Here is a 53,716-nt window from a genome sequence, read left to right on the forward strand (position 1 = left end):
TGCCGGCGAAACCGCCTTGGCAGGCTTCATGTTTTTGTGGCTTGGATAAACCGGATAGGTTCTTTGAGGGGGGAAGCCATGAACTACACCAGGATGGTGATCGAGAAAGAGGCGCCGGAAGAGTACGGCTACGACCGTATCCGCTTCAATCTTTCCGAAAGTTCGATCGCCGACCAGAAACTCTCCGACATCGGCCTGTCTTTGCCCGATCTTACGCTTTTCTATGGCGAGCATCGCGGCGACAAGGAGTTGCGCGCGCTGATCGCGGCGCAGGACGTCGGCGTTTCGCCCGACGATGTCCTGGTCACCGCCGGTGCCGCCGGTGCCTTGTTCATCATCTCGACCTCGCTTTTGTCGGCGGACGATCATCTGGTCGTCATCAGGCCCAACTATGCCACAAACATCGAGACCCCAAGGGCGATCGGCTGCGCCATCAGCTTTGTCGACCTGGCCTTCGAGAACGGCTTCGCCATCGATGTCAGCCAAGTCGCCGCGGCGATCCGGCCGAACACCAGGCTGATCAACGTCACCTGCCCGCACAACCCGACCGGCACGATGATGAACCGGGCCGAACTCGATGCGCTGGTCGCGCTCGCCGAGCGCAGCAATTGTCATCTGCTGGTCGACGAAACCTATCGCGACCTCTCCTATGGCAAGCACCTGCCGTCGGCGGCCTCGCTGAGCCGGAAGGCGATCAGCGTCTCGTCGCTGTCCAAGGCCTTCGGCATTCCCGGTATCCGCATCGGCTGGCTGATCACCAGGGATGTGGCGTTGCAGGAAAAATTCCTCGCCGCCAAGGAGCAGATCGGCATCTGCGGCAGCGTCATCGACGAAGGCATTGCGCGCGGCATGCTTGAGCGCCGGGACGCGTTCCTGGCGACGCTGCTGCCCGAAATGGCCAGGCGCCGCGACATCGTCCAGGCCTGGATCGACCGCGAGCCGCTGGTCGACTGGGTGCGGCCCGAAGGCGGCGTCGTCGGTTTCCCGCGCCTGAATGTCGATCCCGGCTTCAACCTCGACCGGTTCTACGTCAACCTGCTGGAAAACCACGGCACCTATGTCGGACCCGGCCACTGGTTCGAAATGGAGAAGCGCTTCTTCCGCATTGGTTTCGGCTGGCCGACAGAAGCCGAATTGAGGGGCGGCTTGGACGCCATCTCCGCCGCGCTGAGGGAATAACGTCCTCGTTCGATCAACGGAACAGGCTGAAAATTCCTTGATCCAGTGCTGATTTTGGCGCACATCGCGCAGCGAACTTTGTTAGAAGTTCCCTTGGCCGGAACAGCGCCCATCCGGGAAGTGCCCCGCCGGCCGATGCCATCGCAGCGGGGCCATATCCATGACATCCCAAGCCCAACTATCACCCGACCAGCGCTATGCCGCGTTCCGCCACCGCTCCTTCCTGAGCTATTGGGCGGCGCGTTTCCTCACCACATTCGCCACCATGATCGTGTCCGTCGCGGTCGGCTGGCAGATGTACGACCTGACCCGCGACCCGCTCGATCTCGGCCTGGTCGGCATCGTCCAGTTCCTGCCGTCGCTGCTGCTGGTGCTGGTCACCGGCGTCGTCGCCGACCGCTTCGGCCGCCGCCTGATCATGGCGCTGGCGGTGGTGGTGGAGGCGATCTGCGCGCTGGCGCTGCTGTTTCTGACGCTGCGCGGCATCAGCGGACCGCTGCCGATCTTCGCCGTGCTCGCCATGTTCGGCGTCGCCCGCGCCTTCTTCGGCCCGGCCTCCGCCTCGCTGTTCGCCAACCTCGTACCACCTGAGGATTTCGCCAACGCCATCGCCTGGAATTCGTCGGCCTGGCAGACGGCGACCATCGTCGGGCCGGTCGCCGGCGGCCTGCTCTATGGCGTGTCGGCGGAAGTGGCCTACGGCACCGCCGCCGTGCTGATGCTGGCCGCCGGGCTGCTGATCTTCACCATCCCGAAGCCCTCGCAGCACACCGAGACCGAAAAACCGACGCTGCAGAACCTGTTCGGTGGGTTCAGCTACATCTGGAGCGAGAAGATCGTGCTTGGCGCCATCTCGCTCGATCTGTTCGCCGTGCTGCTGTCGGGCGCCTCAGCCTTGCTGCCGATCTACGCCCGCGACATTCTCCATCTCGGTCCCTGGGGTCTCGGCCTGCTGCGCTCGGCGCCGAGTGTCGGCGCCATCTGCGTCGCCGTCTGGCTGGCCGGCCATCCGCTTCGCAACCACGCTGGCATGATCATGCTCTGCTCTGCCGCGGCATTCGGCGCCTGCACCGTGCTGTTTGGCCTGTCGACCGTCACCTGGCTGTCGATCGCAGCGCTTGCCTGCCTCGGCGCCACCGACATGTTCAGCGTCTACATCAGGGAGACCCTGATCCAGCTGTGGACGCCCGACCATGTGCGTGGCCGCGTCAACGCCGTCAACCAGGTGTTTGTCGGTGCTTCCAACGAATTGGGCGAATTCCGCGCCGGCACCATGGCGGCGCTGATCGGCACGGTTCCGGCCGTCGTGGTCGGCGGCGTCGGCGCGGCTGTCGTGGTGGGACTGTGGATGGTGCTGTTTCCGCAGCTGCGCAAGGTGCGCCACCTCGATGGGCGGAACTGACGTTTACCGCACTACCGGCTTGCCGAAAATCATCCGCAGGAATTCGTCCAGCCAGCGCTTGAGGTGCATGTCCCAGATCAGCCGGCCGCCGAGATGATCGCGGCCGGGCTGCGCGCCCGGCAATTCGAAACGCTGGGCGCCGCGCACCACCCAGCGCTGCATCATCACCCTGGTCAGTTCGCCATGGAACTGGATGCCCCAGGCATTGTCGCCGTAGCGGAAGGCCTGGTTGGGATAGGTTTCCGCCGTCGCCAGCAGCGTCGCGTCCCTCGGCAGCGAAAAGCCCTCACGGTGGAACTGATAGACCATCTCCGGCCAGTGCATCAGTTTCTTGCCGGCGTCTGTCGCCTTCAGCGGATACCAGCCGATCTCGACCAGCCCTTCGCCATGACCCTCGACCTTGCCGCCGAGATGGTTGACCAGCATTTGCGCACCAAGGCAGATGCCGAGGAACGGCCGGTTCTCCCTGAGCGGAATTTCCAGCCAGGCGGTCTCGCGGCGGACGAACTCGTCCTCGTCATTGGCGCTCATCGGGCCGCCGAACACCACCGTGCCGGCGTGGCCGTCCAGTGTTTCCGGCAAGGCATCGCCAAGCGGCGGCCGGCGAATGTCGAGCTCGAAACCTTCTTCCAAAAGCATGTGGCCGACGCGTCCGGAGCTCGAATTCTCCTGATGCAGCACGATCAGGATCTTTGGCTTCGAACTTGTTTGGCGCGGCATGGGCAGGCGAAATCCCGTCTATTCGTCGCTCGATGTCCCGGTCGCGCCGGGTGCTTGCGCCGCCGCCTTGCGGCGCGCCTCGACGCGGTCGCGGCGTTCGACGCCGATCAGTTCGGCGACGCGCCAGACCGTGTTGTCCTCCAACTCGTGCAACTCGCCATCGGCATAGACGATCTCCCACATCAAGCCGATGAAAGCTTTGCGCGCATCGGCATCGAGGTGACGCTTGAGCACACTGGTGAAGGCATAGAGATCGATCGCTTCGTTATCGGCCCGCTCGCCGGCGGCGGCGAGCGCTTCGAGTTCGGCGCCGCTGATCGAATAGCTCTCGGCCAGCACCGCCTTGAACCGCTCCCACTCGACGTCCTGGCGCACACCATCGGCATTCATGACGTGATAGAGCAGCGCCGAAGCCGCAACGCGCGGATCGTCGGTGCCGGCATGCGTGCCGGCACCGGCCGGCAAATCCCTGAGAAATGACAGAACGCGTTCAAACATAAGTCCATTCCCCAACGGCCTGACGGCCGGCCCAATTCAAAACAGCCTAAACCGACGCCGCGACTTTTCCGCTTCCTCGTCCGGGTCGACGCCGGGATCGTCCGGCAGCCGCGCAAGCTCCTCGGCCGGCTCGACGGCCTCGGCATCGGTCGGCACCGTGGCGAAGGCGGCCGCCGTGATCGGCCTGACATGATCTTCTTCGCGGCTTTCAGCTTGCTTGCCCGCCGACGTCTCGCCACCGGCGTCATCGATTACCTCGACCGGCCTTTCGCCGGCCGGCTTTGCCAGCGCTTCGATGGCCGGCACGGAGGCGGCTGGTGCATCGTCATGGCTGTCGATCAGATGGCCGAGCCGCTCCATCGGTGCGCGCCATTCGAAGGCGTCGAGCCGGCCGGTGACCGGCGATGCCGGCGCCCAGCGCTCGGAAACGACGCCATCGGCGACCCAGGCCGGATCGCGCGGCGCCCGCAGCGCCCTCGACAGCAGCTGCCGCACCTTGCCCTGGTCGCCGGTTTCGGCCTCCTCGATGTCGGCCAGGAGCAGATAAGCACCCTCGCGGCGGTCCATCCGGATCGCGGCTTCGGCCTCGCGGCGGGCGGTCGAAAAATCCTGCGCGTCGAGTGCGGCGCGCGCCACCGTCATCGACGACTCGGCGTGGTTCTTCTTCATCTCCTGCAGCTTCTTCGCCCGGTTGAGGCGGTCGAGCACGGCATCGCCCGGCCGTGCATGGGTATAGAGTTCTGATATCTCCGGATGCGGCTCGGCCTTCCACGCCGCCTCGAGAATTTTCGAGCCCTTGCGCACATCGTTCTGCTTGAACAGCGCGGCGGCTGCGGCAACGGCGGCGGGGGCGAAGTCCGGCCGCAGCCGGTTGGCCTCGATCGCCGCGGTTCTGGCCGCGGTGGGATCGCTGTCGGCAAGCGCCTGTGCCTTGGCCGTCAGCAGCACGGCGCGGCGGCGGTTGGCGGCATCGCGCTCGATCTGCCGTGTCGACTTCTGCGCGTCGACCAGTTTCAAGGCACCGTCCCAGTCGCCGCGCGCGGTGAGTTCTTCCAAGGTCGATTCGGCCGCCCAGGCCAGTTGCGGCGCCATCACGGCGGCACGGCCGGCATAGTGCCGCGCGGCGTTGCGGTCGCCGAGCCGTTCGGCTTCGAGATAAAGCCCGCGCAGGCCGAGCAGCCGCATTTCGGGATCGTCGAGCATGCTTTCGAACTTCTGCCGCGCGCCTTCATGATCGCCTTCGAGCAGCGATGCCTGCGCCTCGAGCAGATGGATCAGCGGCTCCTGGTCGGAGCGGATCAGCTTGGCGGCTTCCTTGGTCTTCTTGCGGGCCAGCGCGCCGTCACCGGCGCCGGCCGCGATCATGCCGGTCGACAGCGCCTGATAGCCGCGGTCGCGGCGGCGCACGCGGAAATAGCGCGAGATGGTGTAGGGGCTGGTCCACAGCGACTTGACCAGCCACCACAGGATCATCACCCCGGCAACGACGGCAACCACCGCCACCGCCGCGACCATCAGGCTGACCTGGTATTGGTAGCCGTTGAAGGTGGCGACCATGTCGCCCGGCCGGTCGGCCAGCCAGGCAAAGCCGAGCCCGAGCGCGAAAACGACGATGAGGAAGGCTAGCAGGCGGATCATGGTGTTGCCCTCATGCCTTCATCGCGCCGGAGATCAGCGCGTCGACCTGCGTTTCAACCTCGATGCGCGCCTTCAATTTGCCGGCAAAGTCGGCACCGGCGGCCTTCGCGGCTTCGGGCAATTTTTCATACTCGCTGAGCGCCTTGGCATAGTCGCCCTGGTTGACCGCCACCTCCATGCGCGCGACGGTTTCCGGCGCACCGGCACCTTCGACGGCGCCGATCGGCCGGACCTTGACCAGCGATTCGGCGCTCGACAAAAGGTTCTGCAGGAAGCCGGCATTCTGATCGACAGGCGTTGCGGCGGCGACCATGGCACTGGCGGCGGCATCGGCTTGCGATGCGATCTCGGCATGAGTGGGCACGCCTTTCTCGGCATAGGGGCGCAGCGTTGCAAGCTGCGGCGCGTCCGGCGCAATCGCGGCAAAGGTTTCGAGTTCGGCCGAGAACGGCGTGCCACGGTCGAGTGCTGCCTTCAGCGCCGACGCGGCGATGGCCAGCGCGATCTTCGGCTGTCCTGCCGCAGCCTCGACCTTGCCGGAAAGCTGCGACACCGACTGCTCGAGTGCGGTGAGCCGGCCATCCTGCGCCGTCGTCGCCTCGCCGGCGGATTTCACCAGCGCATCGAGACCAGCCAGCTTTTCGTTGAGCGGGCCGAGATCGACCGGCGCCGCACCGCCGGCCTTGCCAAGGGCGGCGACCGCCGTTTCGATCTGCTTGACCTTGTCGCCCAGCGTGGCCACCCCGGCAGCGTCACCGGCGCCGCCATGCTCGACCGCCGATTTCAGAGCCGCGACATCGCTCTTGACCTGATCCAGCGCGGACGACAGGCCGTTGACCTTGGCAGACGTGTCGCCATTGCCGCCGGTGTCCTTGAGGCCGGCCATTTCGCTCTTCAGCGCGGCGATCTGGCTGTTGACGCCGTCGAGCGAGGCGACGGAACCCGGCGCGCCGAGCAGGCCGGCAAATTGCAGCCCGCCGGCGCCGACGAGTGCAATGACACCACCGATGATGCCAGCGGCGATGCCGTTGATGCCGCCGCGCTTCGGCTGCACTGCCATGGTTTCACTCCTTGCCTCGGCATTGCTCGCCGCCTGTTTGGTCTCGCTGGTTTTGGCGGATGCATCTTCAAAGCTGTAGTCAAAAGCCTTGGCGCGATTGGGCGGCTCATCCGAGCCAGCCGGATAGGGCAGCTCCGGTTCGGTGGTCTTGGCCCCGGCATCTGTCGGTGCCTCCGGCTCGGCCGGTCCTGCGGCGTCGGCATGCTCCCAGGGTTCGAGATCGGTCTGGTCGGCATGCACCGGCTCTTCGGGGACCTCGGCTTGGGAGGCGGCCTCCACTGGGGCTGCTTCGGCGCCGGCCTGGGGCTTGGCCGCGTCCTCGTCGACGATGCGCGAGACGGCGCCGGGCTCGAGATCGATGGTCACCGGCTCGCGGCGGCTTTTCGAGTGTCGCATCTTCGGCGTCTTGACCATACCTGGGCTCCGCACAATTCGCTTCGTCTCAACGCCTGGCGGCGCATGATGGTTCAGAAAGGGTCTAGCACATCACCAAGCGGTGAAAAGGGGCGGTGTGATGACGCGGGTCAGCTCACGCTCCGCAAAAGCGCCAGCAGCGCGTCCTCGTCGGGCCGCGCGGCAATGTGGATTCTTTCGCTGGCGGTATCGCCGAAGGCGGTGGCGATGCGCGCCGAAAGAGCGAAAAACCTTGTTTTTTCAAAGAATTCTTGCAGAGCAGGCCGGCTGGCCAGTATCTGCACCGCGACGGCGGCCTTGGCCGAATAGAGCAGCACCACATCGGCGGGTTGGCTAGACAGACGCTCAAGGATGGCCTCGTCCGAATAGTCCACCGCCAGCGTGTCATATGTCTCGATGGCGCGGACCCGAACGCCCGCCATCTTCAGCTCTTGTTCGAGTGCCGGAAACCGCAGGCGCCCGCAGAGATAGACGATGGTCTTCCCCGAGAAATCACCAGCAAGACCGTCGGCAAGCGCTTCGGCATTGCCTTGGCCTTCGCTGACCGACAGAAACCCCGCTTTGCGCGCGGCTTCCGCCGTCCTTGTTCCCACGGCATGGCAAGGCAAGGCCGCGATCGATGCGATGAGCGCCTTGGAAGCATGGCGCACGGCATTGGCGCTGGTGACGGCAACGGCGATGGCATCGCCTAGAACGAGCCCGGCATCGTCAGGAACGAGCCCGGCATCGACCGGCAGCGCCACGGTTTCGGTCAAGGGCAGAAGGATCGGCTGAAAACCGACCTCCCGCAGCCGGTGCGCCGTGCGCGAGGCGCCCGGTTCAGGTCTCGTCACCAGGACGCGACGCATTTCAGAGCCAGCCGTCGAAGAACTTTTCGCCGGCCTTGGCCCGCACTGTCCGGGCGGCTTCCTGGCCGATGCGGGCGGCGTCCTGCGCCGGCCCTTGCAGCTCGACCGCGTGCGACTGCGTGCCGTCAGGCGAGATGATCAGCCCGGCAAAGGAGAGCTCTCCGGCCTCGATCGAGGCATAACCGGCGATCGGCGTGCGGCAGGAACCGTCAAGCGCCGCCAGGAAGGCGCGCTCGCAGGCCAATGCCTGTCCGGTCGGCAGATCATGGATGGCCACCAGCATCTTTTCGACATCGCCATCGCCGATGCGGCTTTCGATGCAGATCGCGCCTTGTCCCGGTGCCGGCGGGAAGATGTCGAGCGGCATCAGGTCGGTGACGACATGCTCGAGTCCCAGCCGTTTCAGCCCGGCATAGGCTAGAATGGTGCCGGCGGCGACCCCTTCCTCGAGCTTGCGCAGGCGTGTCTGCACGTTGCCGCGGAACATCACCACGTCGAGATCCGGCCGCATCCTGCGGATCAGCGCCTGCCGCCGCAGCGACGATGAGCCGACCTTCGCCCCGCGCGGCAGCTCGGCGATCGTCTTCGCCGCTTTGCCGACAAAGGCATCGCGCGCGTCCTCGCGCGGCAGGAAGGCGCTGAGTTCCAGACCGTCTGGCAGTTGTGTCGGCATGTCCTTCGACGAATGCACGGCGATGTCGATCCGGCCCGCCAGCAGCGCCTCCTCGATCTCCTTGGTGAACAGCCCCTTGCCGCCGGCTTCCGACAGCGACCGGTCCTGGATGCGGTCGCCGCTGGTCGAGATGGCGACGATCTCGAATGCCTCCGCCGGCATGCCGTGCGCCGCGATCAGCCGCGCCTGCGTTTCCTGCGCCTGTGCCAGCGCCAGCGGGCTGCCGCGCGTTCCGATTCTCAAGATTGTTTGCATGGCATGCAGTCCGTGATAACCCCCGGCCAGCGAGGTTTTCCGGGCTTTGTCCTAAAGCGGAAAGCCCGGACATACAATCTATTGGGACAGCGACGAATTGATCCGCGTTCTGGGCATTGAGACGAGTTGTGACGAGACCGCGGCAAGCGTCGTGGCGCTGGACGGCGATGCTGCGCCGAAAATCCTGTCCAACATCGTGCTCAGCCAGATCGAGGAGCATGCCGCCTTCGGCGGCGTCGTGCCGGAGATCGCCGCGCGCGCCCATGTCGAAGCGCTGGACGGCATCATTGAGGCAGCGCTTGCTGATTCGGGCACGGCACTTGCCGATATCGATGCCATTGCCGCCACCGCCGGCCCCGGCCTGGTCGGCGGGCTGATTGTCGGGCTGATGACCGCCAAGGCCATCGCCGCAGCAGCGAACAAGCCATTGATCGCCATCAACCACCTCGAAGGCCATGCCTTGACTGCACGATTGACCGACGGGCTCGATTTTCCCTATCTGCTGCTGCTGGTCTCCGGCGGTCATACGCAGATCCTCGCCGTGCGCGGCGTCGGCGACTATCAGCGCTGGGCAACCACCATAGACGACGCGCTCGGCGAAGCCTTCGACAAGACGGCCAAGATGCTCGCGCTGCCCTATCCCGGTGGACCGAATGTCGAGAAGGCGGCACAGGCTGGTGATGCAGCACGCTTTGCCTTTCCGCGTCCGATGAAGGGCTCGGCACAGCCCGACTTTTCCTTCTCCGGTTTGAAGACGGCCGTGCGCCAGGCGGCGACCGCCATTGCTCCGTTGAGCGACCAGGATGTCGCCGATATCTGCGCCTCGTTCCAGGCGGCGGTCGCCGATGCGCTGGCCGACCGTGTCGCGCGCGCGCTACGCCGGTTCCGCGAGACGTTTCCCGCCACCAAACACCCGGCGCTGGTCGTTGCCGGCGGCGTCGCCGCCAACCGCACGATCAAGGCGACACTGGAACGGCAGTGCAACGAGGCCGGTTTCACCTTCGTCGCACCGCCGCTGAAACTGTGCACCGACAATGCGGCGATGATCGCCTGGGCCGGCATCGAACGGCTGCGCCAAGGTATGGCGCAGGAAAACGGCTTCGACTTCGTGCCGCGTTCGCGTTGGCCGCTGGACAGCATTTCGACGCCGATGGTCGGCTCCGGTCGGCGCGGAGCCAAGGCATGACTGGTCCAGGCGCGAACAGTCAAGATATGGCCAGGTCGGGCAAAAGCGGCTGGCGTGTCAGCGTGCTGGGCGGCGGCGCCTGGGGCACGGCGCTGGCGCTGGCCATGCTGCGCGCCGGCCACTCGGTGCGGCTGTTCGCGCGCGACCCGGACACCGTCGCCTCGATCGGCCAAGGCGAGAACCCGCGCTATCTGCCCGGCATCGCCATCGCGCCCGGCATCGCGGCGACGAGCGACATCAAGACAGCGCTTACTGGCGCCGATTGCGTGCTGGCGGTGACACCGGCGCAATCGCTGCGGGCAACGCTGGCGGCCGCGAAAGACCATATGCCGGCCGATATCCCGCTCGTTCTCTGCGCCAAGGGCATCGAGCGCGACACTGGCGCCTTGCTGTCGGCGATTGCCGAGGAGATCCTGCCGCGAAATCCGGTCGCCGCTCTGTCCGGCCCGAGCTTCGCCACCGATGTCGCCAGGGGCCTGCCGACGGCCGTGGTGGTCGCCGCCCGCGATGCGGCTCTGGCCGCGGACCTCGCCGCCCGCTTTTCGGCGGAGAATCTGCGCTGCTATTCGAGCGACGACCTCATCGGCGTCGAGATCGGCGGCGCCCTGAAGAACGTCTTCGCCATCGCCGCCGGTGCGGTCACCGGCGCCGGGCTCGGTGCCAGCGCCCAGGCCGCCATGGTGACGCGCGGCTTCGTCGAATTGCGGCGCATCGGTGCCGCTTTCGACGCCCGGCCCGAGACGCTGATGGGACTTTCCGGCCTCGGTGACCTGCTGCTCACCTGCTCGTCGGCCCAGTCGCGCAACTTCGCCTATGGGCTGGCGCTCGGGCAAGGCAAACCGCTTGCCGGACTGCCACTGGCCGAAGGCGTGCCGACGGCGGCGATCGCCGCCCGCATCGCCATCGAGCGCAACATCGACGCACCGATCATCGCTGCGGTCGCCGCCATACTGGACGGCACCATCACCATCCGGCAGGCTGTGACGGCGTTGATGACCCGGCCACTAAAGACCGAAACCAACGATTGATCCCCAAGACAGTGATTCCAAGACCAGGAGAAAGACCATGCTGTTTGCTTTGATTTGCAAGGACAAGCCCGCAAGCCTGCAGGTGCGCCTCGACACCCGGCCCGTGCATGTTGCCTTTCTCGAAGGGCTGAACGCCGAGAAGAAATTGGCTTTTGCCGGTCCATTCCTCGATGCCGAAGGCAAGCCCAACGGCAGCCTCGTGGTCGTCGAGGCGCCGGATCTGGCCGGTGCACAGGCCTTGTCCGCCGCCGACCCGTACGCCAAGGCCGGGCTGTTCGAAAGCGTCGAAATCCGCCAGTGGAACTGGACGTTCAACAAGCCGGCGGCTAGTTAATCCCGGTCGCTGGCGGATGACCCGCAAGGAGGAGCAAAAGAAATGAACTACTGGCTGTTCAAATCCGAACCCTCGGTCTTCTCCTTCGAGGCACTGAAGGCCAAGGGCAAGGCCGGCACGCAATGGGACGGCGTGCGCAACTATGCCGCGCGCAACAACATGAAGGCGATGCAGATCGGCGATCTCGGCTTCTTCTACCATTCCAATGAGGGGCTGAACGTGGTCGGCATCGCCGAGGTCTGCGCGCTGGCCCATCCCGACAGCACGACCGACGATCCGCGCTGGGAATGCGTCGACATCCGCGCCTTCAAGGACGTGCCGAACCCGCCGACATTGGAACAGGTCAAGGCCAATCCGAAGCTTGCCGAGATGGCGCTGGTGCGGCTCGGGCGGCTTTCCGTGCAGCCGGTGACGCCGGCCGAGTGGAAGGAAGTCTGCCGCATGGGCGGCTTGACACCGGCTCCGTGACGGCGCTCACGCCCGACAGCGCGAAGCAATTCATCCTCGACAACACGGCGCTGATGGCGGCGCCGCACGTGCCGGAAATCCTGCTTCATCTTGCCGATGAAGCGCATGATTTGTGGCAGCGGACCGAGGACGAACTGGTCGAGATCGGCCTGCCGCCGCCCTTCTGGGCCTTCGCCTGGGCCGGCGGCCAGGGCCTGGCTCGCCATATCATCGACAATCCGGCCATGGTGCGGGGCAAGCGCGTGCTCGATTTTGCTTCCGGCTCCGGCCTTGTCGCCATTGCCGCCGCCAAGGCCGGTGCTGCCAAGGTGATCGCAACCGACATCGATCCGTTCTGTGCGACCGCGATCCGCCTCAATGCGCAAGCCAACGCTGTCGGGATCGACTTTCTCGGCACGGATTGCATCGGCACCGATGCGGGCTGGGACGTAGTCCTGGCCGGCGATGTTTTCTACGACAAAACCTTCGCCGACCGGCTGATGCCGTGGTTCGCAACGCTGAAGGCGCGCGGCGGCGAGATCCTCGTCGGCGATCCCGGCCGGTCGTATATGCCGAAGGCAGGGCTGGAGCCGCTTGCGGTCTATGAAGTGGCCGTCACCCGGGCCTTGGAGGATTCGCTGGTCAAGCGCACCACGGTCTGGCGGTTTGCTTGACGCCATCGCCGAACAGGCGTTTCCATAAGATACAAATCGGAGGGGGAACTCATGGATTTTTCAGCAGTGAACTGGCTGGCGGTGATTGCCGCCGCCGTCGTGGCATGGTTGTTCGGCGCCGTCTGGTACATGGGCCTGAGCAAGCCGTGGCTGAAGGCCGCCAAGCTCGATCCGGCCGCGATGAAGAAATCACCGCTGCCCTTCGTAATCAGCTTCATCGCCGAACTGGTCATGGCCTACATCATGGCCCTGGTTGTCGGGGCGATGACCGGCGGCGAGCCGACATTGCTCGCCGGACTTGTCTTCGGCTTCGTGCTTTGGCTGGGGTTCGTCGCCACGACGCTCTCGGCCAACCATCGCTATCAGAATTTCGGCTGGGACCTGACCCTTATCGACGGCGGCCACTGGCTCGGCGTGCTGCTGATCATCGGCGCGGTGATCGGTTGGCTTGGCGCGGCGGCGACGGGCTGAACGCCCCAGTCACGAAAACGATAGACGCCGCCGGCCAGCGGGAGGCTGCCTGAAGGCGCATTCAGGCGACGCGCCTTGAGTCTTTGTTTGATGCATGTCGTTCTCACAAAACCGCGGCCACTTTTGCGCGACATGCATCAAAGCTCATCCCAGCTTCGACGTGTAGGGTCTGGCTGCGGGTTGTGGACTTCGTTCAGGATCCAGTCCTTGAAGGCGATGATCCGGGCGTCGTCAGCGGATCCGACGGGATAGACGACGTGATAGGCGAAGTCGGGCTTTACCTTGATGCCCAGTTCAAACGGTTGCACCAGCCTGCCCTCGGAAAGATCGTGCGCCACCATGAAGAAATCGGCCAGCGCGACGGCATTGCCGTCGAGCGCCGCCTGCACGGCATCCGAGGAATTGACGAAAACGATCGTCCGGCTGTCGTCGAAATCGTCGACCCCGGCCGCCGCCATCCACATGCGCCAGTTCGGCCATATGATGCCGAGGCGGGACCACTCGATATGGGCAAGCGTGTGATGGAACAGGTCGCGCGGTTCCTTCAGCGGCAACCCCCCCCGCAGCAAGGCCGGGCTGCAGACAGGAATGATGACGTTGTCGAACAGCCGGTGGGCGCAAAGGCCCGGATATTTGCCCGCGCCGAAACGGATGCCGACATCGACGTCGTCCAGGTCGAAGTCGCGCAATTCATAGGTAATGTCGAAGCGCAGGTCGATGCCTGGCTGATGCTTGCGAAAGTCATCGACGCGCCGCATCAGCCATTTTGTCGCGAACTGTGCATCCAGCGTCACTTTCAGCAGCGCCGTGCCGCGCGTCATCTTTTGCGCTCGCGAGACGGCCCGGCCAAGCAGGTCGAGCGCATCGATCGAAGCCTCGAACAGCATCGTGCCCGCCGCCGTCAGCCGAATGGTGCGGCTGGTGCGCGTGAACAGCACGATGCCGAGCTGATCCTCGATTTCCTTGATCTGATGGCTGACCGCGGCTGGCGTCAGGCCGAGCTCGTCGGCGGCACGGGTGAAGTTGAGGTGCCGGGCGGCGGCTTCCAGCGTCCTCAGCGCTCGGGTTCCAGGCAGCGGGCGAGCCATCAGAATGAAGCAACCATGACCTTCTGATCCTCAAAGAAAACTTGATGATAGGGAAAGAACTACTCGTTTCCTGCTTGGATTTCAATCGGGCATGATGTGTGTATCGAAACACCATCAAACTGGATTTGATATCCAGTGAACGGATCATGTCATGTCGCACATCGCTCTCAACTCTGTTCATGTCCGGCCAGCCTGGCTGACCGCGACCCTTGACTGGTTGCGTCACGCCAGGGTCGCGATCAATCTTGCGCACCAGAACGTCGAGGACCTTTCGGATCGCCAGTTGCGCGACATCGGCGCCGGGCGCAAGGACATCGCGCGCGCAATGGACCGGGAGATGGGCCGGCTGGGCCTTCTCGACATCGGCTGGCAGCGGCCACGCAGGAAGGGAATAGGGGAGTAAGGGAGTAAGGGAGTAAGGGAGTAAGTCAGTAGGGGAATAGGAAAATTAAGGCTGCGCTGACGCCTCTACCTACACCCCTACACCCCTACTCCCCTACTCCCCTACTCCCCTACCTAACCACCCTCATCACCGTCCTGTCCGACAGCAGCGGCAGCAGCCGCGCCATCGTGCGCGCCGTCACCGCCACGCAGCCTTGGGTCGGCGTGAAGCCGGGACGCGCCAGATGGAAGAAGATGGCGCTGCCGCGCCCGCGCCGGCGGGGCGCCAGATTCCAGTCGAGCACCAGGCAGGCGTCATAGAGCCGGTCGTCGCGCCGCATGCGTTCGTGGCTGGCGCCATAGGGAATCTTGACCGGCCTGTTATAGTTGCGGTCATCAGGCACTTCGCACCAGCCGAGATCAGGCCCGATCGGCGTCATCGCCAAACGGGTCTTGCGGCCGCTGGAGAACTGGTCGCCCCGGAAATACCCCGACAGGATTCGCATCGGGCCAAGCGGCGTCGCGCCGTCGCCTTCGCGCTTGTCGGCCGAGATGCCGCCCCGCCCCAGCGCACACGCAAACACCGTTGGGCCGGCCTGCAGCAGACCCTGGCTTGGGTTGCCGGGCCTGGCCCGCACGGTCAGCACGCGCAGTCCTTTTCGCAAAATTGCGCCGGCTGCATTGCGATCGCGTTTTTTCTTGTATGATCGTGCCACGGAACAAATCACTGTGATCGGCTGTTGTGCCGGTCAGCTTCCGCATAAACAGGCAGCGGTCAACTGAATATTCTTTTCAAAACAACGGATTGATCCATGACTTCACGCACCATTCTGATCGTCGACGACGATGACGACCTGCGCGGCACGCTGGTCGAGCAATTGTCCCTCTACGAGGAATTCGACGTGCTGCAGGAATCGACTGCGGCAAAAGGCGTCACCGCGGCACGCGGCGGCCTCATCGATCTGCTGATCATGGATGTCGGGCTACCCGACATGGATGGCCGCGAAGCGGTGAAGATCCTGCGCAAGGGCGGCTACAAGGCGCCCATCATCATGCTGACCGGCCACGACACCGATTCCGATACGATCCTTGGTCTCGAAGCCGGCGCCAACGATTATGTGACGAAGCCGTTCCGCTTCGCCGTGCTGCTGGCGCGCATCCGTGCGCAACTGCGCCAGCATGAACAGAGCGAGGACGCCACCTTCTCGGTCGGGCCCTACACCTTCAAGCCCAGCCAGAAACTGCTGATCGACCCACGCGGCGGCAAGGTGCGGCTGACGGAGAAGGAGGCCTCGATCATCAAATATCTCTATCGCGCCGACCAGAAGGTGGTGACGCGCGACGTGCTGCTCGAGGAGGTGTGGGGCTACAATTCCGGCGTCACCACGCACACGCTGGAAACCCACGTCTACCGGCTGCGCCAGAAGATCGAGCGCGATCCTTCCAATGCGGAAATTCTTGTGACAGAAAGCGGCGGCTACAAGCTGGTTCCTTAAACTTTTCATTATCCAATGAGCGATCGGGCGGGCCGCTTTCGGGTACGATCCAGTTGGAGGGGGTTTTGGATCGTACCGCAGAGGAGGGATTGGACTGACCGTTCGGGGACACAGCTAGATGGCGCTGGATGACGACATCCGCATCCTGTCCGCCGTGAGGCTCTTCGAGGGCTTCACGCAGGAACAATTGCGCCTGCTCGCCTTCGGCGCCGAAAACACGTTGCTGCTTGCCAACCACAAGCTTTACCGCGAGGACGACGAGGCCGATTGCGCCTATGTCGTGGTCAGCGGGCGCATCGTGCTCTATCGAGAGCAGAGTGGCGAACGTATTCCGATAGGCACGGCCGGCCCCGGCGCGATCCTGAGCGAACTGGCATTGATCGCCGACAGCAACCGGCTGACCAGCGCGTCGGCCGAAATTGATTCGGAAGTGATACGGCTCAGCCGCAAGATGTTCCGCCGCATCCTGGAGGAGTATCCAGACATCGCGGTGAAGCTGCACCAGCGCATTTCCGAGGAATTTCAGGCGATGATCCGGCGTATCGAGGAACTGGCGCCACGCTTCGCCGGCTGACGCATATCGCCCAAGAGGGCGCAGCGGTTTTGGGACAACGACATGCATAAAACAAAGACTAAAGCGCGCCGGTTGAATCCGTTTTCAACGCGACGCGCTTTGGACGAGAGGCGCACATAACCTTTCAGCTTGTTCGCGCGACCGAAGATGACCTGCCGTTCATCATGGAAACTGAGCGGCGCGAAGGCTATGACGCCTTTGTCGGGCGCTGGGATGAGCCAAGTCATCGCGAAGCCTTTTTCGGCGACAGTCATGCCTATTTTGTCGGTGTCGACGGTTCAGGATCGATCGGCTTCGTGATCCTTCGCCAATGGGCATCGGCCGAGCGCGTGACACTGGTCAAGCGTATCGCCGTCGTCACGCCAGGACAGGGCCACGGCAGGATGCTCCTGGCGGCGGCGGTTGATCGGGTTTTCGTCGAAACCGACGCCTATCGGCTCTGCATTGGCCTTTTCCCGGACAATCATCGCGCGCGGCGCGCCTACGAAGCAGTCGGCTTCGCCGCCGAAGGCATTGCACGAGGCAGTGCGTTCTTCAATGGCGCGCATCGCGACGAGCTGGTCATGGCACAACTGCGGCCAGAATGGGAAACCCGCCGATCTGGATAGCCAATCTAATCAAGATCGAACCGCGCGATGACAGGCACATGGTCTGACGGACGCTCCCAGCCGCGCGCCAGGCGCAGGATCTCGTAGCCGGCAAAATCAGGCACCAGATTGGGCGACGACCAGACATGGTCGAGCCGCCGGCCGCGGTCAGATGCTTCCCAGTCCTGTGCGCGATAACTCCACCATGTGTAGAGCTTCTGCTCATGCGGCACGTTGAGCCGCATCAGGTCGATCCAGTTGCCAGCCAGCCGCATCGCCTCGAAGCTTTCGGTCTCGACCGGCGTGTGGCTGACCACCTTGAGCAGTTGCTTGTGCGACCAGACATCGTGCTCGAGCGGCGCGATGTTGAGGTCGCCGACCAGGACGGAGCCGGACACCTCGTCATGCTCAGCCCGGATGGCGTTCATCTCGGCGACGAAATCGAGCTTGTGCTTGAACTTCCTGTTGATTTCAGGATCCGGTTCGTCGCCGCCCGCCGGAACGTAGAAATTGTGCAGCAGGATCGCCTTGCCGCCGGCCCGCACCGTCACCGACAGGTGGCGGCTGTCCTCGATCTCGCAGAAGCGGCGCTTCTCGACCACCTCGATCGGCCGCCGCGCGACCGTCGCGACGCCGTGATAGCCCTTCTGGCCATGGAAGGCGATGTGCTCGTAGCCGAGCTTGCGGAACGCCTTCTCGGGAAACAGCTCGTCGGGAACCTTGGTTTCCTGGAGGCACAGCACGTCAGGCGCATGCTCGACAAGCAGGCGCTCGACGATCGGCATGCGCAGGCGAACCGAGTTGATGTTCCAGGTGGCGATGGAAAAGGGCATTGGCAATCCAGGGCAGCGTGCGGCCAGCCAGAACCGATAGGCCCTGACGGGGAAGACGCCTTTTGACGGAGTCAGTCCGGGAAACTGCCAGCCGCAAGCCGCAAAGACAAGCCACGTCGCGCCCGGCGAGGCGCGACCCAGTGCTTTCCACAACTGTTGAAGCGATTGGTCCTAGCGCGACTTGCCGTTTGTGTTGAGTTCGCGATTCGCAGTGTAGTCGATGGCGAAGGTGTCGGGGGCGAAGCTGACGCCTTCCTTGACGTTGAAGATCATCACCGTCGTGTCCTTGCCCTGTGCGTCGGTGATCGTCCACTGGCGCAGCTCGTAGGATTTGGGATCGAACATCATCGTGATCTTCGAATTGCCGAACACCGATTTGTCGGCGAGCTGGATGGTGGTGAGGTCATCCTCTTGCTTGACGCTTTTGACGCGGTCGCCGGAGAGGTCGATCTTGGTGTCGAGCAGCAGCTTCAGCGGTGTCTTGGACAGCGGATAGAGATCGGACGTGTTGAGTTTCTTGTTCAGGATGACCACCGACTGGCCGTCCGAGATCACCTTGAAATTCGAGGCCCCGTCATAGTTGAAGCGGATCTTGCCCGGCCGTTCGAGGAAGAACTTGCCGCCGGTCTGCTCGCCCTTGGGGCCGAACTGCACGAATTCGCCGCTCATCGATTTGACCGAGGAGAAATGGTCGGCGATCTTCTGTGCGGCCGGCGGTACGGCCGCCTGCGCCGAAGCCAGCAGTTGGAAGCCAGGCATCACGTTGAAGGCTGCCGCGCCTGCTACCACCAGACCAAGGCCGAGCAACCGGCGCCGGGTGGGAGCAAAATCGCTGATCGCTGAAGGATCGTTTTTCATGTCGGTCACTCTCATCTGATTCCTGAGTCGTTCTCGTGCTTGGACCCCCAGTTGGGCTGAAGTTTGGCGGATCGAGCGCCCCTCATTCCCTTCAACGCCTTGAACGGCCCAAGGTTGCCAGCCAGGAGGATGTCACAAGAGCCAGGCCTCCCGCTTAGAACTTGTCCTCTTCGGTCGGTACCAGGATCTCGCGCTTGCCGGCATGGTTGGCCGGTCCGACGATACCTTCCTTCTCCATCTTCTCGATGATCGAGGCGGCGCGGTTGTAGCCGATGCCCAGACGGCGCTGGATATAGCTGGTTGAAGCCTTGCCGTCGCGCAGCACCACGGAAACCGCCTGGTCGTAAGGGTCGTCGGAATCCTCGAAATTGCCGTTGCCGCCACCGCCGCCGGAACCGCCCTTGCCCGAAGGTTCGTCGTCATCGTCGCCGTCATCCTCGGTGATGGCGTCGAGGTATTCCGGCACACCCTGCAGTTTCAGATGCGCGACGATCTTTTCGACCTCTTCATCGGCGACGAACGGACCGTGCACGCGCTGGATACGGCCACCGCCGGCCATGTAGAGCATGTCGCCCATGCCGAGCAGCTGCTCGGCGCCCTGCTCGCCCAGAATGGTGCGGCTGTCGATCTTCGACGTCACCTGGAAGGAGATGCGGGTCGGGAAATTGGCTTTGATGGTGCCGGTGATGACGTCGACCGACGGGCGCTGCGTCGCCATGATGACATGGATGCCGGCGGCGCGCGCCATCTGCGCCAGGCGTTGCACCGCCCCCTCGATATCCTTGCCGGCGACCATCATCAGGTCGGCCATCTCGTCGATGATGACGACGATATAGGGCATCGGCTCGAGATCGAGGTTCTCGGTCTCGTAGATCGCCTCGCCGGTCTGGCGGTCGAAGCCGGTCTGCACGGTGCGCGAGATCTTTTCGCCCTTCTTGTCCGCCTGGCTGACGCGGGCATTGAAACCGTCGATGTTGCGCACGCCGACCTTCGACATCTTGCGGTAGCGGTCCTCCATCTCGCGCACGGTCCATTTCAGCGCCACCACCGCTTTCTTCGGATCGGTGACCACCGGCGTGAGCAGATGCGGGATGCCGTCATAGACCGACAGTTCCAGCATCTTCGGATCGATCATGATCAGCCGGCAATCCTGCGGCGTCAGCCGGTAGAGCAGCGACAGGATCATGGTGTTGATGGCGACCGACTTGCCCGAGCCGGTGGTGCCGGCGACCAGCACGTGCGGCATCTTGGCGATGTCGACGATGACCGCCTCGCCATTGATGGTCTTGCCCAGCGCCAGCGCCAGCTTGGCTTTGGTGGTCTCGAAGTCGCGGCTGGCCAGGATTTCTCGCAGATAGACGGTTTCGCGCTTGGCGTTCGGCAGTTCGATGCCGATGGCGTTGCGGCCGGGCACCACGGCGACGCGGCAGGCGATGGCGCTCATCGAGCGCGCGATGTCGTCGGACAGGCCGATGACCCGCGACGATTTGATACCGGGCGCCGGTTCGAGCTCATAGAGGGTGACGACAGGACCTGGACGGACGGCGATGATCTCGCCCTTGACGCCGAAATCCTCCAGCACGCCCTCGAGCAGCCGGGCATTCTGCTCCAGCGCATCCTTGGACAGGCTGGCGTCGCGCACCACGTTCTTGGGTTCGGAGAGGAAATGCAGCGACGGCATTTCGAACCTTTCCGAGCCGATCAGCGACGTCTGCGCCTCGCGCTGGACGCGGGCGCCAGGTGCCGGACGCGGCGCCGGCGCCTCGACGCGGGTGGCGGCATCGGAGCGGAACTGCTGGACCCTGGCGGTCGGCGCCGCGCGGCGTTGCACGACAGGCTCATCGTCGAGATCGGCATCCTCGCCGCCATTGTCGAATCGATTGTCGAAGACGTCGTCATCGTCCGGATCGACGGAAACGTTGCGGTCGTTGACCATGGCGGCGAAGAACTCAGGCTCGACGCGGGCGCGGCCATCCTGGCTCATCCGCGATTCGGCGAACTCAGCCGATTCGACCCGTTCGGCGGCCCGCCGCCAGGCAGTGGAGCGTTGCTCCACCTCCGGCTCATACTCCTCGCGCTCCTGCCTGCGGCGCACGGCGCGGCGGTGCATCCAGGCGCGCAGCGACAGCCACCAGTGGGTGATGGCGCCAAGCGCCAGGATGCCCTCGTCGCCCTCGTCCTCGTCATTGTCGAACAAAAGCTCGTCCTCGCGCGGATCGGCGGCAGGCTCATCCTCGACGACGGCGAAGCCGTTCTTGCGCCCGATCAGCGCCGAGCCATGCGCGAAAAGCCACAGCGCGGGTGCGGCTAGCACTATGGCGATAATGCTGGCGAACAGCCCGGTCGGATAGCCGCCGACGACAACGCCGGGGATTTTCAGCACCATGTCGCCGAACACGCCACCGAGGCCTGTCGGCAGTGGCCAGGTCTTGGGCGGCACCACGCAGCCGGCCATTGCCGCGGCCAGCAGGGCGAAGCCGAACCAGGACAGCCCGCGCCTGGGCAGCTTGTCGACGCCGCGCGCGGAAAACAGCAGGAAGCCCCAGATCACGGTCGGAACCAGGGCGGCAACGGCGGCGAGGCCGAAGAACTGCATGGCAAGGTCGGAAAACACAGCACCCGCATAGCCCATGGCGTTGGTGACGGTGTTGTTCGTCGCATGCGAGAAGCTCGGATCGGCGACGTTCCAGGTCGCAAGGCCGGCGACGCCGAAGGCGGCCAGCGCGAACAGTCCGGCACCCACCAGCCGCCCGACCTGACGCCGCGCGAACGCCTGGATGCCGTGCCCGGTATCGGCCAGCGCGAGCGGTGCTGAAGCCCCTGAACGCATGCTCTTCCCCGTCTGTCATTGCTTCGTGCGGGTGCGTGGCGCACTCCGGCAGATTCGGGTCTCAGACTATCGGCGGGAAGGTTAAGGGCGCATTAACTATAAGAAGTTGAGACGATCAAACCTCGTTACCGCCGGTTGAGCCGCCAGAGCAATTCCAGGAAAAGTGTGAAGCGGTTTTCCGTCCGGAATTGCGTTAAACTCCAGGCGCCAGAGGACAGCGACCCTTGACCGCGGACGTCACGACACCGCAGAACCACCAACGTGGATAAAGGCATGCAATCTGTTGTCCTTCGTGTGACGGTCCTGGCCTGGGCAGGGCTCAGTCTCCTGCTCGCCCTGCACTGGTTTGTCGAGCTCGGCATGGTGGGCTTCCCGGATGGCTACGTGACGCCCTTTGCCCGGGCGACTGGCCCGCTCCTGCACGTCCTCGCCGCGGCCTGTTTGGCACAAGGCCTGTACTTTCTGTGCAGGGGTCTTTTCGGCAAGGGATTCGGGGTACCGGGTCTTGCCCTGCGGATTCTGATCGCGGCCGTCCTGACGGTGGCGCCTGTGCTGGTTGTCAGGAATTGCCCCCATTCCCAGACGTGCAGCAGGGCCTATGAGGCGCTGACAAACACCATGATGGATGACGGCGCCGGCGGATAGACCTGCCGTCGGAACGATGTGCCCGAGGCGCTTGATCCGAGATGGCAGGCTCCGCGAGCGCCTGCCTGCCAAGTGAAACGATGGCGGGCGCACAGGCCTGCCATCGTTCTGTTTGACAACAAAAATCGGGCCACGGCCCGATCGCGGCAGATCACTTGCTGGCGCCGCCCAGCATCATCACGTTGGCGCAGAATTCGGCGTGCGGCTTGCTCATCGCCGCATCCTGGCATTCCTTTTTCATCGCTTCCTGCTTTTCCATCGGCATGGCCATGAATGCCGTCTTGAATTCCGCCATTGGCTTCATGGTTTTCATGCCGGAATCCGTGAAGAACGGCGCCATGTTGTCGGGTTCATCGAGAGCGCCGGCAAATGCCACGCCGCTGACCATCGAAAGAGCAAGCGCTCCAAGGCAGATAGTCTTGAGGTTCATGAGAAAATTCCTTCCCTGTTGTTTGAACGAGCGCCGGAACGACGATCGTCCCCACAGTTCGGGGCCAGAACGGTCTATGTTTCCTCGAAAATCTTCATCACACGAACGTGATCGCAGGGATACCGGCATTGCTGGAACATTTTGCCAAAAAAAGAGGCCCGGACGTGATCCGGGCCTCAATGCGTGAACTCCTTTCGGGAGCGTCACGACGGGATTTTTTTCGAAGCAATTCCAGGAAAAATGTGCAGCGGTTTTCCGCATGGAATTGCCTGGAAGGGATAGGGGGGCCGGCGGGAGGAGGGTTCCGCCGGCCCCGTTGGCCAAGCTGGGCCTTACGGCACCACTTCGCCATGCTGGGAGATGTCGAGGCCCTCGACCTCTTCCTGGGTCGTCGGACGCAGGCCAACCAGCGCCTTGACGATGTAGAGGATCACGAAGGTGGCGATCGCCGTCCACAGGATGGTGAAGACGATGCCGTAGAGCTGGATGGCGACCGAACCGCCCTTGCCCAGCGCATTGATCGCCGGATCGGCAAGCGCACCAGTCAGCAACGCACCGACCACACCGCCTACGCCATGCACGCCGAAGGCATCGAGCGAGTCGTCATAGCCGAATATGTGCTTCACCTTGACCGCCGAGATGTAGCAGACGACGCCGGCGACGATGCCGATAATGAAGGCGCCGGTCGGGTTGACGAAACCGGAGGCCGGCGTCACCGCGACGAGGCCGGCGACGGCACCCGAGATGATGCCGAGCACGGAGGGCTTCTTGGCGACGATCCATTCGGCGAACATCCAGGCAAGTGCGGCCGCGGCAGTGGCAACCTGAGTGTTCATCATCGCGGCGCCGGCAAGACCATCGGCCGCCAGTTCCGAACCGGCGTTGAAGCCGAACCAGCCGACCCACAGCAGCGAAGCACCGATCACCGAGTAGACCAGGTTGTGCGGCGCCATGTTGGTGGTGCCGTAGCCTTCACGCTTGCCGAGGACCAGCGCGCAGACCAGACCGGCGACACCGGCGTTGATGTGGACGACCGTGCCGCCGGCGAAGTCGAGAACGCCCGCCGTGCCGAGGAAGCCACCACCCCACACCCAGTGCGCGATCGGCGCATAGACGAACAGCAGCCACAGCGCCATGAAGAGGAGCAGCGCCGAGAACTTCATGCGTTCGGCAAAGGCGCCGGCAATCAGCGCGGGCGTGATGATGGCGAAGGTCATCTGGAACATCGAGAAGACGAATTCAGGAATGTTCGAGACCCCCGGCAACCAGAGTGTCGAGACCGTGATGCCGTGGTGGAAGAATTTCGAGACGCCGCCGATATAGGCATTCATGCCGCCGCCGTCGGAAAAGGCCAGCGAATAGCCGAACATGAACCACAGCACCGTCACCAGGCAGGTGATGGCAAAGCTCTGCATGATGGTGGCGAGCACGTTCTTCTTGCGCACCATACCGCCGTAGAACAGCGCCAGACCCGGGATGGTCATCATCAGCACCAGCGCCGTCGAGGTCAGCATCCAGGCGGTGTTGCCTGTGTCGAGCACCGGGGCGGGGGCGGCGGCCGGTGCGGCCGCTGCGGCAGCAGGAGCCGCCTGCTGCGCGAAGGCGGCGACCGTGCCCAATGCTGCGAGAGCGAGCGAGCCCAAAAGGGCGGCGCGTCCCGTCGTCTTCAAGGTGGAAGGAATATTCATTGAACTCTCCATTGGAATACGTGATCGCCGCTCAGAGCGCGTCGGTGTCTGTTTCGCCGGTGCGGATGCGCACCGCCTGATCGATGCCGAAAACGAAGATCTTGCCGTCGCCGATCTGGCCGGTCTTGGCGGCCGCGGTGATGGCCTCGACGGCCTTGTCGACCATGTCGGCACTGACCGCGACTTCGATCTTGATCTTCGGCAGGAAACTGACCGCGTATTCCGCCCCGCGATAGATTTCCGTATGCCCCTTCTGACGCCCGTAGCCTTTGACTTCGGTGACGGTCAGGCCCTGGATGCCGACGGCGGTAAGCGCTTCGCGTACCTCGTCGAGCTTGAACGGCTTGATGATTGCCATCACGATTTTCATAAGGTTTCACCCTTTGCTGTTGCGGTCCCCCGCGTTTGCACGACTTCACCGATCCCAAGGAGCCGGAGAGTGCTCACGAGGATTCAAGCTCCGTGCCAAGTGCGGAAGCAGGGTGTTAACCCACTGTAAACAAAGCGATTGGGGCGCGTTCGGACGCCGCCTGCCCACGAGCGCGGCGGTGCATCTGATTAAAAAACAGGCAATTTTTCCGAAATGCCTATTCCGCAGGCGATCGTTTCAGGCGGATCAGCCCTTCCTGCGCGACCGAGGCGATCAGCGTCCCGTCGCGGGCAAACAGCGACCCGCGCGTAAAGCCGCGCGACCCCTGCGTCGACGGGCTGTCTTGCGTGTAGAGCATCCAGTCGTCGAGTGCATGGCTGCGATGGAACCACATGGCGTGATCGAGGCTCGCCGCCTGGATATCGCGATCGAAAATGGCGCGGCCATGCGCGAAGGTCGAGGTGTCGAGCAGCGTCATGTCGGAGAGATAAGCGAGCACCGCCGCCTGAATGGCGCGATCGGCCGGTACCGGACCGGTCGTGCGGATCCAGATGTTCTGCTTCGGCTCCAGCTTTTCCCGACTGGTGTAGTGCTTCAGCATCACCGGCTTCATCTCGATCGGCCGGTCGCGCTCCCAATAGCGCTTGATGCCTTCGGGCACCGCCTCTGCGAACTTGCCCAGCAATTCGCGCTGCGACAGCAGCGTATCGGGCCCCGGAACGTCCTGCGGCATCGGCACCTGGTGCTCGAGGCCGACCTCATCCTGCTGGAACGAGGCTTCCAGCGAAAAGATCGCCTGGCCATGCTGGATCGCCACAACGCGGCGTGTGGTGAAGGAGCCGCCGTCGCGGATCCGGTCGACCTCGTAGACGATCGGCACCTTGGTGTCGCCGGGCCGCATGAAATAGCCGTGCAGCGAATGCACGTGCCGATCGGGGTCGACGGTTCGCTGTGCTGCCACCAGCGCCTGGGCGATGGTCTGGCCGCCGAAGACGCGCTGCCAGTCGAGCAGGGGGCTGCGACCACGATACAGATTGTGTTCCAGCTTCTCGAGGTCGAGAATGCCGAGAAGCTCGTCCATGGCAGCCGTCATATTTTCGCACCCTTGCCGCGGAAGTGTTAAGGCGGTTTCCGACAGGACGGACAGCCAGTCAAGGGCGCAAGACCCGATCGGCGCGCAAGGAGCAAAGAAGATGCAACGCAAGGCGGACGCGACAACCAGATCCGGGCTCGATGTCCTCGTCGCCGGCGCCGGCTATGTCGGCCTTGCCACGGCCGTCTCGCTGAAGCGGGCGCGCCCTAGCCTTGCCGTTGCGCTGGTCGATGCCGCGCCGGCTGGCGCCTGGCAAAGGGATGGCCGCGCATCGGCCATCGCCGCCGCCGCCTGCCGCATGCTTGACCAGCTCGGCGTGTGGGACGAGATCGCGCCTCAGGCCCAGGCGATCACCGAGATGGTCATCACCGATTCGCGCACCTCCGATCCGGTGCGCCCGGTCTTCCTGACCTTCGACGGTGAGGTGGCGCCGGGCGAACCTTTCGCGCATATGGTGGCCAACCGGGTGCTGAACGGCGCCTTGCGGGCCAGCGCCGAAAAGCTCGGCATCGACATCATCGAAGGCGTCGCGGTGCAGGGTTTCGAGACCAACGGCGCCGGCATCACCGTGCATCTCGGCGACGGCGCGACGCTGAAGGCCCGGCTGTTGGTTGCCGCCGACGGCGTCAACTCGAAGCTGCGCGACATGGCCGGCATCAAGACGGTGAAGTGGGAATACGGCCAGTCCGGCATCGTCTGCACGGTGGCGCATGAACGCCCGCACAATGGCCGGGCGGAGGAGCATTTCCTGCCCGCCGGCCCGTTCGCCACGCTGCCGCTGAAGCCCGGCGACGACGGCACCAACCGCTCGTCGATCGTCTGGGTAGAGCGCACGCCCGATGCCGAGAAGCTGGTGGCCGGCGACGACCTCGTCTTCGAGCACGAACTCGAACAGCGCTTTGGCCTGAAGCTCGGTGAGATCCGCGTCGCTGACAAGCCGCGCGCCTGGCCGCTCGGCCTGACCATCGCGCGCGCCTTCGTCGCGCCGCGCATCGCGCTCGCCGGCGATGCCGCCCACGGCATCCACCCGATCGCCGGCCAGGGCCTCAATCTCGGCTTCAAGGATGTCGCCGCTTTGGCCGAAGTGATCGTCGAGGCCGACCGGCTTGGCCAGGACATCGGCGCACTCGACGTACTCGAACGCTACCAGCAGTGGCGGCGCTTCGACACCGTGCAGATGGGCATCACCACGGATGTGCTGAACCGGCTGTTTTCCAACGACATCGGCCCGCTGCGCGCTGTCCGCGACATTGGCCTCGGCCTCGTCGAACGGATGCCGCGACTGAAGGAATTCTTCATCCGCCAGGCGTCGGGATTGTCCGCCGGCACGCCAAGACTGTTGAAAGGCGAAGCGATCTGAGCGCCTCGCGGCATACCCACTTCGTCATCCTTGGGCGAAGCGACGCGAAGCGGAGCGAAGACCCAAGGATCCACGCCGTTACCTCAGCCGAAGGTGCAGCGGAGCAGAATTCTGCACCGCTGCAAAGCTTTGATGTCGCGGCATGGATCCCGGGGTCTGCGCCGCGTCGCTTCGCTTCGTTGCTACGCCCTGGGATGACGACGCGATGAGCGTTTGCGTCAATCGCCAAGGTATGCGGTCCGGCAACGCGGGCACACCCAACCCGTCAAATCCTCGGTACAGCGCGTACTCAGTTCACTTCGAAGCCGAGCTTCTGCCGCAGCCGCAATATCCTCTGGTCGGATATCTCAAGGCGTTTCTCGCCGCCTTGGGCAGCGCGATTGACCATCTGCAGCAGATCGTTTCGCTCGGCGACATCGAGACGCTCGCGCAGGAACGGCGCCAGCTTGTCGATGACAACAGTCGTGTCGTCGATCTGCGACGCGGCCCATTTGGCGTAGATCACCGCTTCGTCGGTCTTCTTCTTGTCGGCGATCTCGGAGATCACCGCGCGAATGACGGCCTCGCGCCGCGGCAGCACAGGCCCATCCTCGGAGACCAGGGCGGTGATCAGCGTCGCGGCCGCCACCACCGGATCGTCGATCGCCGTCAGCGGCGACAGGGCCGCCTGCTTGCGCAGCTTCTTGCGGCGCACCGAGCCCTGCACCCGACCGATGACATCGGCGACGTCACGCGCGGCCTCGTTCATGGCCTTCATCCGGTACCACCAGAACGCCGCCGCGCCCAACACGCCAAGGATAGCAATCAGGAAAGGCATGCCGAATCCCCCAGATTCCGGCGACGATAGGAGAACTCTTGCATTGCTTCAACACGCAAGAGTTGCGCATGAAATGAACCCAGGACGTTCGCTCGACCGAACGCCCTGGTTTCCAAGTGGCCGCAACGCATGGCGGACGCCTATGACCCCGGTATGTCGTAGATGGCCCGGACCTCGATCGTGCCGAGTTCGGCCAGCGGAATGCCGGCGGCGATGTCCAGCGCCTCTTCGAGATTTTTCGCCTCGATCATGACGAAGCCGAGCAATTGCTCCTTGGTCTCGGCGAAGGGGCCGTCGGTGACCAGCCGCTTGCCCTTGCGCCGCCGTACGGTTTTGGCTGATGTCACCGATTGCAGCGCCTGGGCGACGATCAGCAGGCCTTGCTCCTCCAGGGATCGGTCATAGGCCAGCGAATCGGCGTCGAGCTTGGCCGACCCTGCCGGGGTCAGCGCGTGAAGATCCTTTTCCTCACCATAAACCAGGCAAACATATTTCATTTCCAGCTCCCTTGCTGCGACGAACCATAGGATGCGGCAACGAGAGTGTCAGCGTTGCCCTCGACCGCCGCCGCCGCATGGTCGAGGAGGCATGCCGCGATCCCGATGATGGCAATCGCCACCAGAAGCCGGCCAAAACCGGACGCCGGCGGATGCAGCCAAAACTCTTCTCGTCGTCCGGCCTTGTGGCCTGGGTCCTTCCATAATGCGAAAAGCAGATTGTCCATGTGAACCTCCATCCGGCCACGAATCCCATGGCCACCCGCAGGACGCGTGAGGGAGATCGAAGTCGACATTTTTGCACGCGCATTTTTTCAGAAAATTCGAGATCGCCGCAGCCCGCACCGCGCAATGGTCCAAAGAGCGCAGTGGCCTTCGCGTCCGCGCGCGCTATAGTTGACAGGACGCCGGGCCCAACAGCCCCGACAGCCAGCCACGACAACCAAGGAGGAATTCATGGACCGCACCGCAAACGCCGTCTGGAAGGGCAATCTGAAAGAGGGCAAAGGCACGATCGATACCCAGAGCGGGACCCTCAAGGCCACGCCCTATTCGTTCAAGGCGCGCTTCGAGGACGAGAGCGGCAAATCCGGCACCAATCCCGAAGAGCTGATCGCCGCAGCGCATGCCGGCTGCTACGCCATGCAGCTGTCGCATTTCCTGGCCGAGAACGGCACGCCCGCCACCGAACTCAACGCCAAGGCGGTGGTCACGCTGGTGCCCGGCACCGGCATCACCGGCAGCGCCATCACGCTGGTCGGCAAGGTGCCGGGCATCGATGCGGCGAAATTCAAGGAATTGGCTGAAAAGGCCAAGGCCGAATGCCCGGTCTCGAAGGCACTCGGCGCGATCAAGGTGTCGCTCGATGCCAGGCTTGGTTGAGAGGCTGAAGCTGCCGATCTCCCCCCAAGAGGGGGAGATGTCCGGCAGGACAGAGGGGGGCGCTGTCCCGCCGACGTTTCAAACGATATCAGCCGCCTGCGCCGCTCAGCGCCTCGATGCGAGCACGCAGTCTCGCGACTTCTTCCTCAAGCGCGCCGATGCGCTCTTCGAGGCCTGAGACCGATGAGGTTGCCGACGGCGCCTGATGCATGGCGATCGCCGCGATCTGCGGCGTCCCGCTCAGCAGATGCACAAAACGCTCCTCGCGCTGGCCAGGCCCGCGCTCGATCAGCATCACCAGCGGCGGCCTGCGGCCGATCAACAGGTCGAGGTCGGTGCGCAGCGCGTCGATCGATGAGAACCGCGCCATGCGCTCGGCCCGTGCCAGCAATTCGTGCGCCGTCTGCGCACCGCGCAGCAGCATCAGGCCGATCAGCGCGATCTGCGCCGAGGTGAGCGAGAAACGCTGCGCCACCAGATGCTCGTAGCGCTCGACGCGCGACGCGAAGACCTGCCGGACCAGGCCCTTCTGCTCCAGCTGGCTCAGCGCCCGCCTGACCTCGACAAGCTCGACCGCCATCACCGGTTCGCGCGCCGTCTTCTGGTTGGCGGCGGCATGGGCGCCGTTGAGCGTCAGCGGATAGACATCAGGCGTCAGCTCCTTCTTCTCGATCAGGCAGCCGAGCACGCGCGCTTCGATCGGCGAGAGGATGGGAAGGTCGGTATCGGTCATTGGATTGGCAATTTTCTACTGATTCTTTGGCACTATGATTTTGACAGACATCATAGCGCTGCGACAGGGCAGAACGTCTTGAAGTCGGCAGGACAGCGCCCCCCTCTGTCCTGCCGGACATCTCCCCCACTTGGGGGGAGATCAGCAGCCTCAGCCCCCGGTTCTATTCTGAAGCGTTGAAGTTCTTCTGCAATGCTGGTGATTTGGCGAAGACGGCGATGAAGGCCAATCTCCCCCCAAGTGGGGGAGATGCCCGGCAGGGCAGAGGGGGGCGCGAAGGATCACCACAGATGAGGGCGATCTCCCGCCGAAATTACACCCTTCTCTCCACCATCATCTTCTTGATCTCGGCGATCGCCTTGGCCGGGTTGAGGCCCTTGGGGCAGGTCTGCGCGCAGTTCATGATGGTGTGGCAGCGGTAGAGCCGGAACGGGTCTTCGAGATTGTCGAGCCGCTCGCCCTTGGCCTCGTCGCGGGAATCGATCAGCCAGCGATAGGCCTGCAAGAGCGTTGCCGGGCCAAGATAGCGGTCGCCGTTCCACCAGTAGCTCGGGCACGAGGTCGAGCAGCAGGCGCACAGGATGCATTCGTAGAGCCCGTCGAGCTTCTCGCGGTCCTCATGGCTCTGCAGCCATTCCTTGGCCGGCTGCGGCGACACCGTCTTCAGCCACGGCTCGATCGAGGCGTGCTGGGCGTAGAAATTGGTCAGGTCGGGCACCAGGTCCTTGACCACCTGCATATGCGGCAGCGGATAGACCTTGACGGCGCCGGAAATGTCGTCGCAGCCCTTGGTGCAGGCCAGCGTGTTGGAGCCGTCGATGTTCATGGCGCAGGAGCCGCAAATGCCTTCGCGGCAGGAGCGACGCAAGGTCAGCGTCGGGTCAATCTTGTTCTTGATCCAGAGCAGTGCGTCGAGCACCATCGGCCCGCAATCGTCCATGTCGACGAAATAGGTGTCGATGCGCGGGTTCTCGTCATCGTCCGGCGACCAGCGGTAGATACGGTACTCGCGCAGATTGGTCGCGCCTTCCGGCTTCGGCCAGGTCTTGCCCTGCTGGATCTTCGAGTTCTTGGGGAGCGTCAGTTCGACCATTACCTGCGGTCCTTTCGGATGACGAGCTTCAGCCCGGACCAGATTTCATTCACTGCGGCGACTTTCACATCGACCAGGTCGAGCTTCAGCGCCTCGGCGCGAACCACGCCCTCGGTGACATCGGTCGGCACGTTCGATGCCTTTTTCGGCCAGGACACCCAGACCATGCCGTCGCGCTTGATCGCCGCCTCGACATCGCCGAGGCGATCCTCGATCTCGGCGCGCTGCCGGGTGAAGGCATGGACGGCGTCGTATTTCAGGGTCGTTCCAGAAATACCGGACCAATCGGCCAGCCGGTCGACATCGGCAAAGGCCACGGCCCCAGCCAGGTCGTCGAGTTCCGACGGCAGCGCGATGAAGGCGGCAGTCATGCCGTCCTTCAGGCCGAGCTTGGCCGGAAGGGGCGTGCCGGAATATCCCGAAGCCGCCGGCGCCATCGCTAGTACACCCTGGCCTTCGGCGCGATCTTGGCGAGGCTGATGCCGCCGTCCTTTTCGGCCAGCAGCGGCTCGGTGTGCACCGGCCGGTAGGACAGCGTCACCTTGCCGTCCTCGCCGAGGCGCGCCAGCGTATGCTTGCGCCAGTTGGTGTCGTCGCGGGCCGAAAAGTCTTCCCGCGCATGCGCGCCGCGGCTCTCCTTGCGCGCCTCGGCGCTGTAGACCGTGGTGATGGCGTTGGCCATCAGGTTTTCCAGCTCCAGCGTCTCGACCAGATCCGAGTTCCAGATCATCGAGCGGTCGAATACCTTGACATCCCTGAGTTCGGTCCAGATTTCCGAAATGCGCTTGCAGCCATTCTCCAGCGATTCCTGCGTGCGGAACACCGCCGCGTCTTCCTGCATCGCCCGCTGCATCTTTTCGCGCAGGCTTGCCGTCGGCGTCGAGCCGTTGGCGTGACGCAGCCGGTCGAAACGGTCCATGATCTTTTCGACGGAGGCTTCATTGGGGGCAGGGATCGCCGCCTTGCGGTCGATGACCTGGCCGGCCCGGATCGCGGCCGCGCGGCCGAACACCACCAGGTCGATCAGCGAGTTCGAACCGAGCCGATTGGCGCCGTGCACGGAGGCGCAGCCGGCCTCGCCGGCCGCCATCAGTCCGGGCGACACCTTGTCCGGGCTCCTCGACGTCGGGTTGAGCACCTCGCCCCAGTAATTGGTCGGCACGCCGCCCATATTGTAGTGGACGGTCGGCAGCACCGGGATCGGCTCCTTGGTCAGGTCGACGCCGGCAAAGATCTTCGCCGATTCCGAAATGCCCGGCAGCCTCTCATGCAGCACGGCCGGATCGAGATGGTCGAGGTGCAGGAAGATATGGTCCTTCTTGGGGCCGACGCCGCGGCCCTCGCGGATTTCCAGCGTCATGCAGCGCGAGACGACGTCGCGCGAAGCAAGGTCCTTGGCCGACGGCGCGTAGCGCTCCATGAAGCGTTCACCCTCGGAGTTGACGAGATAGCCGCCCTCGCCGCGCGCGCCTTCGGTGATCAGGCAACCGGCACCATAGATGCCGGTCGGGTGGAACTGCACGAACTCCATGTCCTGCAGCGGAAAGCCGGCACGCGCGGCCATGCCGCCGCCGTCGCCGGTGCAGGTGTGCGCCGAAGTCGCCGAGAAATAGGCGCGGCCATAGCCGCCGGTCGCCAGCACCACCATCTTGGCCGAGAAGCGGTGGATGGTGCCGTCATCGAGGTTCCAGGCGACGACGCCGGTGCAGGTGCCGTCCGGCTCCATGATCAGGTCGAGCGCGAAATACTCGATGAAGAACTGCGCGTTGTTCTTCAGCGACTGGCCGTAGAGCGTGTGCAGGATGGCGTGGCCGGTGCGGTCGGCGGCGGCACAGGTGCGCTGCACCGGCGGACCGTCGCCGTAGTTCATCATGTGGCCACCGAATGGCCGCTGGTAGATCTTGCCCTCTTCGGTGCGCGAGAACGGCACGCCGTAATGTTCGAGCTCGTAGACGGCCGCCGGCGCTTCGCGCACCAGATATTCCATGGCGTCGACATCGCCCAGCCAGTCCGAGCCCTTGACGGTATCGTACATGTGCCACTGCCAGGAATCGGGGCCCATATTGGACAGCGAGGCGGCAATGCCGCCTTGCGCCGCCACCGTGTGCGAGCGGGTCGGGAACACCTTGGTGATGCAGGCGGTGCGCAAGCCCTGTTCGGCCATGCCGAGCGTGGCGCGCAGGCCGGCGCCGCCGGCACCGACGACCACCACGTCGAATTTGTGGTCGACATAGGTATAGCCGGAACCGGTGTTGGTTCCTTTTGCGTCCTTGGCCAACTCAGCCTCCGAATGCCAGCTTGAGCAGGGCGAAGATCGAGGCGACGCCGACCGCTATGGTGAAAAAAGTATTGAGCGCGATCAGCGCCAGCTTCATGCCTTCGCCATGCACATAATCCTCGATGATCACCTGCATGCCGAGCCGCATATGGATAAGCCCGGAGACCAGCACCAGGGCCAGCACCAACGCCACGAACGGATTGGCGAGCGCTGCCCGCACGTCCGTATAGCCGGCGCCGTTGAGCGCAACCAGGAACCCGACGAAGAACAGCATCAGCGGGATGTTGGCGATGGCGGTGAGGCGCTGGCGCCAGAAATGGCCGGTGCCCTCGCGGGCGGAACCGAGGCCGCGGACTTTCGCCAGCGGCGTGCGCATGTCGGTCTTTCCAGTGCTCATGATCAGGCTCCCCGCGCCATATAGCCGGCGATCCAGATCAACAATGTGAGCAGGATCGAGCCGGCCAGCGTCGCCCAGGCGATCTTCGAAGCCGTATGCTTCTCGAGGCCGGCGCCGGTATCCCACACCAGATGGCGCACGCCACCCAGCATGTGGTGCATCAGCGCCCAGGTGTAGCCGAACAGGATCAGCCGGCCGAGCCAGGTGCCGAAGGCCCAGTTGACCCAGTCGAACGTCGCTTGCGAGCTTGCCGCCGCCATCAGCCACAGTGCGACCAGCAGCGTACCGAAATACAGTGCCCCGCCGGTGATGCGATGGATGATCGACATCGTCATCGTGATCGGCGGCCGGTACACGCTCAGATGCGGCGAAAGTGGCCGATCACGTCTGGCAGATGCGCGGGTGGCTGGTGATTTGCTCATGGCTCCCCCAGGTCGGCGTCCCTTGGCCTCAGGTGGAAATGCGGCATTGCCGCTTCCGGTTGCGACTTCGGACAGCCGGTTTCTAATGCTCTTTTTGCACCGCGTCAAAGCCAGAAAATCGTTTCGAAAACGTAATTTAGTCTGACTAAAAGGCAGGCTCGGGCTTCAATCGATTAGGAGCTGGAAGCCAGAAGCCGGCTCGATATCGCTGCAGTGCAACATGTAGTCTGGCCAAGAGCGCAGGTGCATTGAGATTCAGGTCAGGACGAGCCGAAAATGGTGGTTTCCGAGAACCGGAGCGGAGCGTACTCAAAGTACGTGAGCACCGGAAGCGCAGGAAGCCGCCATTTGCAGGCCGGCCTCACCTGAATATCAATGCACCTGATTAGCGCTTGCAGGTCACCGGCGTCGACCCCGCCTTCATGACCAACGCTTCGCGGCCATCGATCACAATCGCGTCATGCGCCTGCTCGTAACGGCTGTTCTGGTTGGCCGGCGAGGCCAGCAGATCCTCGCTGGTGCCGTCGGAGCCGAGAACGCGCACGGAGGTGCCGAGATTCTCGATCGTCATCCTGCCGCCGTCCGCGCAACTGTATGTGGCGGTACGCGGCTGCGGCGTGGTCACGTCGGTGACGGCGCCGCCCGTCGAGATGGCGGGCGCCGATAAACCCGACGCGGCGGTCTTGTTGCCGGCCTTCGGCTCATTGTTCTGCGGCACGCAGGCCATGGCGACCAAAAGCGGCGAAAGGGCAAGCGTCACCCGAAACGTCCGGCGTAACGCCATATGCTGTCCTCCCGCGCGGCAGACTAGCCGCGATGCTTTGCCAAGATCAAGATCGTCAGACGCCGAGCTGGACGCCGGCCGCGATGGTGCGGCCAAGCATGGCCGAAAGATGGCCACCGGGTTTTCCGCCCGGTCGATATTAACCATGTTTATCGAGACATCGCCGCGAAACGCGCCAGCCTCTTAACAAAGGTTAAGAAAAGGTTAATTTCTGATTCGAGGAGGCTTTCCTCTAAACAAGGAGGACGCCATGCGTTCGAAATCGGGAAGAATACGCCTTGCGGCGCTCATCGTGACGGCTTCGGTCGTCGGCCTGGCTGCGCCGGCGCTTGCCGGAGCGCGTCATCAGGACCGCGTCTACGCCGATTCGTTCGGCAATCTCGTCATCGACAGCGCCGCCGGCTACAAGCGCATCCTGGTTGGCGAAGGCAAACTGGCCAAGCAGCTGTCCGACTACACCAGCGCCGGCCAACCCAAGGTGATCTACCAGAACGAAGCCGACGAGATATCGGGATACAGAGATTGCTACCGGCCGCCGGTGTTCGTGAAGGGCCGCAGCTACATGTACGGGCTTTCCGACGGCGAGATGCCCGAGCTCAGCCCCTGCCGCTAGATGAGATACTGATCCCGGCGGACGACCGTGCGCCGGCCGGCCCGGCCGAAACACGCACGCAATCGCGCCCGGCATTCTTCGCCAGATAGAGCGCCTGGTCGGCGCGCCGCATCAGATCGGCAAAATCCTCGCTCGGATGAAGCTCGGCGACGCCGAAGCTCGCGGTGCAGCGATTGTCCGCCGGCAGTCCGTCGATGGGAAGCGCGCCGAAAGCGCTGCGTGTGCCCTCGGCGAACAGCCGGGCAGCGGCAAGATTGGTTCCCGGCAGGATGATGGCGAACTCCTCGCCGCCGATGCGGCCCGCGACATGATGGCCGGCGGCAGCATCGCGCAGAAAGCCGGCGAAGGTCTCGATCACCCGGTCGCCGGATGCATGGCCGAAACTGTCGTTAACGCTCTTGAAATGATCGAGGTCGGCGATGACCAGCGCGACCGGCACGCCTTGCCGCACCGCGCCAACCACCGCCAGCTCGGCGTGGCGGGCGAAGCCGCCGCGGTTGAGCAGGCGCGACAGCGTGTCCATCTCCGACTTCGACGTCACCTCGGCGAGCACGTCGCGAACCAGGATGGCCAGCATCAGCAGCGCCAGCGCCAGGCCGAAGACGGTGCCGAGCGACTGCGAGACCAGCGCGTAGCTGCTTTGCAGATAGGCCTGCGGATTGGCGCCCCAGCCGCCCAGCGCATGCGCGATAAACGGCTTTGAGGCAAACTGCAGGCCGCTGGCCGCCAGCACCGCCATCAGGATGCGGTCGAGACGGGCGAGCCTTTGCCTGGACGACCAGACGATGGCGAGACCAATGAACTGCATGACCGCATAGGGAAGCTGGTAGGCCATCATGCGGGTCAGCGACTGGCGCGGCAGGTCCTGCACGAAATACACCGCGACGGTGGTGGCGAGCAGGAAGAACAGCATCGGCGCCCACGGTGGCGCCACACCATATTTGTGCGCAAGCCCACCATTGAAGGCGATGGTGGCGCCAAGGAAGACGGCGAAAGCGGTGACCACCACCGGCCGCGCATCGTCGAAGGCGGGAATGCTGAATTCGACCGCGAAATAGGCCATGCCCAGGAGATAGGCTGATGCCAGCCAGCGCGGCGACGCACGGCCGGCCTCATGCAACGCGATCGCCATGAAGGACGCCGCCAGCAGGCCGGCAACCGACAAATTGATCAACAGGATGAAGTTGGCGCCACTCATAAGTCTTCTCGCACCCGCCCGACAGCTAGCATCGACGGGCGAAGAAGCCGTTAATTTTTGCTCGGCCGGACCGGATCAGCCCATCTTGAGCGGCTCCGCCACGAACACCGTTTCCGGCCGCTCGTAGGACAGGCGCACACTGTCGCGACCGTTCTTCTTGGCCTTGTAGAGCGCGTCGTCGGCACGCCGCATCAGCGGCTCCAGTGCCTCGTCGCCGCTGCGGGCCGCCACGCCGAAGCTGGCGGTCACCTTGGTGCCGGCAGGCAGCCCGTCGACGTGGCCAGCCGAATAGAGCGTGCGCACGGCCTCGGCGAACAGCCGCGCGGCAGCGAGATCGCTCAAGGGAAGCAGCACGGCGAACTCCTCGCCGCCGATACGCCCGGCAATGCCGCGCGCCCCGGCCGCCGACCGAAGCTTGGCGGCGAAGTCGGCGATCACGCGATCGCCCGCCGCATGCCCGTGCACGTCGTTGAGCGCCTTGAAATGATCGAGATCGGCCAGCACCAGCGCGACCGGAAACCGGGCCGTGGCGCAGTGCCGCAGCAGCAGCATGCCTCGCTCCTCGAAGCCGCGGCGATTGAGCAGACCCGAAAGCGGATCGGTATAGGTCTCCGTCTTCAGCGCTTTCATCACGTCGAGCGCCGCGGCGGAGAACAGGCAGAGCGCAATGAGCAGCGACAGCAGTGCGTGCGACAGAAGGGCCGTCGTCCAGTAGGACGAGCCATAGAATCCGTCATAGCTGGTGAAGGGTCCATGCGCGATGACGACGACAAGGGTGCGCACGAAGAAGTTCAGGCTCGACAGCAGCGACAGCACGAAGAGGATGTTCTCGGTCGGGCCGTTGCGGCGCACCGGGCGCAGTTCAGCGGCGACCAGAAGACTGATCCCGCCGAAAGCGAAATTCATCGCCAGGATGCGCCAGGTGAGATCCGGCGCGACGAACAGGAACCAGCACAACGACGCCAGGCCGCCGCCGGCCAGCACGCCGATCCCCACATAGGGCACCTTGCGGCCATAGCGGTGGACGATGGCGCTGGACAGGCAGCAGCCGGCAAGTGTGAAGCAGATGTTCGACGCCAGCTTGGTCAGCTGCATGCCGATGGGCAAGGTGAAATACTGGAGCAGGAAGCCGACCGCAGAGACACTGTAACTGATCGCCAGCACGGCGAGATAGGGGCGGTGGCGTTGATAGGACCATAGCACGAGGAAGGCCGCGCCGAGTGCCAGCGCGATCGTCGGATTGAGCAGCGCTATCAACAGGCCGGTGTCCAAAGGACTGTGACTTCCCCTCGCTTACGTCAGGGAAGAGCTTAGAGGGCAAGCCCCAACAAGCGGTTAAGCGAAAGCGAATATGCGGCCGGATGAATGAAAAAACCCCGGAGCCGCAAAGCTCCGGGGTCTGGCAAGCTTTCGAAGCCGCGGGCTCCGGCGTTACTTCCACTCGCGGATGTCGACGAAGTGGCCGGCGATCGCCGCCGCCGCCGCCATTGCCGGCGACACCAGATGGGTGCGGCCCTTGAAGCCTTGCCGGCCCTCGAAATTGCGGTTCGAGGTCGAGGCGCAGCGTTCATGCGGCTTCAGCCGGTCGTCATTCATGGCAAGGCACATCGAGCAGCCCGGCTCGCGCCAGTCGAAGCCGGCGGCCACGAAGATCTTGTCGAGGCCTTCGGCTTCCGCCTGTTCCTTGACCAGGCCGGAGCCCGGCACGATCATCGCATCGATATGCGGGCTGACCGTCTTGCCTTCGACCACCTTGGCCACTGCGCGCAGATCCTCGATGCGGCCATTGGTGCAGGAGCCGATGAAGACGCGGTCGAGCGTGATATCGGTGATCCTGGTCCCCGGCGTCAGCCCCATATAGTCGAGCGCGCGCTGCTTGGAGGTGCGCTTGTTTTCATCGGTGATGTCGTCCGGATTCGGCACGATGCCTTGCACCGACACGACATCCTCGGGCGACGAGCCCCAGGAGACGATCGGCGGCAACTTGGCCGCGTCGAGCACGATCACCTTGTCGAAATGCGCGCCCTCGTCGGACTGCAGCGTTTTCCAGTATTCGAGCGCCGCATCCCAGGCCGCGCCCTTCGGCGCGCGCGGCTTGTCCTTGACATAGGCGAAGGTCGTCTCGTCGGCGGCGATCAGGCCGGCGCGCGCGCCGCCCTCGATCGACATGTTGCAGATCGTCATGCGGCCTTCCATCGACAGCGCGCGGATCGCCTCGCCGGCATATTCGATGACATAGCCGGTGCCGCCGGCGGTGCCGATCTCGCCGATGATGGCGAGGATGATGTCCTTGGCGGTGACGCCTTGCGGCAGCACGCCGTCGACGCGCACCAGCATGTTCTTGGCCTTGCGCTGGATCAGCGTCTGCGTCGCCAGCACATGCTCGACCTCAGACGTGCCGATGCCGTGCGCCAGCGCGCCGAAGGCGCCATGGGTCGAGGTGTGGCTGTCACCGCAGACGATGGTCATGCCGGGCAGCGTAAAACCCTGTTCCGGGCCGATGATGTGGACGATGCCCTGGCGGATATCGTTCTCGGAATAATATTCGACGCCGAAATCCTTGGCGTTCCTGGCCAGCGCTTCGACCTGGATGCGGCTTTCCTCGTTCTTGATGCCGAACTTGCGCTCGGGCGAGGTCGAGACATTGTGATCGACCACGGCCAGCGTCTTTTCCGGATGCCGGACCTTGCGGCCGCTCAGGCGCAGGCCTTCGAAGGCCTGCGGGCTGGTCACCTCATGGACGAGGTGGCGGTCGATGTAGAGCAGGCAGGTGCCGTCGTCCTGGCGATCGACGATGTGGTCGTCGAAAATCTTGTCGTAGAGGGTGCGCGGTGCGCTCATGTGCGTAAATCCGTCGATATGAGAATGGGAAAGAGCAGATGCCGGATCATCAGTCCGGCGAAACGACCTGGACAGGTCGGCCTAGGGTAGTCGGCTGGTCAGTGCGCCGGACACGCGCGCGGAGAAACGCGACGGCAGGCGTTTTCTGTCCTGCAGCACGAACCCCTTGTAAGCCGGATCGCCAAAAAGCTCTTCCATGGCGTGGCTCATACCAATGTTTTGGCTTTTCGGCAATTGCGGCGTGTCTTCGCAGAACTTGGGTTCCTCGCCCACGAAGTGGGGAGAGGAACTGGCGCCACGCTTGCCACTCAGATTATCTCGAACACAAACGTCTTCACCAAGGCATCAGGCTCGGCGATCGCGTAGCAGCGGAACCACGGGCTCTGCTCGACCGGCCGCCATTTTTTCGCCTGCTCCAGTTCATCGAAAACAGTCTGAAACCCGCCGCTTTCGAACACCTGGTCGCGCACGGTGAAGATGGCGTGCCCGCCCTTCTTCGTGATGCGCACCAGTTCGTGCAGGCCCGATGCCGGCGCATGGCTGATGGTGAACACACCGGTTGAGAAGAAAGCGCGAAAGTGGCCGTCCGGCCATGGCAGCGGCCCGCCCAGCATCGCCTGCTTCAGGTCGCTGTAGGCATTGCGGCTACCGGCGATCTTCAGCATGTCGTCGGAGAGGTCGAGCCCGGCAATGGCGCCGTAGCCCAGCGCCTTCAGCGACGGCCCCGACAGGCCGGTGCCGCAGCCGGCATCGAGCAGCGGCCCGTCGCCCGCCGGCACGTGGCGCGCCACCCAGGCGGTGATCAGGAACGGCAGGAGATAACCGAGCGAAGCGGTCTCGCTGTCATAGGTCGCGGCCCATGCGGCATAGGCCTCGGCCAGCGCTTCCGGCGTGTCGGCCGTGTAGACGGAATCCAGCGCTGCATTGGCTTTGTCGACGATCATCGGTCGTGCTCCACTGGCCAATGCATGTCGCCCAAAAGTGCGCCGCGGTTTTGGGGCAACGACATGCATAAACCCAAGATAACGCTGTCGTCGCGAAAAAACTATTCCTCGTGCTGGCGGCGCAACCGCCGTTCCAGCGCCCGGAGCGCCAGCGACAGGCCGACGGTCAGGATGAGATAGACATAAGCGACGATCGAATAGGTCTCGAAGAAACGGAACGAGCCGGCAGCATAGACCTTACCCATCTGCGTGATGTCGGCGACGCCGAGCACCGAGACCAGCGAGGAATCCTTGACCAGGGCAACGAAGTCGTTGCCAAGCGGCGGCAGGATGGTGCGGATGGCCTGCGGAAACACGATCAGCCGGAAACGCTGCGCCCGCGTCAGGCCGAGCGCCTTGGCCGCCTCGATCTGGCCCTTCTCGACCGCCTGGATGCCGGCGCGAAAAACCTCCGAGATGAAGGCCGAATAGCCGATGGTCAGTGCCATGATGGCGCGCCACAGGAGCGACACGTCGCGCACCAGCAGCTCGCCGAGCAGGCCGGAACTCTGCAGCGGCGCCGTCAGCGCGTTCCAGCCCGCGACGAAGGCCGGTGCGCCGACGAAGGCGATCCAGAAGAGCAGCACCAGGATCGGCACGCCGCGGATGATCTCGACATAGAAGCGGGCGACCTGGCGCAGCCAGCGCGAGCCCGACAGTCCCATCAGTGCGATGCCCAGCCCGATCGCCGAAGCCAGCACGAAGGCGATCACCGTGACGAAGACGGTGATGCCGATGCCCTTGGCGACGGTGGCGAAAACCTGGGTGTAGAGGTTGCTGGTGGCAACGAAGACGGCCACCGCGATGGCGATGGCCACGGCCACGACGAGCCACCAGGGGAAGTCGGATTTTGAGGCGGAAGGGGCCTGCATCAGGCGATGCCGGCAAGGCAGATATCGCGAAGGCAGCGCTCCACGATACCCCCCTCTGCCCTGCCGGGTATCTCCCCCTCAAGGGGGGAGATCGCTTGCCGCAATCGCTTTCGCCAATCTGCAACGCTGAACAGGAAGCGCCATCGTGAGAGCTGCCAATCTCCCCCCTTGAGGGCAGGGCTATCGCATATGAGTGATAAGGCTGATGAGGTCTTGATCGGCCCACTGTGCTTTGAGTCGTTTGTGGCTGAGCGGGATGTTTTCCGGGTCGGCTCTAAGGATGTTGAGAGTAAGGCGCCGAAGTATGGCGTGGTTTGCCGGCGCGTTGTTCTTGCGACCCCTGATGCGATCTTCGCAGAGCAGGACGTCGAGTTGCCAGTGCAGCTCATTCTCTATGCTCCAGTGGCGGCGGACGGAGGCGATCAGTTCTTTGGCCGGCATTGTGCGCGACAACGCATAGCAGCGGACCTTGTGGGTGGTCTTGCCATCGACGGTGCGCCAGCTTTCGACACGGCCGACGGCGCAAAGGTCGACGAGCGCGTTCTGGCCCGGCGTCTGGGCGAAGGGGACGACGAAAGCACGGCGCACCTCGTGGCGGCCATGGGCATCCTCGTCGACCTGATGGAACCTGGTTCTTTTGCTCGCAGCTGCCGCGTCGAGGGCGGCATTGGCCTGTACTGCCAGTTTCGACTGGTTGCCCTTGATGGCCAGCACATAGTTGCCGCCACCTTCGCGGATGGTCTTGGTCATGCGGCGATGGCAGTGCAAGGCATCGCCGGTGACGGTCAACCCCTTGAGCGACAACAGCTTGAGCGCCTCGATCGCAGCCTCGACCTCGCCACCCTTGTGTGCCACGACCTGAGCCAGGCTCATGAAGGTGTCGCAGGCAAAGACTGTAACCACCAGCGGCGGCATGTGGGCGCAGCCCTTGGCGTAGGCGCGCCTGAGGCTCTTGCCGTCGACGGCGACTTGGCCTTTCGGCACATCGATGTGCGCCTGTGTGCCGAAGGCGGCCATGAAGCGCATGAAGGCGGCGTTGAAGGCCACCGGATCGAGTGCGGCCAGCACCCGGCTGAAGGTGTCGTGGCTGGGCACGCCGTGCTTGAGGGGGATGAACTGCCGCAACAGATCGAGCCGCGACTTGGCAAACAGCACCATCTCCGTGCAGTGCGTCGCTCCGCAAAGCACCGCCGCCAGCGCCACGAACAAAATCTCTGGCAATTCGTGCTGGGCCGTGAAGTCTCGAGGGTCCGGAACCTCGTCGAATATATCCACAAACACCATCATGACCTCCTGTCTTCAAGAGGTCCGTCAGAATCAATTTCTCTCCACCACGCAAGTGACCCGATCTACTCATGTGCGATTCCCCTGCCCTTGAGGGGGGTGAGGCGTGGTCCGCGCAGCGGACGGAAAGCCAATTGCTTGGCTTTCCGAACAACGAACGCCCGGAGCGATAGCGAAGGCCCGGGGCCGGCAGGACAGAGGGGGGTGTTCAAGCGCAGAGTCAGCGCGAGATCATTGTGTAGTGTTCTCAACAAGAGGGGTTACTGCCCCATCTTGTAATCGAGAAACCACTTCTTGTTCAGCGCATCGAGCGTCCCATCGGCCTTCAGCGCCGCGATTGCCGCGTTGACCGGCTTCACCAGATCGGAACCCTTCGGGAAGATGAAGCCGAAATCCTCGGTGCCGAGCGGTCCGCCGATCAGCTTCAGCTTGCCGTCCGAGGCGTCGACATAGCCCTTTCCGGCTGTGCCGTCGGTCAGCACGACATCGACGTCGCCGGACTTCAGCGCCTGCACCGTGGCGCCAAAAGTCTCGAACAGTTTGATGCGCGGGTTCTGTTCATTGCCGTCGAGGACACTGTAGACGGCGGTGTAGAACGGTGTCGTGCCGGCCTGGGCGCCGACCAGCCCGTCCTTGAAGGCGCCGAAGGTCTTGGCGTCGGTGAAACGGCTTTCGTTACCGCGCACCAGCATGAACTGTTCCGAGCGCATATAGGGGTCGGAGAAATCGACCTTCGCCTTGCGGTCGTCCTTGATGGTGATGCCGGTCATGCCGATGTTGTACTGGTTGTCGGAAACCGCCTGGATCATCGCGTCCCAGGAGGTGTTCTGGTATTCGACGGCAAAATTCAGCCGCTTGGCGATCTCGTTCATCGCATCATATTCCCAGCCGATCTGTTTTCCGGTCTTGGCGTCGATGAACTGCAGCGGCGGATAGGCGTTTTCGGTCACCACCACCACCTTCTTGCCGCCGAGATCGGGCAGCGCCTGGGCGAAGGCGGCGACGGGCGCAAGCATGAGGGCAAGCAGGCCGGCCAGCAGCAGTTTCGATTTGGTCATGACACACTCCCCGGAATTGAAAGCGCCCGGTCATGGGCCGGGCTTGCAGGAAAATCCGGAGCCGACTTTAGCTTTCCGCAAGCGTCATGCAAGACGGTCCGCTGCGGCAACTCAGACGAAAACGGATTCCAGTGCCTTCAATCCCGGGATTTCGGAACGATCCTTGCGATCTCTCGTCAATCGCGGTCCGCGGCTTTGGCGCCCGCTTCGCGCAGACCGTCGATCAGCCGCGTCAGGCTGTGATGCAGGGATTTCAATTCGGCGCCATCGAGCGGCGAATGGCAGCGCATCGCGGCCGACACCGCCTTGGCGCCCTCGCGCAGCGCCCGGCCCTGCCGTGTCGGTTCGACCAGCACCCGGCGTTCGTCGGCGGGATCGCGCCGGCGCGTCACCAGGCCGTTCGCTTCGAGGCGTTTGAGCAGCGGCGTCAGCGTCGCCGAATCGAGCCCCAGCGTTTCACCGAGTTCGCCGACCGTGCGCGGCGCATGCTCCCACAGCGCCAGCATGGTCAGATATTGCGGGTAGGTCAGGCCGAGCGGCTCGAGCAGCGGCCGGTAGAGCCGCGTCATCAGCCCGCTGGCCGAATAGAGCGCGAAGCAGAGGTGTTGTTCGAGCTTGGGTATCCCGGCGAAATCCGCCGGGACGTCCAGGGGCGAAGCTGTGGCCTTAGTGGTCATGCTGCCTTTGCCGGAAGCGCCGTTACCGAAAGCGCCACGTCGATGTTGCCCTTGATGGCGTTGGAATAGGGGCAGACCTGATGCGCCGCCGATACAAGCGCGTCCGCCGCCGCCTGATCAAGACCTTTCGTCTCGGCCGCCAGGGAAACACCAAGTACAAATCCACCCTGCGCGTTGGTATGCAGGCTGACATTGGCGGTCACCGAGGCATCCTGCAGCGGCAGTTTCTGCTTGCCGGCGATGAAGCGCATGGCGCTTTCGAAGCAGGCGGCATAACCGGCCGCGAACAGCTGCTCGGGATTGGTGGCGCCGCCCTTGCCGCCCAGTTCCTTCGGCATGGCAAGGTCGAGGCTGAGCAGGCCATCGCCGCTCTGGACATGGCCGGCGCGGCCGCCGACGGCACGGGCCTGGGTGGAATACAATGCGGGCATCACGATTCTCCATTTACTTTGTGCACGATTATTTAGTGCACGATATAAATGGAGTCAACCGACCTTCGAGAAAAGGCTGCCGCGATGCTCCAATCCCCGAAACGAAAAAAGGCGGCCGAAGCCGCCTTTTTGAACTGCTTGCCGAAAACCTTATTCGGCGGGGGTCGCTTCAGCGGCCTTGGCTGCTTCGTCGGCGGCCTTCTTCTCGGCGGCTTCCTTGGCGGCCGTCTCGGCGGCCAGCGCCTGGACAGCAGCGACCTTCTCGGCCTCGATGCGGGCCTTCTCGGCGTTCAGCGCATCGCGCTCCTCATCGTTCAGCTTGCGGGCGCGCACGCCGGTGTTTTCCGAGATACGGGCCGACTTGCCGCGACGATCGCGCAGGTAATAGAGCTTGGCGCGACGCACTTTGCCGCGGCGAACGATCTCGACGCCTTCGACCATCGGCGAGTAGACCGGGAACACGCGCTCCACGCCTTCGCCATAGGAGATCTTGCGGACGGTGAAATTTTCCTGGAAGCCGGAGCCGGCACGGGCGATGACGACGCCCTCGTAGGCCTGGACGCGGGTGCGGGTGCCTTCGGTCACGCGGACCTGGACGCGCACGGTGTCGCCGGGCTGGAATTCGGGAAGCTTGCGCTTGGCTTCGATCTTGGCGGCCTGTTCGGCCTCGAGCTGACGGAGAATATCCATCTCAAAAATCCACTTCTTGTTCTTCCGACAGTCAGAGCGTCCGACACTCGCCTTGCAGTTCCAATGACCGCTCGGCTATGCCCTCTGTTTGAAAACATCGGGCAGGGGCGACTACACCGTCATTGTTGACGGGTCCGGTAGATTGTTCTTCCGGTACGGGCGGGCACATACAGCTATTTCAGCGCTTTGTCACGCCTGGCCTCGAGTCTTTTTTGCTCGCCTGGCACCATCGCAGTCTTCCGGTGCCGGGTTGCGCCCGCGTGCCAAGCTTCCTAAGCCTGAAACAACACAGTTTTACGCGGCGCCATTCCATGTCTGTCTTCGACGCCATCCTGCTTTTCCTGGCGGGCTTTCTGTCAGGCGCCGCCAATGCGGTCGCCGGTGGCGGCACCTTCATCACCTTCGGTGCCATGACACTGGTCGGCCTGCCGCCGATCGTCGCCAACGCCACCTCCTCGGTCACGCAATTTCCCGGCTACATCACCTCGACGCTCGCCTACCGGGATGACATCCGGCATTTCTGGCGCGGCGCACTGCTGCTGTGCCTGATCTCGGCGGTCGGCGCGCTGGCCGGCGCGCTGATCCTGCTGGCACTCGATAATCCGTCCTTCCGCGTCCTGGTGCCGTGGCTGCTGCTGGGCGCGACGGCCCTGTTTGCCGCCGGGCCGTGGCTGAAGCCGGCGCCCAAGCCGGGGCACGAAGCGGCGGTGGGCTCGCTGACCGGTTCGTTTGCGCAGTTCATCACCGCCGTCTATGGCGGCTTCTTCGGCGCCGGCATGGGCGTGATGATGCTGGCGACGCTCGGCCTGACGCAAGCCGGCGACTACCACCGGCTGAACGCGCTGAAGAACATGCTGGCCATTGTCATCGCCGCGGTGGCGATCGTCGTCTTCGTCTCGGGCGGCGTTGTCGCCTGGCCGCAGGCGATCGTCATGATCCCGGGCGGCGCGCTGGGAGGCTATGCCGGTGTCTGGATCGCCAAGCGCGTGCCGCAGAACGTCGTGCGCGGCTTCGTCATCGCGGTCGGCCTGTTTCTCGCCTTCTACTACTTTAGGAAAGGCTGAGGGGCGTTTTCCAACAGATCCGGCCGCCGCTCTTTCGTCAGCGCCTCCGACTGCGCGCGCCGCCATGCGGCGATCTTCTTGTGATTGCCTGAGATCAGCACGTCGGGTATCTCGCGCCCCTCGAACGCCTGCGGCCGCGTGTAATGCGGATGCTCGAGCAGGCCGTTCTCGAAACTCTCCTCCTCGCCCGACACCGAATTGCCCATCACACCGGGCAACAGCCGCACCACCGCATCCAGCAGCACGAGTGCTGCCGGCTCGCCACCCGAGAGGATGAAATCGCCGATCGAAACCTCTTCCAGGTTCCGCGCTTCGATCAGCCGCTGGTCGACACCTTCGAAGCGTCCGCACAGGATGACCGCGCCCGGCCCGGCGGCCAGCGCGCGCACCCGCTCCTGCGTCAGCGGTTTGCCGCGCGGGCTCATCAGCAGTCGTGGCCGTAAATCGCCTTCCGGTGAAGCATGGTCGATGGCTTTCGCCAGAACATCGGCGCGCATCACCATGCCGGCGCCGCCGCCGGCCGGCGTGTCGTCGACGGTGCGGTGGCGGTCGGTGGCGAAGTCGCGGATCTGGATCGCTTCAAGCGACCATGTGCCGGCCTCCAGTGCCCGGCCGGCCAGCGACAGGCCGAGCGCACCCGGGAACATCTCGGGATAGAGCGTCAGCACCGAGGCTTTGAACGTCACCGGTTGCCCCCGGCGTCGCTCGGTCCGCGCGGCCTTCCCTTCGGGTCGAAGTCTTCTTCGCGGGGGCCATCCCCGTCTTCGTCCTCGACAAGCCCGGCCGCCGCCGGATCGACGCGGACAAAGCCCTCGGCGATTGAAACTTGCGGCACGGCGGCTTGCGTGAACGGGATCAGCACGCCCTTGCGCCCGCCAAGCGTCACATCGAGAATGTCGCCGCCGCCGAAATTGTGCACCGCGACGACCTTGCCGATGGCGGCACCGGTATCGTCCCGAACCTCGAGCCCGACGAGGTCGGCATGGTAGAACTCGTCCTCTTCGCCATCGTCGGGCAGCATCGAACGGTCGACGAACAGCTCGGTGCCGGCCAGCGCTTCGGCGGCGTTGCGGTCAGCGACACCCTTGAACCGGACAACGACGACGGTGTTGGCGGGCCTGATGTCGATAATCTGGAAGGCGCGGCCGTCCCTGGCGTAGAGCGGACCGTAATCGGCCAGCGCCAGTGGCTCACCGGTGAAGGTTTTCACCCGCAATTCGCCCTTGATGCCATGGGCGGCGCCGATCACGGCCATCTGGACGGGGTTCTGGGGCTTGCTCATGGTACGATATCCTTTGGCTTTGCTCTAACGCTCCCCGATTGTCATTTCAATGACATGGCTCTTCACCGCTTCCTAACCCGGCTGCCGGAAAATGGCCGGGAACTGGAAACAAATCATGCAGGAATTCCTCATCCCGGCAAAACCCGATCTCCAGGCGGCGCGTGAAGGCTGGCTGAAGATGCTGGCGCGCGAGCGCCGGCTGTCGCCCGAGACCGTCGAAGCCTATGAGCGCGACACGCGCCAGTTCCTGCATTTCCTCACCGGCCATTGCGGCGGCTCGCCCGGCATCTCGGAGATCGCCAATCTGCGACCGGCCGATCTGCGCGGCTTCCTCGCCGCCCGCCGCAACGCCGGTGCCGGCGCCCGCACGCTCGGCCGCGGGCTGGCCGGCATCCGCTCGCTGCTGCGGTTCCTCGAACGGCGCGGCCTCGCCAATGCGGCGGGGGCGGCAGCCTTGCGTGCGCCGCGCCAGCCCAAATCGCTGCCCAAGCCGCTGACGGCGAGCGATGCCAAGCATGTCGTTTCCGTCGAAGGCCAACTGGCGGAAGAGCCGTGGATCGCCGCCCGCAACGCTGCCGTGCTGACGCTGCTCTACGGCTCCGGCCTGCGCATTTCCGAGGCGCTCGGCCTCGCCGGTGCCGATCTGGCATCGACGGCCGACACCGTGCTGCGCGTCACCGGCAAGGGCGGCAAGACGCGGCTGGTGCCGGTGCTGCCGGTGGCGCTGCGGGCGATTGCCGAATACCGGCGGCTGTGCCCCTATCACCTCGACCCGAAGGGCCTTTTGTTTCGCGGCGCGCGCGGCGGCCCGCTCAATCCGGCCATCGTCCAGCGCGACATGGCCAAGCTGCGCTCGGTGCTCAACCTGCCCGACACCGCGACGCCGCATGCGCTGCGCCATTCCTTCGCCACGCATCTGCTCGGCCGCGGCGGCGATTTACGCACCATACAAGAGCTGCTCGGCCACGCCAGCCTGTCGACGACGCAGATCTACACCGGCGTCGACACGGCAAGACTGCTCGAAATCTATGAGTCGGCGCACCCAAGGGCGTGATCACTTCGTCATCCACGGGCGGAGCGGGAGCGAAGCGGACGCGGAGACCCGAGGATGACGAAGCGAGGGGCGTTTTTGCCAATCGCCAAGGCATGCAGTTCGGCCAACGCAAGCCACCCGTCAAACCTTCTGCGCCGATAAACTCGAACCGGTCGAAGACAATTTCACAGCGCCGGTTAACCGTTTCGCCGCTTTTTGATCCTAAGGAAAAAGCCATGAAACGCGTCATCGCCATCGCCGACCGTGCAACGTCCGCATCGCTTAAGCTGCTTGTTGCGCTCAACGTGCTGTTTTTCCTGTCGTTCCTCGCCGTCTTGCTGTTCGCGGCCGGCAGGGCGCACGCGGAAATCCCGACCTGCACCGGCGCCGACATGCTCTCCGCCTTGCAGAAGAGCGATCCGGCCACCTACCGGAAGATCGAAGCAGAAGCCGCCGCCACGCCGAACGGCAAAGGCCTGTTGTGGAAGCTGGAGAAGCCGGGCGAAAAACCGTCCTTCCTGTTCGGCACCATGCATATGACCGACCCGCGCGTCACCACGCTGCCGCCTGCGGCGCAGAAGGCCTATGATGCCGCCGGCACCCTCGTCATCGAAACCACCGACGTGCTCGACAAGCAGCAGATGATGGCGGCGATGCTGAAGGAGCCGGACCTGATGATGTTCACCGACTCCACGACGCTGTCGTCGTTGCTGTCGCCCGACGATGCGGCGGCGGTGAACAAGGCGCTCGACGCGCGCGGCATCCCGCCGGCAACCGTTGCCAAGATGAAACCGTGGATGCTGTCGGCCATGGTGGCACTTCCAGCCTGTGAACTCGCCCGCCAGTCCGGCGGCGCCCCGGTGCTCGACGTCAAGCTGGCCGAGGACGCCAAGGCTGCCGGCAAGCCGGTGGAAGGATTGGAAACGGCTGTCAGCCAGCTGCGCGCCATGGCCTCGCTGCCGCTGACCTTTCACATGAAGGGGCTGGTCGATACGCTGAAGCTCGGCGACAAGGTCAACGACATCAACGAAACCATGATCGTTCTCTACCAGCGCGGCGACACCGGCATGTTCTGGCCGCTGTTCCGCGCCGCCATGCCTGACGAGCAGAACGACCCCGCCGGCTACGCGGCGTTCGAGGAAACCATGATCACCAGCCGCAACAAGGTGATGGTCGAGCATGCCGAACCGATCCTTGCCAGGGGCAATGCCTTCATGGCGGTCGGCGCCCTGCACCTTCCCGGTCCGGAAGGGCTGGTCGAGGATTTTCGCAAAGCCGGTTACACCGTCACGCCCGTCGGGCTTTAGCTTGACTTGACTAGGATTTGAGCCAGCATCGCCGGAGCGACGATCCGGTGAAAAGGCATGATGATCGCTAGATAGATCCGTCCGAGCCGATTGTGCGTTTTGACGATCGTCGACAAAGCCACTTCCTGCCGGCCCATGCCAAGCTCCCTGACCTCGACCAGGACACGAAAATCGAGATGCCGGTCGTCCAGACCAAGGACGACCTTGCCGGGAAACTGGCTGATGAGCGGAAATATCCCGATCCGGCCGTACGGCAACACAGCAGGTTCCAGGCCCGTCTTCAGCCGAAATGGTCTGACCGCAAAATTGCGCAGCGCCGTAAGCCAGCTGACCCATCGCGGTGTCCGTCCCAAGGCGCGCTCGGCCGCGCCGAGCGCTGTCAATGAAAGGCCGTCCGTGACCAGCAAAAAGCGGTCGGCGAACTGGGCTCCGGCAAGAGCGTCTTGGGGGTTCGGGACGGTCTGCGCTGTGGAGTTCATCGCGGCAAAAATCCTCTGAACCGATCATAGCAGGCACAAACGTATCGCGTGGCGTGGCGAAACGCCGCCATTCCCTGACTGGGAGCGGGGAATTGCCCTGTTTTTGGCGTTTTCCAACCTTAGCGTGAAACCTGTTCAACGATTGCGCGTTGAGTGGGGTTGATTGATATTTTTCATCCACGGAGGACACTTTTATGGCGAACACACCGAATCCAAACGACCCGTTCAATTCGTCCACCAACGCCCCGCCCCCGACCAGCGGCGGCGGTGGCGGCAGCACTTGGCTGATTGCCCTGGTCGTCGTTATTCTGGCGGTTGTCGCGTATTATGTTTTCGGAAGAAGCGGTGAGCATCCGGCACCCGCCGAGCCACCAGCGGCCAGCACACCGGCGCCCGCGCCGGCTCCTGCGGAACCGATGAAGCCTGCGGCTCCGGCGGCGCCTGCCCCTGCAGCGCCGGCCCCAGCAACGCCTGCCCCGGCGCCCGCTCCGGCCCCAGCGCCTGCGCCGGCTCCTGCCGCACCGGCCAACTGATCGCTTCCTATCAAATACGGACGGCCCGCTGAAAAGCGGGCCGTTTTGCTTTTTGGGGAGCCCGTCAACGTCCGCGCTGCCCCTCATCGCCCTGCCGGGCACTTCTCCCCGTATAGTGACGGGGAGAAGTGGGCTGGCCGCAACCTCAGCGCCTACATTGCAACGCTGGCTATTGGCGAAACGGTCGATGAGAGCGCCCCTCTCCCCGTCACTATACGGGGAGAGGATGCCGGCAGGCAGGTGAGCAACTGTGTTTGTCAGGGTCGGGCTGGGTTCCACGGTTCGTTGTTTCGGATCATGGCACTGAGGATGGTCAGTATCTTTCGCGCGACGGCGATGAGAGCGACTTTCGGCGCCTTGCCGTTTGCAATGAGGCGCTGATGGAAAGCCTTGAGCACAGGATTGGAGCGACTGGCGGTGAGTGCTGCCATGTAGACCACCCTGCGCACGTCATGACGGCCACCCCAGATGCTGCGCTTGCCTCGGAAAGTGCCGGTGTCGAAGTCGTAGGGCGCGAGGCCGGCAAGGGCTGCGATCTCTCGTCGCGAGGCCTCACCAATCTCGGGAGCCAGAGCAAGCACGGTGTGGCTGAACACTGGGCCGGCACCGCAGAAGGACTGGATCAGGCGATCCCTGGCCGCGAGCGCTGGCTGGCTGGCGACGAGTTCGGCCATCCGTTTGGCAAGCAGAGCGATATCGAGCTCGATGCGCCGCAGCCGCCGGGTGAACATGCGCTTGACCGTCGGCTCGCGTATCTGCTCGAGCTGGTTGGCGAGGCTGACCTTGTCGTCGCTGAGCTGCCTGCGGGCAACGACCAGATCGGCGAGTTGCTCGGCGATTGGGTCACAGCGCACCGGCCGGGTCGGCAGTTCGGCGGTGTAGCGCGCAATCAGCAGCGCATCGATGCGATCGTTCTTGGCCAGCCGGCCAAGGGCGCGGGCATAGTGGCGCAGCTTGTGCGGATTGACGTTCCTGGCCGGCAGGTTCGCCTTGCGCAGCGCCTTGGCCACACCGCGCTCATAGCCGCCGCTCGGCTCCATGCCGATGGCGCGCACATTGCGACCCGTCAGCCACTTGATCAGCTCGGCCCAGCCGTCCTTGTCGTTGTCGAAACGGGCTCGTTCTAGCGTCTGAAACACCGACACATCGAGCCACCACTTGGCGACGTCAATACCGACGTCCTGAACCGTCTCTTCAGCCATCTCCTCAATCCCTTCCTTGTGTGCGGGGGCTTGCCCCTTGCAACTGTTCGGGTTCACAAAGAAGGCGGTCGGGCCCCAGCTCACCTACGGTTTAGGCCACCTGAGGGGCGACGGGCTCTCGACCGCCGCCACGAACCGGAACATCCACCGGTTCGTGGCACCCTCCATTATGCATATTCCAAACACACAAGGGGCGGCGCGGCGTTGAAAGTCTTCTTCTCGCAGCAAAAGGGTATGCGAAGGCGTCGATCCGAGGGTTGCGTTCGCTAAATATGGATCGGCTTGAAGAAGGTGGCCAGCGCTGCTTCCTTCACCGCTTCCGACATCGTCGGATGCGCATGGCAGGTGCGAGCGAGATCTTCCGAGGAGCCGCCGAACTCCATCAGCACCGCCGCCTCGTGGATCATCTCGCCGGCGCCGAAGCCGACGATATGGACGCCGAGCACGCGGTCGCTTGCCTTGTCGGCCAGAATCTTGACGAAGCCGTCGGTGTGCAGCATGGCGCGCGCCCGGCCATTGGCGCTGAACGGGAATTTTCCCACCTTGTAATCGATGCCGGCCTTCTTCAGCTCTTCCTCGGTCTTGCCGACCGAAGCGATTTCCGGGCTGGTGTAGACGACGCTCGGAATGACGTCGTAGTTCACATGGCCGGCCTGGCCGGCAATGGTTTCCGCCACCGCCACGCCCTCGTCCTCGGCCTTGTGCGCCAGCATCGGCCCGGCGATGACATCGCCGATGGCATAGATGCCGGGTACGTTGGTCCGCAGATGCCCGTCGGTCTTGACCCGGCCGCGCTCGTCGACCTCGACCCCAGCCTCCTTCAGCCCAAGACTGTCCGAATAGGCGCGGCGTCCGGTGGCGATCAGCACCGCGTCGGCCTCGATGGTCTCGGCGGCACCGCCCTTGACCGGCTCGAAGGTGACGGTCGCCCCTTTCTTCGCCTTGGCGACGCCGGTGACCTTGGCGCCGAGCTTGAACTCGAAACCCTGCTTCGACAACAGCCGCTGGAACTGCTTGGAGACCTCGCCGTCCATGCCGCCGAGAATGGTGTCGAGGAATTCGACCACGGTGACCTTGGCGCCGAGCCGTGCCCACACCGAGCCGAGTTCGAGCCCGATGACACCGCCGCCGACCACCACCAGATGGCCAGGCACTTTTTCCAATGACAGCGCGCCGGTCGACGACACGATCACCTTCTCGTCGATG

General features: G+C 64.1%; 59 protein-coding genes (1 of these 59 only partly in view). 19 read left to right on the plus strand and 40 right to left on the minus strand.

All coding sequences use genetic code 11. The features are described 5' to 3' along the window. The first annotated feature begins 78 nt into the window (after positions 1-78). Both BPNPMPFG_RS20990 and BPNPMPFG_RS20995 read left to right on the plus strand, forming a co-directional pair. Entirely contained in the window at positions 79-1,179 is a 1,101-nt protein-coding gene (locus BPNPMPFG_RS20990; protein WP_258590586.1) for an aminotransferase class I/II-fold pyridoxal phosphate-dependent enzyme, read from the plus strand. Between the two features lie 160 nt (positions 1,180-1,339). Further along, the gene (locus tag BPNPMPFG_RS20995; protein ID WP_258590587.1) at positions 1,340-2,581 is read left to right on the plus strand and encodes an MFS transporter; all 1,242 of its coding nucleotides are present in this window, start codon (positions 1,340-1,342) and stop codon (positions 2,579-2,581) included. A gap of 3 nt (positions 2,582-2,584) precedes the next feature. Here BPNPMPFG_RS20995 and BPNPMPFG_RS21000 read toward each other — a convergent pair whose 3' ends face one another. From BPNPMPFG_RS21000 to hemC, 6 genes are all read right to left on the minus strand, one after another. Beyond that, complete coding sequence (locus BPNPMPFG_RS21000) at positions 2,585-3,301, minus strand: glutamine amidotransferase (protein WP_258590588.1); 717 nt, start codon at positions 3,299-3,301, stop codon at positions 2,585-2,587. 18 nt (positions 3,302-3,319) lie between these two features. Beyond that, the gene (locus BPNPMPFG_RS21005) at positions 3,320-3,799 is read right to left on the minus strand and encodes a tellurite resistance TerB family protein (protein WP_258590589.1); all 480 of its coding nucleotides are present in this window, start codon (positions 3,797-3,799) and stop codon (positions 3,320-3,322) included. A 36-nt stretch (positions 3,800-3,835) separates the two neighbouring features. After that, on the minus strand, positions 3,836-5,437 hold the full coding sequence (locus BPNPMPFG_RS21010) for a heme biosynthesis protein HemY (protein ID WP_258590590.1): 1,602 nt from the start codon (positions 5,435-5,437) through the stop codon (positions 3,836-3,838). 10 nt (positions 5,438-5,447) lie between these two features. Then, entirely contained in the window at positions 5,448-6,911 is a 1,464-nt protein-coding gene (locus BPNPMPFG_RS21015; protein WP_258590591.1) for a COG4223 family protein, read from the minus strand. Between the two features lie 110 nt (positions 6,912-7,021). Next, positions 7,022-7,759, minus strand: coding sequence for a uroporphyrinogen-III synthase (locus BPNPMPFG_RS21020; protein WP_258590592.1), 738 nt, complete (start codon positions 7,757-7,759; stop codon positions 7,022-7,024). Between the two features lies 1 nt (position 7,760). Further along, positions 7,761-8,687 (minus strand): hydroxymethylbilane synthase, encoded by a 927-nt coding sequence (gene hemC / locus BPNPMPFG_RS21025; protein WP_258590593.1) that lies wholly within the window; start codon positions 8,685-8,687, stop codon positions 7,761-7,763. 100 nt (positions 8,688-8,787) lie between these two features. Between hemC and tsaD the strand changes: the two genes are divergently transcribed. Genes tsaD through BPNPMPFG_RS21055 form a run of 6 tightly spaced genes read left to right on the plus strand, consistent with a single transcriptional unit; the run spans position 8,788 to position 12,827 of the window. After that, positions 8,788-9,873 (plus strand): tRNA (adenosine(37)-N6)-threonylcarbamoyltransferase complex transferase subunit TsaD, encoded by a 1,086-nt coding sequence (gene tsaD / locus BPNPMPFG_RS21030; protein ID WP_258596841.1) that lies wholly within the window; start codon positions 8,788-8,790, stop codon positions 9,871-9,873. Next, positions 9,870-10,901, plus strand: coding sequence for an NAD(P)H-dependent glycerol-3-phosphate dehydrogenase (locus BPNPMPFG_RS21035; RefSeq protein ID WP_258590594.1), 1,032 nt, complete (start codon positions 9,870-9,872; stop codon positions 10,899-10,901). Before tsaD ends, BPNPMPFG_RS21035 begins: the two co-directional genes overlap by 4 nt. Positions 10,902-10,938: 37 nt before the next feature. Beyond that, positions 10,939-11,235, plus strand: coding sequence for a YciI-like protein (locus BPNPMPFG_RS21040; protein WP_258590595.1), 297 nt, complete (start codon positions 10,939-10,941; stop codon positions 11,233-11,235). 42 nt (positions 11,236-11,277) lie between these two features. After that, positions 11,278-11,703: an EVE domain-containing protein gene (locus BPNPMPFG_RS21045; RefSeq protein ID WP_112621800.1), complete on the plus strand. Its 426-nt coding sequence runs from the start codon at positions 11,278-11,280 to the stop codon at positions 11,701-11,703. After that, the gene (locus BPNPMPFG_RS21050) at positions 11,700-12,356 is read left to right on the plus strand and encodes a class I SAM-dependent methyltransferase (protein WP_258590596.1); all 657 of its coding nucleotides are present in this window, start codon (positions 11,700-11,702) and stop codon (positions 12,354-12,356) included. Before BPNPMPFG_RS21045 ends, BPNPMPFG_RS21050 begins: the two co-directional genes overlap by 4 nt. Before the next feature lie 51 nt (positions 12,357-12,407). Beyond that, positions 12,408-12,827, plus strand: a complete 420-nt coding sequence (locus BPNPMPFG_RS21055; RefSeq protein ID WP_258590597.1) for a DUF1761 domain-containing protein — start codon at positions 12,408-12,410, stop codon at positions 12,825-12,827. Positions 12,828-12,964: 137 nt separating this feature from the next. On the opposite strand, the gene gcvA is transcribed toward BPNPMPFG_RS21055, so the two are convergent. Then, positions 12,965-13,915 (minus strand): transcriptional regulator GcvA, encoded by a 951-nt coding sequence (gene gcvA, locus BPNPMPFG_RS21060; protein ID WP_258590598.1) that lies wholly within the window; start codon positions 13,913-13,915, stop codon positions 12,965-12,967. 151 nt (positions 13,916-14,066) lie between these two features. Between gcvA and BPNPMPFG_RS21065 the strand changes: the two genes are divergently transcribed. Further along, a complete protein-coding gene (locus BPNPMPFG_RS21065) occupies positions 14,067-14,318 on the plus strand; it encodes a hypothetical protein (protein WP_258590599.1) in 252 nt (83 codons plus the stop codon). Positions 14,319-14,427: 109 nt separating this feature from the next. Here BPNPMPFG_RS21065 and BPNPMPFG_RS21070 read toward each other — a convergent pair whose 3' ends face one another. Then, positions 14,428-14,943, minus strand: a complete 516-nt coding sequence (locus BPNPMPFG_RS21070) for a L,D-transpeptidase family protein (protein WP_258590600.1) — start codon at positions 14,941-14,943, stop codon at positions 14,428-14,430. Positions 14,944-15,108: 165 nt separating this feature from the next. On the opposite strand from BPNPMPFG_RS21070, the gene BPNPMPFG_RS21075 reads away from it, so the two are divergent. From BPNPMPFG_RS21075 to BPNPMPFG_RS21085, 3 genes are all read left to right on the plus strand, one after another. Continuing rightward, complete coding sequence (locus tag BPNPMPFG_RS21075; protein ID WP_027145512.1) at positions 15,109-15,792, plus strand: response regulator transcription factor; 684 nt, start codon at positions 15,109-15,111, stop codon at positions 15,790-15,792. Positions 15,793-15,910: 118 nt separating this feature from the next. Beyond that, positions 15,911-16,366 (plus strand): Crp/Fnr family transcriptional regulator, encoded by a 456-nt coding sequence (locus BPNPMPFG_RS21080; RefSeq protein WP_258590601.1) that lies wholly within the window; start codon positions 15,911-15,913, stop codon positions 16,364-16,366. Between the two features lie 164 nt (positions 16,367-16,530). Continuing rightward, a complete protein-coding gene (locus BPNPMPFG_RS21085) occupies positions 16,531-16,974 on the plus strand; it encodes a GNAT family N-acetyltransferase (protein WP_258590602.1) in 444 nt (147 codons plus the stop codon). A gap of 5 nt (positions 16,975-16,979) precedes the next feature. Here the strand turns inward: BPNPMPFG_RS21085 and BPNPMPFG_RS21090 are convergent, their stop codons facing one another. From BPNPMPFG_RS21090 to BPNPMPFG_RS21100, 3 genes are all read right to left on the minus strand, one after another. Further along, positions 16,980-17,786 (minus strand): exodeoxyribonuclease III, encoded by an 807-nt coding sequence (locus BPNPMPFG_RS21090; RefSeq protein WP_258590603.1) that lies wholly within the window; start codon positions 17,784-17,786, stop codon positions 16,980-16,982. Between the two features lie 171 nt (positions 17,787-17,957). Further along, the gene (locus BPNPMPFG_RS21095; protein WP_258596842.1) at positions 17,958-18,644 is read right to left on the minus strand and encodes an outer membrane lipoprotein carrier protein LolA; all 687 of its coding nucleotides are present in this window, start codon (positions 18,642-18,644) and stop codon (positions 17,958-17,960) included. 154 nt (positions 18,645-18,798) lie between these two features. Further along, positions 18,799-21,474: a DNA translocase FtsK gene (locus BPNPMPFG_RS21100; protein WP_258590604.1), complete on the minus strand. Its 2,676-nt coding sequence runs from the start codon at positions 21,472-21,474 to the stop codon at positions 18,799-18,801. 273 nt (positions 21,475-21,747) lie between these two features. Between BPNPMPFG_RS21100 and BPNPMPFG_RS21105 the strand changes: the two genes are divergently transcribed. Beyond that, positions 21,748-22,119 carry a hypothetical protein gene (locus BPNPMPFG_RS21105; protein WP_258590605.1) on the plus strand — a complete coding sequence of 124 codons (372 nt, stop codon included), beginning with the start codon at positions 21,748-21,750 and terminating at the stop codon, positions 22,117-22,119. 151 nt (positions 22,120-22,270) lie between these two features. On the opposite strand, the gene BPNPMPFG_RS21110 is transcribed toward BPNPMPFG_RS21105, so the two are convergent. The 4 genes from BPNPMPFG_RS21110 to tesB all read right to left on the minus strand — a co-directional run bounded on the left by BPNPMPFG_RS21110 (position 22,271) and on the right by tesB (position 25,700). Next, positions 22,271-22,549, minus strand: coding sequence for a hypothetical protein (locus BPNPMPFG_RS21110; RefSeq protein WP_258596844.1), 279 nt, complete (start codon positions 22,547-22,549; stop codon positions 22,271-22,273). A gap of 332 nt (positions 22,550-22,881) precedes the next feature. Beyond that, the gene (locus tag BPNPMPFG_RS21115; RefSeq protein ID WP_413776793.1) at positions 22,882-24,237 is read right to left on the minus strand and encodes an ammonium transporter; all 1,356 of its coding nucleotides are present in this window, start codon (positions 24,235-24,237) and stop codon (positions 22,882-22,884) included. Positions 24,238-24,268: 31 nt separating this feature from the next. Further along, positions 24,269-24,607: a P-II family nitrogen regulator gene (locus BPNPMPFG_RS21120; protein WP_013528889.1), complete on the minus strand. Its 339-nt coding sequence runs from the start codon at positions 24,605-24,607 to the stop codon at positions 24,269-24,271. A gap of 217 nt (positions 24,608-24,824) precedes the next feature. Further along, positions 24,825-25,700, minus strand: a complete 876-nt coding sequence (gene tesB, locus BPNPMPFG_RS21125) for an acyl-CoA thioesterase II (protein ID WP_258590606.1) — start codon at positions 25,698-25,700, stop codon at positions 24,825-24,827. A gap of 100 nt (positions 25,701-25,800) precedes the next feature. Between tesB and BPNPMPFG_RS21130 the strand changes: the two genes are divergently transcribed. After that, the gene (locus tag BPNPMPFG_RS21130; protein WP_258590607.1) at positions 25,801-27,060 is read left to right on the plus strand and encodes a ubiquinone biosynthesis hydroxylase; all 1,260 of its coding nucleotides are present in this window, start codon (positions 25,801-25,803) and stop codon (positions 27,058-27,060) included. 289 nt (positions 27,061-27,349) lie between these two features. Here the strand turns inward: BPNPMPFG_RS21130 and BPNPMPFG_RS21135 are convergent, their stop codons facing one another. From BPNPMPFG_RS21135 to BPNPMPFG_RS21145, 3 genes are all read right to left on the minus strand, one after another. Next, positions 27,350-27,877 (minus strand): hypothetical protein, encoded by a 528-nt coding sequence (locus BPNPMPFG_RS21135; RefSeq protein ID WP_258590608.1) that lies wholly within the window; start codon positions 27,875-27,877, stop codon positions 27,350-27,352. 140 nt (positions 27,878-28,017) lie between these two features. Beyond that, positions 28,018-28,374 carry a YciI family protein gene (locus BPNPMPFG_RS21140; protein ID WP_258590609.1) on the minus strand — a complete coding sequence of 119 codons (357 nt, stop codon included), beginning with the start codon at positions 28,372-28,374 and terminating at the stop codon, positions 28,018-28,020. After that, positions 28,371-28,601, minus strand: a complete 231-nt coding sequence (locus BPNPMPFG_RS21145; RefSeq protein ID WP_258590610.1) for a hypothetical protein — start codon at positions 28,599-28,601, stop codon at positions 28,371-28,373. The genes BPNPMPFG_RS21140 and BPNPMPFG_RS21145 overlap by 4 nt, the downstream gene beginning before the upstream one ends. Positions 28,602-28,830: 229 nt before the next feature. Between BPNPMPFG_RS21145 and BPNPMPFG_RS21150 the strand changes: the two genes are divergently transcribed. Continuing rightward, positions 28,831-29,256, plus strand: coding sequence for an OsmC family protein (locus BPNPMPFG_RS21150; RefSeq protein ID WP_258590611.1), 426 nt, complete (start codon positions 28,831-28,833; stop codon positions 29,254-29,256). 88 nt (positions 29,257-29,344) lie between these two features. On the opposite strand, the gene BPNPMPFG_RS21155 is transcribed toward BPNPMPFG_RS21150, so the two are convergent. The 7 genes from BPNPMPFG_RS21155 to BPNPMPFG_RS21185 all read right to left on the minus strand — a co-directional run bounded on the left by BPNPMPFG_RS21155 (position 29,345) and on the right by BPNPMPFG_RS21185 (position 34,963). Further along, a complete protein-coding gene (locus tag BPNPMPFG_RS21155) occupies positions 29,345-29,989 on the minus strand; it encodes a YceH family protein (protein ID WP_258590612.1) in 645 nt (214 codons plus the stop codon). A 313-nt stretch (positions 29,990-30,302) separates the two neighbouring features. Continuing rightward, on the minus strand, positions 30,303-31,082 hold the full coding sequence (locus BPNPMPFG_RS21160; protein WP_010912301.1) for a succinate dehydrogenase iron-sulfur subunit: 780 nt from the start codon (positions 31,080-31,082) through the stop codon (positions 30,303-30,305). Continuing rightward, positions 31,082-31,519 carry a DUF3052 domain-containing protein gene (locus BPNPMPFG_RS21165; RefSeq protein ID WP_258590613.1) on the minus strand — a complete coding sequence of 146 codons (438 nt, stop codon included), beginning with the start codon at positions 31,517-31,519 and terminating at the stop codon, positions 31,082-31,084. The genes BPNPMPFG_RS21160 and BPNPMPFG_RS21165 overlap by 1 nt, the downstream gene beginning before the upstream one ends. Positions 31,520-31,521: 2 nt before the next feature. Continuing rightward, a complete protein-coding gene (gene sdhA, locus BPNPMPFG_RS21170) occupies positions 31,522-33,360 on the minus strand; it encodes a succinate dehydrogenase flavoprotein subunit (RefSeq protein ID WP_258590614.1) in 1,839 nt (612 codons plus the stop codon). Between the two features lies 1 nt (position 33,361). Continuing rightward, positions 33,362-33,757, minus strand: a complete 396-nt coding sequence (gene sdhD, locus BPNPMPFG_RS21175; RefSeq protein ID WP_258590615.1) for a succinate dehydrogenase, hydrophobic membrane anchor protein — start codon at positions 33,755-33,757, stop codon at positions 33,362-33,364. A gap of 2 nt (positions 33,758-33,759) precedes the next feature. Continuing rightward, positions 33,760-34,179 (minus strand): succinate dehydrogenase, cytochrome b556 subunit, encoded by a 420-nt coding sequence (sdhC, locus tag BPNPMPFG_RS21180; protein WP_258590616.1) that lies wholly within the window; start codon positions 34,177-34,179, stop codon positions 33,760-33,762. A 385-nt stretch (positions 34,180-34,564) separates the two neighbouring features. Beyond that, positions 34,565-34,963, minus strand: coding sequence for a hypothetical protein (locus BPNPMPFG_RS21185; RefSeq protein ID WP_258590617.1), 399 nt, complete (start codon positions 34,961-34,963; stop codon positions 34,565-34,567). Between the two features lie 250 nt (positions 34,964-35,213). Between BPNPMPFG_RS21185 and BPNPMPFG_RS21190 the strand changes: the two genes are divergently transcribed. Then, positions 35,214-35,576, plus strand: a complete 363-nt coding sequence (locus tag BPNPMPFG_RS21190) for a hypothetical protein (RefSeq protein WP_258590618.1) — start codon at positions 35,214-35,216, stop codon at positions 35,574-35,576. On the opposite strand, the gene BPNPMPFG_RS21195 is transcribed toward BPNPMPFG_RS21190, so the two are convergent. The 10 genes from BPNPMPFG_RS21195 to rplS form a co-directional block, all read right to left on the minus strand. Beyond that, positions 35,560-36,774 (minus strand): GGDEF domain-containing protein, encoded by a 1,215-nt coding sequence (locus tag BPNPMPFG_RS21195; RefSeq protein WP_258590619.1) that lies wholly within the window; start codon positions 36,772-36,774, stop codon positions 35,560-35,562. The genes BPNPMPFG_RS21190 and BPNPMPFG_RS21195 overlap by 17 nt on opposite strands. Before the next feature lie 75 nt (positions 36,775-36,849). Further along, complete coding sequence (locus BPNPMPFG_RS21200; RefSeq protein WP_258590620.1) at positions 36,850-38,046, minus strand: GGDEF domain-containing protein; 1,197 nt, start codon at positions 38,044-38,046, stop codon at positions 36,850-36,852. Positions 38,047-38,205: 159 nt separating this feature from the next. Next, positions 38,206-39,615, minus strand: coding sequence for a 3-isopropylmalate dehydratase large subunit (gene leuC / locus BPNPMPFG_RS21205; protein WP_258590621.1), 1,410 nt, complete (start codon positions 39,613-39,615; stop codon positions 38,206-38,208). A 308-nt stretch (positions 39,616-39,923) separates the two neighbouring features. Continuing rightward, positions 39,924-40,559: a class I SAM-dependent DNA methyltransferase gene (locus BPNPMPFG_RS21210; RefSeq protein ID WP_258590622.1), complete on the minus strand. Its 636-nt coding sequence runs from the start codon at positions 40,557-40,559 to the stop codon at positions 39,924-39,926. Positions 40,560-40,660: 101 nt separating this feature from the next. Continuing rightward, positions 40,661-41,470 carry an amino acid ABC transporter permease gene (locus BPNPMPFG_RS21215; RefSeq protein ID WP_258590623.1) on the minus strand — a complete coding sequence of 270 codons (810 nt, stop codon included), beginning with the start codon at positions 41,468-41,470 and terminating at the stop codon, positions 40,661-40,663. Between the two features lie 180 nt (positions 41,471-41,650). Next, positions 41,651-42,757 carry an ISAs1 family transposase gene (locus BPNPMPFG_RS21220; RefSeq protein ID WP_258590624.1) on the minus strand — a complete coding sequence of 369 codons (1,107 nt, stop codon included), beginning with the start codon at positions 42,755-42,757 and terminating at the stop codon, positions 41,651-41,653. Between the two features lie 257 nt (positions 42,758-43,014). Next, positions 43,015-43,812, minus strand: coding sequence for a transporter substrate-binding domain-containing protein (locus tag BPNPMPFG_RS21225; RefSeq protein ID WP_258590625.1), 798 nt, complete (start codon positions 43,810-43,812; stop codon positions 43,015-43,017). 176 nt (positions 43,813-43,988) lie between these two features. Continuing rightward, positions 43,989-44,489, minus strand: coding sequence for a MarR family winged helix-turn-helix transcriptional regulator (locus tag BPNPMPFG_RS21230; protein ID WP_258590626.1), 501 nt, complete (start codon positions 44,487-44,489; stop codon positions 43,989-43,991). Then, complete coding sequence (locus tag BPNPMPFG_RS21235; RefSeq protein WP_258590627.1) at positions 44,486-44,920, minus strand: organic hydroperoxide resistance protein; 435 nt, start codon at positions 44,918-44,920, stop codon at positions 44,486-44,488. Before BPNPMPFG_RS21235 ends, BPNPMPFG_RS21230 begins: the two co-directional genes overlap by 4 nt. Before the next feature lie 150 nt (positions 44,921-45,070). Then, entirely contained in the window at positions 45,071-45,610 is a 540-nt protein-coding gene (gene rplS / locus BPNPMPFG_RS21240; protein ID WP_258590628.1) for a 50S ribosomal protein L19, read from the minus strand. Positions 45,611-45,921: 311 nt separating this feature from the next. On the opposite strand from rplS, the gene BPNPMPFG_RS21245 reads away from it, so the two are divergent. After that, positions 45,922-46,674, plus strand: coding sequence for a sulfite exporter TauE/SafE family protein (locus BPNPMPFG_RS21245; RefSeq protein ID WP_258590629.1), 753 nt, complete (start codon positions 45,922-45,924; stop codon positions 46,672-46,674). Here BPNPMPFG_RS21245 and trmD read toward each other — a convergent pair. Together trmD and rimM are read right to left on the minus strand one after the other, a co-directional pair. After that, positions 46,656-47,360, minus strand: coding sequence for a tRNA (guanosine(37)-N1)-methyltransferase TrmD (trmD, locus tag BPNPMPFG_RS21250; protein ID WP_258590630.1), 705 nt, complete (start codon positions 47,358-47,360; stop codon positions 46,656-46,658). The two genes, BPNPMPFG_RS21245 and trmD, sit on opposite strands and share 19 nt — an antisense overlap. Next, positions 47,357-47,956 (minus strand): ribosome maturation factor RimM, encoded by a 600-nt coding sequence (gene rimM / locus BPNPMPFG_RS21255; RefSeq protein ID WP_111544147.1) that lies wholly within the window; start codon positions 47,954-47,956, stop codon positions 47,357-47,359. Before rimM ends, trmD begins: the two co-directional genes overlap by 4 nt. 115 nt (positions 47,957-48,071) lie before the next feature. On the opposite strand from rimM, the gene BPNPMPFG_RS21260 reads away from it, so the two are divergent. Continuing rightward, positions 48,072-49,010, plus strand: coding sequence for a tyrosine recombinase XerC (locus BPNPMPFG_RS21260; protein ID WP_258590631.1), 939 nt, complete (start codon positions 48,072-48,074; stop codon positions 49,008-49,010). A 215-nt stretch (positions 49,011-49,225) separates the two neighbouring features. Then, a complete protein-coding gene (locus BPNPMPFG_RS21265) occupies positions 49,226-50,296 on the plus strand; it encodes a TraB/GumN family protein (protein WP_258590632.1) in 1,071 nt (356 codons plus the stop codon). Here the strand turns inward: BPNPMPFG_RS21265 and BPNPMPFG_RS21270 are convergent. The 3 genes from BPNPMPFG_RS21270 to lpdA form a co-directional block, all read right to left on the minus strand. After that, the gene (locus BPNPMPFG_RS21270; protein WP_319945946.1) at positions 50,293-50,703 is read right to left on the minus strand and encodes a DUF2867 domain-containing protein; all 411 of its coding nucleotides are present in this window, start codon (positions 50,701-50,703) and stop codon (positions 50,293-50,295) included. The two genes, BPNPMPFG_RS21265 and BPNPMPFG_RS21270, sit on opposite strands and share 4 nt — an antisense overlap. A gap of 862 nt (positions 50,704-51,565) precedes the next feature. Further along, on the minus strand, positions 51,566-52,510 hold the full coding sequence (locus BPNPMPFG_RS21275) for an IS110 family RNA-guided transposase (RefSeq protein ID WP_258590634.1): 945 nt from the start codon (positions 52,508-52,510) through the stop codon (positions 51,566-51,568). A gap of 266 nt (positions 52,511-52,776) precedes the next feature. Then, a protein-coding gene (gene lpdA / locus BPNPMPFG_RS21280) for a dihydrolipoyl dehydrogenase (protein WP_258590635.1) crosses the window boundary here: on the minus strand, positions 52,777-53,716 show its 3' portion. Its footprint extends 467 nt past the window's final position; 940 of the gene's 1,407 nt are visible here — the last part of the coding sequence; its start codon lies beyond the right edge, outside the window; its stop codon occupies positions 52,777-52,779.

The sequence above is a fragment of the Mesorhizobium sp. AR07 genome, assembly GCF_024746815.1.
Classification (GTDB): Bacteria; Pseudomonadota; Alphaproteobacteria; order Rhizobiales; family Rhizobiaceae; genus Mesorhizobium.

Excerpts from the sequence above, each read along its gene's own strand:
- BPNPMPFG_RS21275 (WP_258590634.1), bottom strand. The coding sequence starts at position 52,510 with ATGGCTGAAGAGACGGTTCAGGACGTCGGTATTGACGTCGCCAAGTGG.
- BPNPMPFG_RS21220 (WP_258590624.1), bottom strand. The coding sequence starts at position 42,757 with ATGATGGTGTTTGTGGATATATTCGACGAGGTTCCGGACCCTCGAGAC.
- BPNPMPFG_RS21165 (WP_258590613.1), bottom strand. The coding sequence starts at position 31,519 with ATGGCGCCGGCGGCTTCGGGATATTCCGGCACGCCCCTTCCGGCCAAG.
- rplS (WP_258590628.1), bottom strand. The coding sequence starts at position 45,610 with ATGGATATTCTCCGTCAGCTCGAGGCCGAACAGGCCGCCAAGATCGAA.
- hemC (WP_258590593.1), bottom strand. The coding sequence starts at position 8,687 with ATGCAAACAATCTTGAGAATCGGAACGCGCGGCAGCCCGCTGGCGCTG.
- sdhC (WP_258590616.1), bottom strand. The coding sequence starts at position 34,179 with ATGAGCAAATCACCAGCCACCCGCGCATCTGCCAGACGTGATCGGCCA.
- BPNPMPFG_RS21020 (WP_258590592.1), bottom strand. The coding sequence starts at position 7,759 with ATGCGTCGCGTCCTGGTGACGAGACCTGAACCGGGCGCCTCGCGCACG.
- BPNPMPFG_RS21105 (WP_258590605.1), top strand. The coding sequence starts at position 21,748 with ATGCAATCTGTTGTCCTTCGTGTGACGGTCCTGGCCTGGGCAGGGCTC.
- leuC (WP_258590621.1), bottom strand. The coding sequence starts at position 39,615 with ATGAGCGCACCGCGCACCCTCTACGACAAGATTTTCGACGACCACATC.
- BPNPMPFG_RS21035 (WP_258590594.1), top strand. The coding sequence starts at position 9,870 with ATGACTGGTCCAGGCGCGAACAGTCAAGATATGGCCAGGTCGGGCAAA.
- BPNPMPFG_RS21110 (WP_258596844.1), bottom strand. The coding sequence starts at position 22,549 with ATGAACCTCAAGACTATCTGCCTTGGAGCGCTTGCTCTTTCGATGGTC.
- BPNPMPFG_RS20995 (WP_258590587.1), top strand. The coding sequence starts at position 1,340 with ATGACATCCCAAGCCCAACTATCACCCGACCAGCGCTATGCCGCGTTC.
- BPNPMPFG_RS21075 (WP_027145512.1), top strand. The coding sequence starts at position 15,109 with ATGACTTCACGCACCATTCTGATCGTCGACGACGATGACGACCTGCGC.
- BPNPMPFG_RS21045 (WP_112621800.1), top strand. The coding sequence starts at position 11,278 with ATGAACTACTGGCTGTTCAAATCCGAACCCTCGGTCTTCTCCTTCGAG.
- BPNPMPFG_RS21085 (WP_258590602.1), top strand. The coding sequence starts at position 16,531 with ATGGAAACTGAGCGGCGCGAAGGCTATGACGCCTTTGTCGGGCGCTGG.
- BPNPMPFG_RS21100 (WP_258590604.1), bottom strand. The coding sequence starts at position 21,474 with ATGCGTTCAGGGGCTTCAGCACCGCTCGCGCTGGCCGATACCGGGCAC.
- BPNPMPFG_RS21080 (WP_258590601.1), top strand. The coding sequence starts at position 15,911 with ATGGCGCTGGATGACGACATCCGCATCCTGTCCGCCGTGAGGCTCTTC.
- BPNPMPFG_RS20990 (WP_258590586.1), top strand. The coding sequence starts at position 79 with ATGAACTACACCAGGATGGTGATCGAGAAAGAGGCGCCGGAAGAGTAC.
- BPNPMPFG_RS21185 (WP_258590617.1), bottom strand. The coding sequence starts at position 34,963 with ATGGCGTTACGCCGGACGTTTCGGGTGACGCTTGCCCTTTCGCCGCTT.
- BPNPMPFG_RS21090 (WP_258590603.1), bottom strand. The coding sequence starts at position 17,786 with ATGCCCTTTTCCATCGCCACCTGGAACATCAACTCGGTTCGCCTGCGC.
- tesB (WP_258590606.1), bottom strand. The coding sequence starts at position 25,700 with ATGACGGCTGCCATGGACGAGCTTCTCGGCATTCTCGACCTCGAGAAG.
- BPNPMPFG_RS21140 (WP_258590609.1), bottom strand. The coding sequence starts at position 28,374 with ATGAAATATGTTTGCCTGGTTTATGGTGAGGAAAAGGATCTTCACGCG.
- BPNPMPFG_RS21065 (WP_258590599.1), top strand. The coding sequence starts at position 14,067 with ATGTCGCACATCGCTCTCAACTCTGTTCATGTCCGGCCAGCCTGGCTG.
- BPNPMPFG_RS21160 (WP_010912301.1), bottom strand. The coding sequence starts at position 31,082 with ATGGTCGAACTGACGCTCCCCAAGAACTCGAAGATCCAGCAGGGCAAG.
- BPNPMPFG_RS21145 (WP_258590610.1), bottom strand. The coding sequence starts at position 28,601 with ATGGACAATCTGCTTTTCGCATTATGGAAGGACCCAGGCCACAAGGCC.
- BPNPMPFG_RS21130 (WP_258590607.1), top strand. The coding sequence starts at position 25,801 with ATGCAACGCAAGGCGGACGCGACAACCAGATCCGGGCTCGATGTCCTC.
- BPNPMPFG_RS21015 (WP_258590591.1), bottom strand. The coding sequence starts at position 6,911 with ATGGTCAAGACGCCGAAGATGCGACACTCGAAAAGCCGCCGCGAGCCG.
- BPNPMPFG_RS21040 (WP_258590595.1), top strand. The coding sequence starts at position 10,939 with ATGCTGTTTGCTTTGATTTGCAAGGACAAGCCCGCAAGCCTGCAGGTG.
- BPNPMPFG_RS21010 (WP_258590590.1), bottom strand. The coding sequence starts at position 5,437 with ATGATCCGCCTGCTAGCCTTCCTCATCGTCGTTTTCGCGCTCGGGCTC.
- BPNPMPFG_RS21260 (WP_258590631.1), top strand. The coding sequence starts at position 48,072 with ATGCAGGAATTCCTCATCCCGGCAAAACCCGATCTCCAGGCGGCGCGT.
- BPNPMPFG_RS21235 (WP_258590627.1), bottom strand. The coding sequence starts at position 44,920 with ATGCCCGCATTGTATTCCACCCAGGCCCGTGCCGTCGGCGGCCGCGCC.
- gcvA (WP_258590598.1), bottom strand. The coding sequence starts at position 13,915 with ATGGCTCGCCCGCTGCCTGGAACCCGAGCGCTGAGGACGCTGGAAGCC.
- BPNPMPFG_RS21230 (WP_258590626.1), bottom strand. The coding sequence starts at position 44,489 with ATGACCACTAAGGCCACAGCTTCGCCCCTGGACGTCCCGGCGGATTTC.
- BPNPMPFG_RS21005 (WP_258590589.1), bottom strand. The coding sequence starts at position 3,799 with ATGTTTGAACGCGTTCTGTCATTTCTCAGGGATTTGCCGGCCGGTGCC.
- BPNPMPFG_RS21055 (WP_258590597.1), top strand. The coding sequence starts at position 12,408 with ATGGATTTTTCAGCAGTGAACTGGCTGGCGGTGATTGCCGCCGCCGTC.
- BPNPMPFG_RS21135 (WP_258590608.1), bottom strand. The coding sequence starts at position 27,877 with ATGCCTTTCCTGATTGCTATCCTTGGCGTGTTGGGCGCGGCGGCGTTC.
- BPNPMPFG_RS21225 (WP_258590625.1), bottom strand. The coding sequence starts at position 43,812 with ATGACCAAATCGAAACTGCTGCTGGCCGGCCTGCTTGCCCTCATGCTT.
- BPNPMPFG_RS21245 (WP_258590629.1), top strand. The coding sequence starts at position 45,922 with ATGTCTGTCTTCGACGCCATCCTGCTTTTCCTGGCGGGCTTTCTGTCA.
- BPNPMPFG_RS21190 (WP_258590618.1), top strand. The coding sequence starts at position 35,214 with ATGCGTTCGAAATCGGGAAGAATACGCCTTGCGGCGCTCATCGTGACG.
- BPNPMPFG_RS21155 (WP_258590612.1), bottom strand. The coding sequence starts at position 29,989 with ATGACCGATACCGACCTTCCCATCCTCTCGCCGATCGAAGCGCGCGTG.
- BPNPMPFG_RS21150 (WP_258590611.1), top strand. The coding sequence starts at position 28,831 with ATGGACCGCACCGCAAACGCCGTCTGGAAGGGCAATCTGAAAGAGGGC.
- BPNPMPFG_RS21215 (WP_258590623.1), bottom strand. The coding sequence starts at position 41,470 with ATGCAGGCCCCTTCCGCCTCAAAATCCGACTTCCCCTGGTGGCTCGTC.
- BPNPMPFG_RS21000 (WP_258590588.1), bottom strand. The coding sequence starts at position 3,301 with ATGCCGCGCCAAACAAGTTCGAAGCCAAAGATCCTGATCGTGCTGCAT.
- BPNPMPFG_RS21210 (WP_258590622.1), bottom strand. The coding sequence starts at position 40,559 with ATGATCGTCGACAAAGCCAATGCAGCGCTGGATTCCGTCTACACGGCC.
- BPNPMPFG_RS21265 (WP_258590632.1), top strand. The coding sequence starts at position 49,226 with ATGAAACGCGTCATCGCCATCGCCGACCGTGCAACGTCCGCATCGCTT.
- rimM (WP_111544147.1), bottom strand. The coding sequence starts at position 47,956 with ATGAGCAAGCCCCAGAACCCCGTCCAGATGGCCGTGATCGGCGCCGCC.
- BPNPMPFG_RS21195 (WP_258590619.1), bottom strand. The coding sequence starts at position 36,774 with ATGAGTGGCGCCAACTTCATCCTGTTGATCAATTTGTCGGTTGCCGGC.
- BPNPMPFG_RS21115 (WP_413776793.1), bottom strand. The coding sequence starts at position 24,237 with ATGAATATTCCTTCCACCTTGAAGACGACGGGACGCGCCGCCCTTTTG.
- BPNPMPFG_RS21095 (WP_258596842.1), bottom strand. The coding sequence starts at position 18,644 with ATGAAAAACGATCCTTCAGCGATCAGCGATTTTGCTCCCACCCGGCGC.
- sdhD (WP_258590615.1), bottom strand. The coding sequence starts at position 33,757 with ATGAGCACTGGAAAGACCGACATGCGCACGCCGCTGGCGAAAGTCCGC.
- BPNPMPFG_RS21120 (WP_013528889.1), bottom strand. The coding sequence starts at position 24,607 with ATGAAAATCGTGATGGCAATCATCAAGCCGTTCAAGCTCGACGAGGTA.